This window comes from Paenibacillus sp. FSL R5-0749, from assembly GCF_038595085.1.
Taxonomy (GTDB): Bacteria; Bacillota; Bacilli; order Paenibacillales; family Paenibacillaceae; genus Paenibacillus.
Map to the genome: position 1 here is coordinate 1 of NZ_CP152005.1, position 57,671 is coordinate 57,671.

At 46.3% G+C, this 57,671-nt stretch carries 51 protein-coding genes, 3 rRNA genes and 1 riboswitch (1 of these 55 running past the window's edge); of the genes, 50 read left to right on the top strand and 4 right to left on the bottom strand.

Going from position 1 to position 57,671, the window contains the following annotated elements:
* From dnaA to gyrB, 6 genes are all read left to right on the top strand, one after another.
* Positions 1-1,347, top strand: coding sequence for a chromosomal replication initiator protein DnaA (gene dnaA, locus MKY85_RS00005; protein WP_339238906.1), 1,347 nt, complete (start codon positions 1-3; stop codon positions 1,345-1,347).
* 220 nt (positions 1,348-1,567) lie between these two features.
* The gene (gene dnaN / locus MKY85_RS00010) at positions 1,568-2,710 is read left to right on the top strand and encodes a DNA polymerase III subunit beta (RefSeq protein WP_017691408.1); all 1,143 of its coding nucleotides are present in this window, start codon (positions 1,568-1,570) and stop codon (positions 2,708-2,710) included.
* A gap of 16 nt (positions 2,711-2,726) precedes the next feature.
* The gene (gene yaaA, locus MKY85_RS00015; protein ID WP_036611994.1) at positions 2,727-2,942 is read left to right on the top strand and encodes a S4 domain-containing protein YaaA; all 216 of its coding nucleotides are present in this window, start codon (positions 2,727-2,729) and stop codon (positions 2,940-2,942) included.
* Between the two features lie 57 nt (positions 2,943-2,999).
* Entirely contained in the window at positions 3,000-4,112 is a 1,113-nt protein-coding gene (gene recF, locus MKY85_RS00020; RefSeq protein WP_076216624.1) for a DNA replication/repair protein RecF, read from the top strand.
* Between the two features lie 13 nt (positions 4,113-4,125).
* The gene (locus tag MKY85_RS00025; RefSeq protein ID WP_017691405.1) at positions 4,126-4,374 is read left to right on the top strand and encodes an extracellular matrix/biofilm biosynthesis regulator RemA family protein; all 249 of its coding nucleotides are present in this window, start codon (positions 4,126-4,128) and stop codon (positions 4,372-4,374) included.
* Positions 4,375-4,518: 144 nt separating this feature from the next.
* Positions 4,519-6,429, top strand: coding sequence for a DNA topoisomerase (ATP-hydrolyzing) subunit B (gene gyrB / locus MKY85_RS00030; RefSeq protein WP_339238908.1), 1,911 nt, complete (start codon positions 4,519-4,521; stop codon positions 6,427-6,429).
* Positions 6,430-6,515: 86 nt separating this feature from the next.
* Here gyrB and MKY85_RS00035 read toward each other — a convergent pair whose 3' ends face one another.
* Positions 6,516-7,466 carry a YheC/YheD family protein gene (locus MKY85_RS00035; protein ID WP_342571519.1) on the bottom strand — a complete coding sequence of 317 codons (951 nt, stop codon included), beginning with the start codon at positions 7,464-7,466 and terminating at the stop codon, positions 6,516-6,518.
* Between the two features lie 426 nt (positions 7,467-7,892).
* On the opposite strand from MKY85_RS00035, the gene gyrA reads away from it, so the two are divergent.
* From gyrA to MKY85_RS00065, 6 genes are all read left to right on the top strand, one after another.
* Complete coding sequence (gene gyrA / locus MKY85_RS00040) at positions 7,893-10,457, top strand: DNA gyrase subunit A (protein WP_342571520.1); 2,565 nt, start codon at positions 7,893-7,895, stop codon at positions 10,455-10,457.
* Between the two features lie 221 nt (positions 10,458-10,678).
* Positions 10,679-11,797 (top strand): HD-GYP domain-containing protein, encoded by a 1,119-nt coding sequence (locus MKY85_RS00045; protein WP_339238913.1) that lies wholly within the window; start codon positions 10,679-10,681, stop codon positions 11,795-11,797.
* Between the two features lie 470 nt (positions 11,798-12,267).
* A 16S ribosomal RNA gene (locus MKY85_RS00050) occupies positions 12,268-13,819 on the top strand.
* Between the two features lie 312 nt (positions 13,820-14,131).
* Positions 14,132-17,056, top strand: a 23S ribosomal RNA gene (locus MKY85_RS00055).
* Between the two features lie 76 nt (positions 17,057-17,132).
* Positions 17,133-17,249: ribosomal RNA gene (gene rrf, locus MKY85_RS00060) — 5S ribosomal RNA — on the top strand.
* Together the 16S, 23S and 5S rRNA genes form the textbook arrangement of a ribosomal RNA operon.
* Before the next feature lie 212 nt (positions 17,250-17,461).
* Positions 17,462-17,902, top strand: a complete 441-nt coding sequence (locus MKY85_RS00065) for a hypothetical protein (RefSeq protein WP_253428854.1) — start codon at positions 17,462-17,464, stop codon at positions 17,900-17,902.
* Positions 17,903-18,533: 631 nt separating this feature from the next.
* Here the strand turns inward: MKY85_RS00065 and MKY85_RS00070 are convergent.
* Positions 18,534-19,058: a hypothetical protein gene (locus MKY85_RS00070; RefSeq protein WP_076216777.1), complete on the bottom strand. Its 525-nt coding sequence runs from the start codon at positions 19,056-19,058 to the stop codon at positions 18,534-18,536.
* A gap of 495 nt (positions 19,059-19,553) precedes the next feature.
* Here MKY85_RS00070 and MKY85_RS00075 point away from each other — a divergent pair, with 495 nt between their 5' ends.
* The 12 genes from MKY85_RS00075 (at position 19,554) to rsmI (ending at position 29,487) form a co-directional block, all read left to right on the top strand.
* Entirely contained in the window at positions 19,554-19,739 is a 186-nt protein-coding gene (locus MKY85_RS00075; RefSeq protein ID WP_017691396.1) for a sigma factor G inhibitor Gin, read from the top strand.
* A gap of 254 nt (positions 19,740-19,993) precedes the next feature.
* Entirely contained in the window at positions 19,994-21,820 is a 1,827-nt protein-coding gene (locus MKY85_RS00080) for an aminotransferase class I/II-fold pyridoxal phosphate-dependent enzyme (RefSeq protein WP_342571521.1), read from the top strand.
* 531 nt (positions 21,821-22,351) lie between these two features.
* Complete coding sequence (locus MKY85_RS00085; protein WP_342573236.1) at positions 22,352-22,729, top strand: CidA/LrgA family protein; 378 nt, start codon at positions 22,352-22,354, stop codon at positions 22,727-22,729.
* Entirely contained in the window at positions 22,699-23,391 is a 693-nt protein-coding gene (locus MKY85_RS00090) for an LrgB family protein (protein ID WP_339258157.1), read from the top strand. Before MKY85_RS00085 ends, MKY85_RS00090 begins: the two co-directional genes overlap by 31 nt.
* A gap of 216 nt (positions 23,392-23,607) precedes the next feature.
* Positions 23,608-24,255, top strand: a complete 648-nt coding sequence (gene tmk, locus MKY85_RS00095) for a dTMP kinase (protein ID WP_342571522.1) — start codon at positions 23,608-23,610, stop codon at positions 24,253-24,255.
* Between the two features lie 61 nt (positions 24,256-24,316).
* Positions 24,317-24,646: a cyclic-di-AMP receptor gene (locus tag MKY85_RS00100; protein WP_017691391.1), complete on the top strand. Its 330-nt coding sequence runs from the start codon at positions 24,317-24,319 to the stop codon at positions 24,644-24,646.
* Between the two features lie 341 nt (positions 24,647-24,987).
* Positions 24,988-25,431: a YaaR family protein gene (locus tag MKY85_RS00105; protein ID WP_017691389.1), complete on the top strand. Its 444-nt coding sequence runs from the start codon at positions 24,988-24,990 to the stop codon at positions 25,429-25,431.
* Positions 25,432-25,440: 9 nt separating this feature from the next.
* Positions 25,441-26,412 carry a DNA polymerase III subunit delta' gene (gene holB, locus MKY85_RS00110; RefSeq protein ID WP_342571523.1) on the top strand — a complete coding sequence of 324 codons (972 nt, stop codon included), beginning with the start codon at positions 25,441-25,443 and terminating at the stop codon, positions 26,410-26,412.
* Between the two features lie 117 nt (positions 26,413-26,529).
* Complete coding sequence (locus MKY85_RS00115; RefSeq protein ID WP_053778939.1) at positions 26,530-27,330, top strand: stage 0 sporulation family protein; 801 nt, start codon at positions 26,530-26,532, stop codon at positions 27,328-27,330.
* 28 nt (positions 27,331-27,358) lie between these two features.
* Complete coding sequence (gene yabA, locus MKY85_RS00120) at positions 27,359-27,727, top strand: DNA replication initiation control protein YabA (RefSeq protein WP_017691386.1); 369 nt, start codon at positions 27,359-27,361, stop codon at positions 27,725-27,727.
* 95 nt (positions 27,728-27,822) lie between these two features.
* Entirely contained in the window at positions 27,823-28,602 is a 780-nt protein-coding gene (locus tag MKY85_RS00125) for a tRNA1(Val) (adenine(37)-N6)-methyltransferase (protein WP_342571524.1), read from the top strand.
* Positions 28,603-29,487: a 16S rRNA (cytidine(1402)-2'-O)-methyltransferase gene (gene rsmI / locus MKY85_RS00130; protein ID WP_342571525.1), complete on the top strand. Its 885-nt coding sequence runs from the start codon at positions 28,603-28,605 to the stop codon at positions 29,485-29,487. It abuts the gene before it with no gap.
* A gap of 205 nt (positions 29,488-29,692) precedes the next feature.
* Here rsmI and MKY85_RS00135 read toward each other — a convergent pair whose 3' ends face one another.
* The gene (locus MKY85_RS00135) at positions 29,693-29,947 is read right to left on the bottom strand and encodes an AbrB/MazE/SpoVT family DNA-binding domain-containing protein (RefSeq protein ID WP_024633700.1); all 255 of its coding nucleotides are present in this window, start codon (positions 29,945-29,947) and stop codon (positions 29,693-29,695) included.
* A 317-nt stretch (positions 29,948-30,264) separates the two neighbouring features.
* On the opposite strand from MKY85_RS00135, the gene MKY85_RS00140 reads away from it, so the two are divergent.
* The 14 genes from MKY85_RS00140 to MKY85_RS00205 all read left to right on the top strand — a co-directional run bounded on the left by MKY85_RS00140 (position 30,265) and on the right by MKY85_RS00205 (position 43,219).
* Complete coding sequence (locus MKY85_RS00140) at positions 30,265-31,542, top strand: HD domain-containing protein (RefSeq protein ID WP_339238919.1); 1,278 nt, start codon at positions 30,265-30,267, stop codon at positions 31,540-31,542.
* 333 nt (positions 31,543-31,875) lie between these two features.
* A complete protein-coding gene (locus MKY85_RS00145) occupies positions 31,876-32,646 on the top strand; it encodes a TatD family hydrolase (protein ID WP_339238920.1) in 771 nt (256 codons plus the stop codon).
* A 241-nt stretch (positions 32,647-32,887) separates the two neighbouring features.
* A riboswitch (cyclic di-AMP (ydaO/yuaA leader) is annotated at positions 32,888-33,141 on the top strand.
* A gap of 271 nt (positions 33,142-33,412) precedes the next feature.
* Complete coding sequence (locus tag MKY85_RS00150; RefSeq protein WP_339258163.1) at positions 33,413-34,597, top strand: ubiquitin-like domain-containing protein; 1,185 nt, start codon at positions 33,413-33,415, stop codon at positions 34,595-34,597.
* 155 nt (positions 34,598-34,752) lie between these two features.
* Positions 34,753-35,298, top strand: coding sequence for a ribonuclease M5 (gene rnmV / locus MKY85_RS00155; protein ID WP_150364162.1), 546 nt, complete (start codon positions 34,753-34,755; stop codon positions 35,296-35,298).
* Between the two features lie 4 nt (positions 35,299-35,302).
* Positions 35,303-36,205 (top strand): 16S rRNA (adenine(1518)-N(6)/adenine(1519)-N(6))-dimethyltransferase RsmA, encoded by a 903-nt coding sequence (rsmA, locus tag MKY85_RS00160; protein WP_339238924.1) that lies wholly within the window; start codon positions 35,303-35,305, stop codon positions 36,203-36,205.
* Between the two features lie 59 nt (positions 36,206-36,264).
* Entirely contained in the window at positions 36,265-37,161 is an 897-nt protein-coding gene (gene yabG / locus MKY85_RS00165) for a sporulation peptidase YabG (RefSeq protein ID WP_339238925.1), read from the top strand.
* 153 nt (positions 37,162-37,314) lie between these two features.
* Entirely contained in the window at positions 37,315-37,590 is a 276-nt protein-coding gene (locus MKY85_RS00170; RefSeq protein ID WP_053778931.1) for a Veg family protein, read from the top strand.
* A gap of 248 nt (positions 37,591-37,838) precedes the next feature.
* Positions 37,839-38,015 carry a small, acid-soluble spore protein, alpha/beta type gene (locus MKY85_RS00175; protein ID WP_017691375.1) on the top strand — a complete coding sequence of 59 codons (177 nt, stop codon included), beginning with the start codon at positions 37,839-37,841 and terminating at the stop codon, positions 38,013-38,015.
* A gap of 149 nt (positions 38,016-38,164) precedes the next feature.
* Positions 38,165-39,019, top strand: a complete 855-nt coding sequence (ispE, locus tag MKY85_RS00180; protein WP_026081373.1) for a 4-(cytidine 5'-diphospho)-2-C-methyl-D-erythritol kinase — start codon at positions 38,165-38,167, stop codon at positions 39,017-39,019.
* Positions 39,020-39,116: 97 nt separating this feature from the next.
* Entirely contained in the window at positions 39,117-39,944 is an 828-nt protein-coding gene (purR, locus tag MKY85_RS00185) for a pur operon repressor (RefSeq protein ID WP_017691373.1), read from the top strand.
* Positions 39,945-40,132: 188 nt separating this feature from the next.
* A complete protein-coding gene (gene spoVG, locus MKY85_RS00190) occupies positions 40,133-40,417 on the top strand; it encodes a septation regulator SpoVG (RefSeq protein ID WP_017691372.1) in 285 nt (94 codons plus the stop codon).
* Between the two features lie 83 nt (positions 40,418-40,500).
* A complete protein-coding gene (locus tag MKY85_RS00195) occupies positions 40,501-40,695 on the top strand; it encodes a hypothetical protein (protein WP_339238927.1) in 195 nt (64 codons plus the stop codon).
* A gap of 68 nt (positions 40,696-40,763) precedes the next feature.
* The gene (glmU, locus tag MKY85_RS00200; RefSeq protein WP_342571526.1) at positions 40,764-42,164 is read left to right on the top strand and encodes a bifunctional UDP-N-acetylglucosamine diphosphorylase/glucosamine-1-phosphate N-acetyltransferase GlmU; all 1,401 of its coding nucleotides are present in this window, start codon (positions 40,764-40,766) and stop codon (positions 42,162-42,164) included.
* 101 nt (positions 42,165-42,265) lie between these two features.
* Positions 42,266-43,219, top strand: coding sequence for a ribose-phosphate diphosphokinase (locus tag MKY85_RS00205; protein ID WP_017691370.1), 954 nt, complete (start codon positions 42,266-42,268; stop codon positions 43,217-43,219).
* Positions 43,220-43,416: 197 nt separating this feature from the next.
* Here the strand turns inward: MKY85_RS00205 and MKY85_RS00210 are convergent, their stop codons facing one another.
* Complete coding sequence (locus MKY85_RS00210) at positions 43,417-43,617, bottom strand: hypothetical protein (protein WP_024633712.1); 201 nt, start codon at positions 43,615-43,617, stop codon at positions 43,417-43,419.
* Positions 43,618-43,757: 140 nt separating this feature from the next.
* Between MKY85_RS00210 and pth the strand changes: the two genes are divergently transcribed.
* From pth to MKY85_RS00270, 12 genes are all read left to right on the top strand, one after another.
* Positions 43,758-44,318: an aminoacyl-tRNA hydrolase gene (gene pth / locus MKY85_RS00215; RefSeq protein WP_253428882.1), complete on the top strand. Its 561-nt coding sequence runs from the start codon at positions 43,758-43,760 to the stop codon at positions 44,316-44,318.
* A 97-nt stretch (positions 44,319-44,415) separates the two neighbouring features.
* The gene (locus MKY85_RS00220; RefSeq protein WP_253428884.1) at positions 44,416-44,646 is read left to right on the top strand and encodes an anti-sigma-F factor Fin family protein; all 231 of its coding nucleotides are present in this window, start codon (positions 44,416-44,418) and stop codon (positions 44,644-44,646) included.
* Positions 44,647-44,918: 272 nt separating this feature from the next.
* A complete protein-coding gene (gene mfd, locus MKY85_RS00225) occupies positions 44,919-48,446 on the top strand; it encodes a transcription-repair coupling factor (RefSeq protein ID WP_342571527.1) in 3,528 nt (1,175 codons plus the stop codon).
* On the top strand, positions 48,430-49,590 hold the full coding sequence (locus tag MKY85_RS00230; protein ID WP_339238929.1) for a peptidylprolyl isomerase: 1,161 nt from the start codon (positions 48,430-48,432) through the stop codon (positions 49,588-49,590). Before mfd ends, MKY85_RS00230 begins: the two co-directional genes overlap by 17 nt.
* Positions 49,591-49,919: 329 nt before the next feature.
* Positions 49,920-50,462: a stage V sporulation protein T gene (gene spoVT / locus MKY85_RS00235; RefSeq protein ID WP_036606123.1), complete on the top strand. Its 543-nt coding sequence runs from the start codon at positions 49,920-49,922 to the stop codon at positions 50,460-50,462.
* Positions 50,463-50,626: 164 nt separating this feature from the next.
* Positions 50,627-52,384, top strand: a complete 1,758-nt coding sequence (locus tag MKY85_RS00240) for a polysaccharide biosynthesis protein (RefSeq protein ID WP_342571528.1) — start codon at positions 50,627-50,629, stop codon at positions 52,382-52,384.
* A 148-nt stretch (positions 52,385-52,532) separates the two neighbouring features.
* Positions 52,533-54,026, top strand: a complete 1,494-nt coding sequence (gene mazG, locus MKY85_RS00245; protein WP_342571529.1) for a nucleoside triphosphate pyrophosphohydrolase — start codon at positions 52,533-52,535, stop codon at positions 54,024-54,026.
* Between the two features lie 307 nt (positions 54,027-54,333).
* On the top strand, positions 54,334-54,606 hold the full coding sequence (locus MKY85_RS00250) for an HU family DNA-binding protein (RefSeq protein WP_017691362.1): 273 nt from the start codon (positions 54,334-54,336) through the stop codon (positions 54,604-54,606).
* Positions 54,606-54,884, top strand: coding sequence for an RNA-binding S4 domain-containing protein (locus MKY85_RS00255; protein WP_124118808.1), 279 nt, complete (start codon positions 54,606-54,608; stop codon positions 54,882-54,884). Before MKY85_RS00250 ends, MKY85_RS00255 begins: the two co-directional genes overlap by 1 nt.
* 494 nt (positions 54,885-55,378) lie before the next feature.
* Positions 55,379-56,320, top strand: a complete 942-nt coding sequence (locus MKY85_RS00260; protein WP_342571530.1) for a S8 family peptidase — start codon at positions 55,379-55,381, stop codon at positions 56,318-56,320.
* Between the two features lie 27 nt (positions 56,321-56,347).
* Complete coding sequence (locus tag MKY85_RS00265) at positions 56,348-57,214, top strand: hypothetical protein (protein ID WP_342571531.1); 867 nt, start codon at positions 56,348-56,350, stop codon at positions 57,212-57,214.
* A gap of 69 nt (positions 57,215-57,283) precedes the next feature.
* Positions 57,284-57,671 carry the start of a hypothetical protein gene (locus tag MKY85_RS00270; RefSeq protein ID WP_342571532.1) on the top strand. It continues 770 nt past the right edge of the window, so 388 of the gene's 1,158 nt are visible here — the first part of the coding sequence; it begins with the start codon at positions 57,284-57,286; its stop codon lies beyond the right edge, outside the window.

The window sequence follows — 57,671 nt, forward strand, 5'->3', positions numbered from 1 at the left end:
GTGGACAGCCATACTTCTGATTTATGGCAGCAAATTTTATCAATCATACAAAACAAACTCAGCAAACCCAGTTTTGATACCTGGTTCAAAGCAACCAAGGCTACCAAACTGAATGACCGCTCCATCGTCATTTCCGCACCAACTACGTTTGCCGTCGAATGGCTGGAGAGCCGTTACACCAAATTGGTCGGATCGACGGTATACGAGCTGCTTGGCAAGCAAGTCGATGTGAAATTTGTCATTGAAGAGAACAAGCCTGCTGAACCGGACCCGCAACTGCCGGCACCAACGCCAACCGTTGTACAGGAAGAAGCGGTACTCAGCATGCTGAATCCGAAATATACGTTCGATACATTTGTCATCGGGCCAGGCAACCGTTTTGCCCATGCCGCATCGCTGGCGGTCGCTGAAGCGCCCGCCAAAGCTTACAACCCTCTTTTTCTGTATGGAGGAGTAGGTCTCGGTAAAACACACTTGATGCATGCGATCGGACATTACATTCTAGAGCATGATCCAGGCAGCAAAGTTGTTTATTTGTCGTCTGAGAAATTCACGAACGAATTCATTAACTCGATCCGTGACAACCGCGGGGAGAGCTTCCGTAACAAATACCGGAGCGTCGACATTTTGCTCATTGATGATATTCAGTTCTTGGCGGGAAAAGAATCAACACAAGAGGAATTTTTCCATACGTTTAATGCGCTGCATGAGGAACGGAAGCAGATCATCATCTCCAGCGACAGACCACCAAAGGAAATTCCGACACTGGAAGAACGACTTCGTTCTCGATTTGAATGGGGGTTAATTACGGATATCCAGCCTCCTGATTTGGAGACAAGGATTGCAATCTTGCGTAAAAAGGCACGTGCGGAAAACTTGGATATTCCGAATGAAGCGATGATGTACATCGCCAACCAGATTGACACCAATATCCGTGAACTGGAAGGCGCCCTGATTCGGGTCGTTGCTTATTCTTCACTGACTAATCAAGATGTAACCACTCATCTGGCAGCTGAAGCACTGAAGGATATTATTCCTTCCAGTCGCCCCAAAATGATCACTATTCATGACATCCAACAAAAGGTCGGCGAGTACTATAGCCTTAAGCTTGAAGATTTCAAAGCACGGAAACGGACCAAGGCAGTTGCTTTCCCAAGACAGATTGCCATGTATCTCTCTCGTGAACTGACAGATTTTTCTCTGCCCAAAATCGGGGAAGCATTCGGAGGACGAGATCATACCACTGTCATACATGCTCACGAAAAAATCTCCCAAGCGATTAAAAACGATCAGGATCTCTATAAAGTTATCAACAACTTAACCGAAAAAATCAAGAATCCAACCTGAACAAGTCCCAAGCCTATGCACAACGTATACACATGTGGATAGGCTTGGGTGTACGGGTTTATACCCACTTATCCACATATTCAGTGCCCCTATTACTATTATTACTAAAAAGATCTTAAAGATATCATCTCCAAAATAGCCATTTCGGAGCTTAGCCTTCGGCCTTTGAAAAACACCTTTTAACACCCCAACACCCAAAAAATCAGCTAGGAGTGAAACCATGAAAATCAGCATAATGAAAAACTACTTAAACGATTCCATACAGCAAGTATCCAAAGCGATCTCAAGCCGTACAACGATTCCGATTCTGAGCGGTATCAAATTCGACGTGAATCATCAAGGTGTAACGTTGACAGCAAGCGACACCGATATATCCATTCAATCCTTCATCCCGCTTGAAGATGGAGATAAAAGCGTAGTTCAGGTAGATCAACCGGGCAGTGTAGTTCTACCAGCCAAGTTTTTCGTGGAGATCATTAAGAAGCTGCCATCCCAAGAAGTCCACATGGAAGTCAAAGAGAACTTCAACACCTTTATCTCCGCAGGTGCTACCGAGATTCAACTGGTAGGTCTTGATCCGGAAGAATTCCCGGTACTGCCAAGCATCGAGGAAAACCAAACGGTCTCCATTCCAGGAGATTTGCTGAAAAATATGATCAAACAAACCGTCTTCTCCATTTCCACACATGAAACAACTCCAATCCTGACAGGTGTACTCTGGAGTTTGGGTGACAACGAGTTGAAATTTGTGGCAACAGACCGCCACCGTCTTGCTACTCGTTCAGCAATGCTGGATAATGCAGAAGGTATCCGCTTCAACAACGTGGTCATTTCCGGTAAAACGCTGAACGAGCTCAGCAAAATTGTTCCGGATCAAAATACGCTTGTGGATATCGTTGTTGCAGACAATCAGGTTCTGTTCAAAATCGACCGTGTATTGTTCTACTCCCGTATTCTGGACGGAACATATCCCGATACTTCTAGAATTATTCCAACGTCATACAAAACAGAACTTGTTTTAGATACAAAAAAATTAAGTGAATCCATTGACCGGGCTTATTTGCTGTCGCGTGAAGAGAAAACAAACATTGTGCGTATGCAAACGATGGATTCAGGATCTGTTGAAATTTCTTCAAGCTCTTCCGAGCTAGGTAAAGTAAGAGAAGAAATCGAACCTGCCGAATTTACAGGAGATCCGTTAAAAATCTCGTTCAACTCCAAATACATGCTGGATGTGCTGAAAGTCGTTGAAAGTGAGCAGCTGATGATCGCTTTTACAGGAGTCATGAGTCCTATCATCTTGAAACCGCTGGATGACAGTCACAGCCTTTACGTGATATTGCCATATCGGACGACCAACTAACGAAAGGAAGATCAGAGTGAACCAAGTTACGATTCGAACGGAATATATTAAGCTTGATCAATTTTTGAAACTGGCTGATTGCATCCCAACTGGGGGTATGGCCAAAGCTTTGCTTCAGGAAGGACTTGTACGTGTGAATAAAGAGCCTGAGGAACGCCGGGGACGTAAGTTATACCCTGGGGATATCGTTGAAGTGGACGGAGAAGGCACATTCGAAGTTGCCGCAGAATAAGAAGACCAGTTCGATCCTGCTGCCTCCTGACGGACGGGATAAAAGGGAGGTTACCGCGTGTTTGTGAACAGCATTGATCTGCAGAATTTCCGCAATTATGAACATCTGAGACTGGACTCTTTTGGTCCCGTAAACTTGTTGATCGGGCAGAATGCCCAGGGCAAGACCAATCTTGCAGAGGCAATTTTTGTACTTGCACTCACCAAGAGCCACCGTACATCCCGTGACAAGGAGCTGATTCGTTTCGGTGAGGAACGTGCCAGACTTGCAGCAGAGGTCGACAAAAAGTACGGATCGGTCAAACTTGAGTTATCTTTGTCGCAACAAGGCAAAAAAGCAAAGATTAACGGCCTGGAGCAGCGCAAGCTAAGTGATTTTGTCGGAGCACTCAATGTCGTGATGTTTGCTCCGGAGGATCTGGAGATTGTAAAAGGCACACCGGGGGTCCGCCGCCGGTTTCTTGACATGGAGATCGGACAGGTCGCACCAGGTTACCTGTATCACCTGCAGCAATACCAAAAAGTGCTCGTCCAACGAAACAATTTGCTTAAGCAGCTTTGGGGACAAGGGGCATCAGCCCAGACCATGCTTGAGGTATGGAACGAACAACTGGTTGAGCATGGTGTTAAGATCGTCAAAAAAAGGAAACAATTCATAAAGAAACTGCAAAAGTGGGCAGAAACGATTCATCAGGGGATCACCGGAGGCGGGGAAGTCTTGCGCCTAGCCTACCTTCCGTCCTTCAGCGAAGCCGCTGAGGAAGATGAAGCTGTCTTAATGGACCAATTTATGATAAAATTATCACAAATGAAAGAGCAGGAGATTCGCCGAGGCACAACCCTTAGTGGGCCGCATCGGGATGACCTGTCCTTTTTCATTAACGATCGGGAAGTACAAACATATGGCTCGCAGGGGCAGCAGCGCACAACGGCGTTGTCCCTTAAACTTGCGGAAATCGAACTGATTCACGAAGAAATCGGAGAATATCCGGTCCTGCTGCTGGATGATGTTCTGTCAGAGCTGGACCCTTTTCGCCAGACGCAGCTGATCGAAACGTTCCAGAGCAAGGTGCAAACCTTTATTACAGCTACGGGGATCGAGAGCCTCAACGTTGACAAGCTCAAAGATGCCAGTATTTATCACGTTCATGCCGGACAGGTTGAACGCTAAGGAGTGAGGGCTTATGTACATTCATCTGGGCGGTGAGAAGATCATCCGTTCTTCCGAATTGGTCGCTATTTTTGATATATCAATTGAAAAATCCTCAAAGATCTCCAAGCAATATGTCACGCATGCCGAGCAGGAAAAAACCGTGGAACACATCGGTGAGGAGGAAGCCAAGTCCATTGTGGTGACCAAAAACATTGTGTACTACTCGCCAATTTCCTCAGCCACGCTGAAAAAGAGGGCTCACATTTTTCCTGATCTCTAGTAGTTCATTGGCATAAAGGTGTGTATTTTGCTGCTTGTCTTTATGTGGACAACTGGCGCTGAAATGAAGGACGTTGCCTATTTCAGCAAACATTATTAGTTAACGCATATTTACGATATTGAATCTATAGAAGTAGGTGAAAGCATGTCTATGAATCAACCGTCATATGGTGCAGATGAAATTCAGGTTCTTGAAGGACTGGAAGCCGTACGGAAACGTCCGGGGATGTATATCGGTTCCACCAGTTCCAAAGGTCTGCATCATCTGGTCTGGGAAGTAGTGGACAACAGTATCGATGAAGCGCTCGCAGGTTACTGTGACCATATCGAGGTTACTATCCATGAAGACAACAGTGTCACTGTTGTCGATAACGGACGTGGGATTCCTGTCGGTGAACATGCCAAAATGAAACGTCCTGCGCTTGAGGTCGTTATGACCGTCCTCCATGCAGGAGGTAAATTTGGTGGCGGCGGGTACAAAGTATCCGGTGGTTTGCACGGTGTAGGTGTATCCGTAGTTAATGCACTATCCGAAAAAGTTGTTGTCACAGTTAAGGTTGACGGGCATGTCTATCAACAGGAGTACCGTCGTGGAGCTCCACAATATGACCTGAAAGTAATTGGAACAACGGAAGAAACGGGAACAACGGTTAGGTTCCACCCAGACCCTGAAATTTTCACGGAAACGAGAGTTTATGATTATGACATCTTGCTTGCCCGTATTCGTGAGCTGGCATTCCTGAACAAGGGAATTGGTCTTACACTGACGGATGAGCGTACAGGTGCAACCAACTCGTTCCTGTACGAAGGCGGCATTATCGAATACGTCTCCTTCCTCAACCAGAAGCGAGAAGTACTGCATGAAACTCCAATCTACGTTGAAGGTTCCAGAGATAATATCCAGGTGGAAGTTGCCCTGCAATACAATGACAACTACACCGAGAATATCTATTCCTTCGCCAACAATATCAACACGCATGAGGGCGGAACCCATGAATCAGGTTTCAAGAGTGCCCTTACACGGATTATCAATGACTACGCCCGTAAAGCGGGGGTAATCAAAGACAGTACGGGTAACCTTTCTGGGGACGATGTGCGTGAAGGCTTGACCGCTATTATTTCGGTCAAGATTCCGGAACCGCAATTTGAAGGACAGACAAAGACCAAGCTGGGTAACAGCGAAGTTCGTGGGATTGTCGAATCCTTGTTTGCCGAGAAACTGCAGGAATTCCTAGAAGAGAATCCTTCCGTATCCCGCCGCATTTTGGAAAAAGGACTGCAAGCAGCCCGTGCGCGTGAAGCAGCCCGTAAAGCCCGGGAACTGACACGTCGTAAAGGTGCACTCGAAGTAAGCTCACTTCCGGGTAAATTGGCAGACTGTTCATCCAAGGATGCTTCAATCAGCGAATTGTACATCGTCGAAGGTGACTCTGCCGGCGGATCAGCGAAGCAAGGACGTGATCGTCATTTCCAAGCGATTTTGCCGCTGCGTGGTAAGATTCTGAACGTGGAAAAAGCTCGTCTCGACCGGATCTTGGGTAATGCGGAGATCAGGGCTATTATTACGGCGATGGGTACAGGTATTGGTGATGACTTCGATATTGCCAAAGCCCGATATCACAAAATCATTTTGATGACGGATGCCGATGTCGATGGTGCTCATATCCGAACACTGTTGCTGACATTCCTGTATCGGTACATGCGTAAAATCATTGAGGCAGGTTACGTATATATTGCACAACCGCCATTGTTCAAGATTGAGCGTAACAAAGTGATTCGTTATGCCGGTTCCGAGCAAGAGCGCGATGAAATTATTGCCACGTTCGGAGAAAATGCGAAATTTAACGTTCAGCGTTACAAAGGTCTTGGCGAGATGAATGCCGGACAATTGTGGGAAACGACGATGGATCCGGAGAGCCGGACTATGATGCAAGTATCGATCAATGATGCCATACTTGCTGATGCGATGTTTGATACCCTGATGGGGGATAACGTTGAACCGCGTCGTGACTTTATCCAGGAAAATGCGAAATACGTGAAAAACCTCGACATTTAACGATATTCGAAGAGGCGCCTGTGAGGGCGCCTTTTTATATTATTTGAATCACGGAATAGGAGGCAGAGGACTTCCGTAACCCGTGGTTAGCGACGTACACGTTTTTTGGTAGACGAGGCCTGTGCTTTGGGGGATGGACGAGAAGCCTTACTCTTTTTGGCGGGCAAACGGCCGTACGCAATTGCATAGCGTTTGATCTTCCGGTATGCCCCCTTGTCCGGGAGTAAACCAAAAGCATAAATGCCCGGCAATGTGTTGACTTCAAGAATCCAGGGACGTCCTTCTTCGTCTAGTGCAATATCAATACCAATCTCTTTGAGCCTTGGAAATGATGTCTGCAATTGCACAGCGGTATGGATACCTAGACGGTATAGCTCATTGCGGAGTTTTTTGAATCTATCCTGTTGAAGATGGGGCAGTACGAGTTCTTCAAACGTGGCCAATTGTCCACCACCATGAATGTTCGTGATAATTTTGCCCGGTGCAGCAACACGTCCCAGAATACCTGTTGTTTCCCAGTTATGTTGCAGATTTTTTTGAGTCAACACACGCAAGTCAAAAGGCAAATCTCCATGCTTCATCAGCGAGATTCCCTGTTGAATGATATAATCCCGTTCCTGAATGCGATCATTCAGTGCTCGTTCGAGTTCATCCAGGGAATGAAAGGATCTCTCCTCTGTACCGTATTGGAGATGATATGTTGTTATGAGCTGGGTAGCTCTGGAGGTAACAGCACTTGCTTCGAGTTCATCCGGAGGTGGGTTCCGATCATTGGTTTCTTCAGGAACATCTGCTTCTGTGGCGTAATCGTCGGAATTAACAACTGGTTCGTATAAACGGGTTGTTTTCACCCGCATGACCCCATTACCGTAAGTACCACGGTCCGGTTTGATATAGTTGGACTCGAATAATTCAGTCATTCGTTCCAAAGTTTGACGGCTATATTTTCGGGTGACTGGAATATATTCATTCACCATGCGACTGCGTTGTAACACAGCTGTTTTGGCCCATTTGCTGGAGACGCGTTGGATACCCAAGATCCATCAGTCCTTTCATGTTTTGTTCATTTCCAAAGAGGGAAAGACACGGAGAAATCAAAGGACAAGAGACGATTTCAGTGGTATAATAGAGAAATATGGCGTTTTGTGCGATGAGCTGCACAATTTGCAGTTTGATCGTAGGACGGGAATGGCTTTAGCCTCGATGGGCACAGTACATATGCCGTATTTCTAGCATTGTATGTGCAATTGAGGAGGAAGGCAGGGCGTATCCCCAGAGACGCAAAAGTTCCCGGAAGAAAGGCTATTGCCCAGCGGACGTTTAATTGTGTAACTTTTGTGAAAGTAATATAATAAAGAGTAGCGTTCTTGCGCGGTTTTAGCCTTGTTAGGCTTTTCACATATAATCAATTTTCTTGCATGACGGAATGGAACGTTTGTTGAAGGACAAGAAGGAGGTCCAGCATGGCGGAAGAAATGAACTCTCAGATTACAGATCGGGATATAGGCGTGGAGATGCGTGAATCGTTTATGGATTATGCGATGAGCATCATTGTTAGCCGTGCCTTACCTGACGTACGTGATGGATTGAAGCCGGTTCACCGGCGTATTCTGTACGCAATGTCAGAGCTCGGCATGACCCCCGATAAACCACATAAAAAATCAGCCAGAATCGTCGGCGAAGTTATCGGTAAGTATCACCCACACGGTGACTCTGCTGTATACGAGACGATGGTACGGATGGCACAGGATTTCTCCCTGCGCTATATGCATGTAGATGGACATGGTAACTTTGGATCGGTCGATGGCGACATGGCAGCAGCGATGCGTTATACGGAAGCTCGCTTGTCTAAGATTGCTATGGAAATGCTTAGAGATATCAACAAGGATACGATTGATTTCCAGGCGAACTATGACGGTGAAGAACATGAACCAATCGTTTTGCCTGCTCGTTTTCCTAACTTGCTTGTCAATGGGGTTGGCGGGATTGCGGTAGGTATGGCTACCAATATTCCTCCTCATAATCTGGGTGAGGTCATTGATGGTGTACAGGCCATGATTCAAAATCCGGACATTACATCCATGGAACTCATGGATTACATTCAAGGACCAGACTTCCCTACATCCGGCTACATTTTGGGCCGCTCAGGCATTCGCCAGGCGTATCAGACCGGACGTGGCTCAGTAACGATGCGGGCCAAAACCAACATCGAAGAGAATAACAACAAAGCGCGAATTATCGTTACAGAGCTGCCTTATCAGGTGAACAAGGCGAGACTCGTTGAGAAAATCGCCGAGTTGGTACGTGATAAAAAGATTGATGGCATTACCGACCTTCGTGATGAGTCTGACCGTAATGGTATGCGGATTGTAATTGAGCTTCGCAGAGACGTGAATCCGGGTGTTGTTCTGAACAACCTATACAAACACACATCGATGCAATCCACTTTCGGAATTAACATGCTTGCGATTGTGAATAAAGAACCTAAAATCCTGAACCTGCGTGAAGTGTTGTATCACTACCTGCAGCATCAGATTGAGGTTATTCGCAGACGTACGCAGTTTGAACTGAAGAAGGCTGAAGCTCGTGCACATATTCTAGAAGGCTTGCGCATTGCGCTGGATCATATCGACGAGATTATTACATTGATTCGTTCTTCCAGTAATGCAGATGCAGCCAGAGAAGGTTTGATTGAGCGCTTTTCACTCAGTCATGATCAGGCTCAAGCGATTCTCGATATGCGTTTGCAACGCCTCACAGGTCTGGAACGCGAACGTATTGAGAATGAATACAACGAACTGATGGTCAAAATTAGAGAGTATCGCGAAATTCTGGCCAATGAACATTTGGTGCTTGAAATTATCAGCACAGAGCTGCAAGAGATTCGCGACCGCTTTAGTGATGATCGTCGTACAGAGATCACTGTAGGTGAAGAGAGTATTCTGGATGAGGACCTGATTCCACGCGAAGAGGTTATCATTACGATTACCCATACAGGCTACGTGAAACGTCTGCCGGTATCCACATACCGCAGCCAGAAACGTGGTGGACGTGGGGTTGTGGGTATGGATACGAAAGATACTGACTTTGTTGAGCATCTGTTCGTAACCAACTCTCACAACTACCTCATGTTCTTTACCGACAAAGGTAAGGTGTATCGTCTCAAAGCGTACGAGATTCCAGAGCTTGGACGTACCGCACGGGGAACACCGATTATCAACCTGATCCAGATTGAGCAGGGTGAATCGGTTAATGCCGTGATTCCGGTTCAAGAATTTGAAAGTGACAGATTCTTGTTCTTTGCTACCCGTCAAGGGGTCGTGAAGAAAACGCCACTTGAGGATTACACCAATATCCGCAAAGGCGGCTTGATCGGTATTTCCTTGCGTGATGATGACATTCTAATTGATGTTAAGCTGACCGATGGACAGCAAGAGATCATTATGGGTACAGCTCACGGAATGTCTATTCGATTCTCCGAAAGTAATGTACGTTCCATGGGACGTAGTGCAACCGGGGTTAAAGGGATCACATTGGATGAACAGGATGCCGTTATCGGCATGGATGTAGTCGATAAAGATCTCGATGTTCTGATCGTTACAGCCAAAGGATACGGTAAACGTACACCTGTGAGTGACTATCGAATGCAGACTCGTGGCGGTAAAGGAATTAAGACGATTAATGTCACAGAGAAGAACGGCGCAGTAGTCAGCCTCAAGATGGTTAAAACCGAAGAGGATCTGATGATTATTACGTCTAGCGGTACGTTGATCCGGATGAGCATGGAAGGCATATCCACGATGGGTCGATACACGCAGGGTGTGAAGCTGATTCATATTCGTGACGAAGATTCAGTAGCTACAGTCAGCCGGATTGACAAAAATGAAGAAGAACCAGACGATGAGTCACTTGAAGGCATGGAAGGCGGGGAAGCCCAAGCTCCGGCAGTAAGCCTGGAAGAAGGACCCCTTTCTGACGCGGATGCAGATGCTGAAGTTGAGGACGACGATTCCGGTTCGGAAGCATAAACCTAGAATGTTATAAACCGATCTCTTGGAGATTGGAAAAAGATTGCGAGGGCTCCCACTGGGAGCCCTTTTGTTGTATAAAGGGATCTCTTCTTCTATTCTTTCGAATCTAGGATGTACAGCCTCATTTCTGAGTAATATAATGGGAAATATCATGAAAAACCGGGACTATGGTCTTGTTTGTTATTAACATAGAAGAACGATGAGTGAGGGGAATATACATGGGACTTATCACCCTGTCAGAAGTCAAACCAGGACTCAAACTTGGGAGTGATGTGCAAACGCTTCGTGGCAACGTTTTGCTTCAGAAGGGCAAAGTCATTTTACCCAAGGATATGGAAGTGCTCAAAGCCTTTATGATTCACCAGGTGGATATTGAGCACGAGAGAATGGGATCAAGTAATACAGGAACCAAGGGTGCATCTGCGTCTGCAGGAAGTACAGCAAACGAGAAGAATGGTGAACGGACAGCGAAGACAGGGAATGTCAGCACAGCCCCTGTAACAACGTCTCTACAGGATGAGTATGAAAAGATGGTAGGACTGACCAAAAATGCGTTCTTGTCCTCTCTGGCGGCTGAATTGCCTGTATATGAGCTGCGTACACAGTTAGAGGCTGTGTTTGCACATCTCAAACAATATAATGTGCTTACCTTCAGTCCACGAGTAATGCAAGAACATGATTATGTGTATCACCATGCTGTACTGAGTGCAATCACATCCTACCAACTGGCCCAGTGGATAGATCTTCCCTCCAAGGATTGGATGCAAGTCGCGTTTGCAGGCTTGTTCCATGATATTGGTAATAACAAAGTAGATCCGCAAATTCTCCATAAGCCTTCTACGTTAACCGTTACAGAGCAGAATGAGATCCGGCAGCACACCAAATATGGTTACCAGATTCTTAAACAGGCAAAGGCTATTAATGAGGGCGCCAGACTTGCTGCTTTGCAGCATCATGAAAAAGTTGACGGATCAGGTTATCCGTTGCAGCTTAGTGGGACGCAGATTCATATTTACGCTAAAATCGTAGCTATCGCTGATATTTTCCACGCCATGACACTGGAGAAGATTTACCGTAAGGCACAATCACCGTATCTAGTTCTAGAACAGATCCAGAGTGAGGCATTTGGAAAATTGGATCCTGCAATTGTACGTGTATTTGTTCAACGATCAACCCAGATCCATAATGGCATCCGAGTAAAACTCAGCAATAACCAGATTGGAGAGATCGTATTCTCTGATCGAGATCATCCTACACGGCCTATGGTGTCAGTAGAAGGAACGATCATTAACCTAATGCAGCAAAGGCAGCTTCACATCCAAGAGGTTATCGGTTAACTATAGATATTAGGGCATTTTGAGGAGAGGGTCTTTCTTTTATAGAGAGGCCTTTTCGTTCTGAGATATATATGAATTGTAGATATACAAGAAAAGATTATTAAGAGAATGTATAATTCGATCAAAAAAAGACTTGCAATCAAAATCTGTACATGGTATATTCTAATTCCGGCCAAGAAAACACGGCTTACACAGTGCGGCAAGCAAATCAAATAAGCTTCGAAAGAAACTTAAAAAAAGAGCTTGCAAAGTTGGTTCGGATGTGATAAGATATAAAAGTTGCTGAAGAGAACAACGTTCGGTCACGAAACAAGTTTGATCTTTGAAAACTGAACAACGAGTGAGTAAACATTCTGCTTGCAGAATGAACGCGAAAGTTTGAAACAAGCCTTGGCTTGAATCGACTGGAGCACAATTGAGATTTTTAATCTCGTCAGATTCAAAATGAGCTTATCGCTCTTTTCAATACTTTATTGGAGAGTTTGATCCTGGCTCAGGACGAACGCTGGCGGCATGCCTAATACATGCAAGTCGAGCGGAGTTGATAAGAAGCTTGCTTCTTTGAGACTTAGCGGCGGACGGGTGAGTAACACGTAGGCAACCTGCCCTCAAGTTTGGGACAACTACCGGAAACGGTAGCTAATACCGAATAATTGTTTTCTTCGCCTGAAGGAAACTGGAAAGACGGAGCAATCTGTCACTTGGGGATGGGCCTGCGGCGCATTAGCTAGTTGGTGGGGTAACGGCTCACCAAGGCGACGATGCGTAGCCGACCTGAGAGGGTGATCGGCCACACTGGGACTGAGACACGGCCCAGACTCCTACGGGAGGCAGCAGTAGGGAATCTTCCGCAATGGGCGAAAGCCTGACGGAGCAATGCCGCGTGAGTGATGAAGGTTTTCGGATCGTAAAGCTCTGTTGCCAGGGAAGAACGCTTGGGAGAGTAACTGCTCTCAAGGTGACGGTACCTGAGAAGAAAGCCCCGGCTAACTACGTGCCAGCAGCCGCGGTAATACGTAGGGGGCAAGCGTTGTCCGGAATTATTGGGCGTAAAGCGCGCGCAGGCGGTCATTTAAGTCTGGTGTTTAATCCCGGGGCTCAACCCCGGATCGCACTGGAAACTGGGTGACTTGAGTGCAGAAGAGGAGAGTGGAATTCCACGTGTAGCGGTGAAATGCGTAGATATGTGGAGGAACACCAGTGGCGAAGGCGACTCTCTGGGCTGTAACTGACGCTGAGGCGCGAAAGCGTGGGGAGCAAACAGGATTAGATACCCTGGTAGTCCACGCCGTAAACGATGAGTGCTAGGTGTTAGGGGTTTCGATACCCTTGGTGCCGAAGTTAACACATTAAGCACTCCGCCTGGGGAGTACGGTCGCAAGACTGAAACTCAAAGGAATTGACGGGGACCCGCACAAGCAGTGGAGTATGTGGTTTAATTCGAAGCAACGCGAAGAACCTTACCAGGTCTTGACATCCCTCTGATCGATGCAGAGATGTATCTTTCCTTCGGGACAGAGGAGACAGGTGGTGCATGGTTGTCGTCAGCTCGTGTCGTGAGATGTTGGGTTAAGTCCCGCAACGAGCGCAACCCTTGATCTTAGTTGCCAGCATTTCGGATGGGCACTCTAAGGTGACTGCCGGTGACAAACCGGAGGAAGGTGGGGATGACGTCAAATCATCATGCCCCTTATGACCTGGGCTACACACGTACTACAATGGCCGGTACAACGGGCTGTGAAGCCGCGAGGTGGAACGAATCCTAAAAAGCCGGTCTCAGTTCGGATTGCAGGCTGCAACTCGCCTGCATGAAGTCGGAATTGCTAGTAATCGCGGATCAGCATGCCGCGGTGAATACGTTCCCGGGTCTTGTACACACCGCCCGTCACACCACGAGAGTTTATAACACCCGAAGTCGGTGGGGTAACCGCAAGGAGCCAGCCGCCGAAGGTGGGATAGATGATTGGGGTGAAGTCGTAACAAGGTAGCCGTATCGGAAGGTGCGGCTGGATCACCTCCTTTCTATGGAGAATCGTTTCCCGCGTGGAAACATTCAAATATGCAGCTCAGCTGCAAACTACTCACTCGTTGCTCAGTTTTGAGAGCTCAAACTCTCAAACAGCTTGCTTTTGCATGGAGCTTGTTCTTTGAAAACTAGATATCGAAACGAAACAAACGCGAATTAGAACATTCCTTTTTAGCTGAACTTGTGTATAACAAGTTTCAATAAAAACGGTAGTTAATTGCTGTTGCGATGGTATCGAGTGGGAGCGACTTTTGGCTTTGGACGCAGTCCAAAACAAGGGAAGCGAGCGATCGAAACCGGAGCAATTTGGTTAAGCTACTAAGAGCACACGGAGGATGCCTAGGCGCTAGGAGCCGATGAAGGACGTGGCGAACAACGAAACTGCCTCGGGGAGCTGTAAGCAAGCTTTGATCCGGGGGTGTCCGAATGGGGAAACCCAGCTGGGGTAATTTCCAGTTACTCATAACTGAATACATAGGTTATGTAGAGGCATACCAGGGGAACTGAAACATCTAAGTACCCTGAGGAAGAGAAAACAATAGTGATTCCGTCAGTAGCGGCGAGCGAACGCGGAGAAGCCCAAACCAGAGAGCTTGCTCTTTGGGGTTGTGGGACGTCTCACATGGAGTTACAAAGGAGTCAGTTAAACGAAGAGGTCTGGAAAGGCCCGCCAAAGAAGGTAAAAGCCCTGTAATTGAAAGTTGACTCTCTCCGAGACGGATCCCGAGTAGTGCGGGGCACGTGAAACCCCGTATGAATCCGGCAGGACCATCTGCCAAGGCTAAATACTTCCTAGCGACCGATAGTGAAGCAGTACCGTGAGGGAAAGGTGAAAAGCACCCCGGAAGGGGAGTGAAATAGAACCTGAAACCGTGTGCTTACAAAAAGTCAGAGCCCGTTTTAGGGGTGATGGCGTGCCTTTTGTAGAATGAACCGGCGAGTTACGTTCCCGTGCAAGGTTAAGGTGAAGAGCCGGAGCCGCAGCGAAAGCGAGTCTGAATAGGGCGATGTAGTACGTGGACGTAGACCCGAAACCGGGTGATCTACCCCTGTCCAGGGTGAAGGTGCGGTAACACGCACTGGAGGCCCGAACCCACGCACGTTGAAAAGTGCGGGGATGAGGTGGGGGTAGCGGAGAAATTCCAATCGAACTCGGAGATAGCTGGTTCTCCCCGAAATAGCTTTAGGGCTAGCCTCGGAAAACAGAGTCGTGGAGGTAGAGCACTGATTGGGTGCGGGGCCCGCAAGGGTTACCAAGCTCAGTCAAACTCCGAATGCCATAGACTTACTTCCGGGAGTCAGACAGTGAGTGCTAAGATCCATTGTCAAAAGGGAAACAGCCCAGACCATCAGCTAAGGTCCCCAAGTGTGTGTTAAGTGGGAAAGGATGTGGAGTTGCACAGACAACCAGGATGTTGGCTTAGAAGCAGCCACCATTGAAAGAGTGCGTAATAGCTCACTGGTCGAGTGACTCTGCGCCGAAAATGTAACGGGGCTAAACACACCACCGAAGCTATGGCTTGATGCTTGCATCAGGGGTAGGGGAGCGTTGTATAAGGGTTGAAGGTGTACCGTAAGGAGCGCTGGACATTATACAAGTGAGAATGCCGGTATGAGTAACGAAAAGATCAGTGAGAATCTGATCCGCCGAAAGCCTAAGGGTTCCTGAGGAAGGCTCGTCCGCTCAGGGTAAGTCGGGACCTAAGGCGAGGCCGAAAGGCGTAGTCGAAGGACAACAGGTCGAAATTCCTGTACCACCGTAAGCCGTTATGAGCAATGGGGGGACGCAGTAGGGTAGTGACGCGGACTGATGGATGTCCGTCTAAGCAGTGAGGCTGATGTGTAGGCAAATCCGCACATTGTAAGGCTGAGCTGTGATGGGGAGCGAAAATTGTAGTAGCGAAGGTCATGATCTCACACTGCCAAGAAAAGCCTCTAGCCAGGTGAAGGTGCCCGTACCGCAAACCGACACAGGTAGGCGAGAAGAGTATTCTAAGGCGCGCGGAAGAACTCTCGTTAAGGAACTCGGCAAAATGACCCCGTAACTTCGGGAGAAGGGGTGCCCCGGTAGTGTGAATAGCACGAGGGGGCCGCAGTGAAAAGGCCCAAGCGACTGTTTAGCAAAAACACAGGTCTGTGCGAAGCCGTAAGGCGAAGTATACGGGCTGACGCCTGCCCGGTGCTGGAAGGTTAAGGGGAGTGGTTAGGAGCAATCCGAAGCTGTGAACCGAAGCCCCAGTAAACGGCGGCCGTAACTATAACGGTCCTAAGGTAGCGAAATTCCTTGTCAGGTAAATTCTGACCCGCACGAATGGCGTAACGACTTGGGCGCTGTCTCAACGAGAGATCCGGTGAAATTTTAATACCTGTGAAGATGCAGGTTACCCGCGACAAGACGGAAAGACCCCATGGAGCTTTACTGCAGCTTGATATTGAATTTGGGTACGATCTGTACAGGATAGGTGGGAGCCTTTGAAGTGGGAGCGCAAGCTTCCATGGAGGCAACGTTGGGATACCACCCTGATCGTATCTAGGTTCTAACCTGGTACCGTAATCCGGTGCGGGGACAGTGTCAGGTGGGCAGTTTGACTGGGGCGGTCGCCTCCTAAAGAGTAACGGAGGCGCCCAAAGGTTCCCTCAGAATGGTTGGAAATCATTCGAAGAGTGCAAAGGCATAAGGGAGCTTGACTGCGAGACCTACAAGTCGAGCAGGGACGAAAGTCGGGCTTAGTGATCCGGTGGTACCGCATGGAAGGGCCATCGCTCAACGGATAAAAGCTACCCTGGGGATAACAGGCTTATCTCCCCCAAGAGTCCACATCGACGGGGAGGTTTGGCACCTCGATGTCGGCTCATCGCATCCTGGGGCTGAAGTAGGTCCCAAGGGTTGGGCTGTTCGCCCATTAAAGCGGTACGCGAGCTGGGTTCAGAACGTCGTGAGACAGTTCGGTCCCTATCTGTCGTGGGCGTAGGAAATTTGAGAGGAGCTGTCCTTAGTACGAGAGGACCGGGATGGACGTACCGCTGGTGTACCAGTTGTTCCGCCAGGAGCACCGCTGGGTAGCTATGTACGGACGGGATAAACGCTGAAAGCATCTAAGCGTGAAGCCCCCCTCAAGATGAGATTTCCCAGTATGTAAGACCCCTTGAAGACGACGAGGTAGATAGGCTGGGGGTGGAAGTGCAGCAATGCATGGAGCTGACCAGTACTAATCGGTCGAGGGCTTATCCAATAGCAAGTTGTAGTTCGCATGTTTCGTTTCGAATCTAGTTTTCAGAGAACAACCACTCTGAAATGTAAGCTACGCGTTTGGTGGCGATGGCGGAGGGGTTCCACACGTACCCATCCCGAACACGACCGTTAAGCCCTCTAGCGCCGATGGTACTTGGACCGCAGGGTCCTGGGAGAGTAGGACGCCGCCAAGCGAAGAACCACTGCCGATGTTATTCGGTGGTGGTTTTTATTTGTTTATAAGGATTAGAGATGATGAGCGGAAGCTCTAACATGATCGTCAAATGAAGGTAACATTTTTGTTACGGATAACAGCGGCAAAACCAGTATAATAGGACTATGTTAAATATGCTAAAAGTACCTGACCACAGAGCTGGAATGTGCAGCTGTGAAAAGGAGGGTGTGTGTGTTAAGTTGGCGGAGACTTGGACTACAATCAATTCTGTTGCTTTGTTTGACCGTTGTTCTGGCAGGATGCGGTGAAGCTTCAGGATCTGTATGGACTTCATATGAAGGTGCGGTGAACGAGAAGAGTTTCCCGGTGCCTAAAGTAGCGAATAAATCTGACCAGTCCGAGAACAATTCGGATATGGACTATGTTCGATATACGCTGTCTGGTATTAGTGAGAGCACTAGCTTGCCTGAGGTATATCTAGACGAGATTAAAAGCTGGGGTTGGACAGAGAGGCAAGCCAAGGGTACATCCAATGAATCCAGTACCTTGCGAGTATTTGCAAAGGAAGGACATACTGTGCATTTAGCAGTACATGATGGATCCTTTACACTAATGGTTCCTAGAAATGATGCTACTCAAACGACAGTTAAATCATTGGCTGAAGACGATTGAGCTGCTACGTGTAAGATTGGATATGAAAATTAACGCTGTGATGTTCCTTATATAGTAAAGCTCCCGTGTACATGATAGGGGGCTTTTTGTTATTTTACGAAGTAGGCTGCAATCGTGATCGGAGTACCTAGTGTGTAATGCAAGAGAAGCCATAAAGGTAAAGAGGATTAGGAGTAGATATTGTGGTACAGAAAGGCGAGTATATGCGCTTGAACTATTATAGGGGTGTGCTGAGCTTTTAAAGGTAGAGGACGAGAGATGTAGTTATATAAAGGTATGGGGTAGATTGAATGGTTAATGGAAGGCTAGGCTAGAAGGGAGATAGAGGATCGCTCATAGGAGTAAAGTATACGAGATATTTGGAGTTAAAGGATATGGAACAGCAGATGAAAAAGTGGAGAAGAATGGAGTCTGTCATGGGGATAACTAATTTAGCCATACCCAGACTGTGGATAAGGGACAGGAAGGGAACAAAACATAAAGGTTATCCACTGTGGATAACCTTTGTTTGATCATGTGAGGCTGAGCCAGCTGGACGATACGAGCTCTTTTTTAACAAATATCCGAGGGGCTCAGGCCATTATGTATTACAGGTGAATGAGATACTGCACTATTGGATGAACGAAGGGTATTATTGCAGATAATATGAGACATCTTGTTCATTTAATTTGATGAGTCCATCTTTGCGCTCGCGGGAGAGTACCATGACAACATATAAGCGAGGACCCAGCAACCACAAATGCCAGAAGATCAGCGAGAGGGTGAAGGACAATGGGGACCATATCAAACATACTGTAATGATACATAGTCCAATCCAGCTCATGTTAAGGTGTACCCGGACAAACATACGGAAGCTGAAATGCTGATCAGGGATATAACCTAACCAAGGCATACGCAGATTCCAGCGCCACCGTTTGGCGTAAGAGGTACGTACCAAAAGTAATATTGTTCTGGCAATGACATAATGAATCCAAATGGTGATTGGGCCTGCCAGTACAAAAAAGAAGAGGCCAGTCCAAGAGAATGCAAGTAGATTGAATAAAAGCATGATGACCGGCAAACAAAGATAACTATAGATGACACTGCGGGCGATAGCCTTTTTTTTCAGAAGCCGGTATTGATAAAATGTTGCTTTATTCTCCGGTTCGGCGATCATACGTTTATATATCCTCCTTCAAATTCACGTTTGTGTGGGATAGGTATTTGTTTTCTTATACGTGTAAAAGGGAATGCATTATGTATGTATATATGAACCTTGTCTATCACGCCATGACGATTGTACAAGATATTGAGATTCGACTGAGCTTATCTCAGTATACTCTCGAATGCATGGACTGTCAGGCTTTGATATCGTTATCATGTATTATATATCGGCTGAGATTCCAAGTTTTTTTAAGAAATTTGAATATAAGTTTTGAGCCATACTAAGGGATACGTGATTTTGAGGGAAATGCGATGGATGCAGGATAACAGTGTAGACATAAGTAGATGAATGCTCCTGATCAGAAGATGAATGTATTTTTCGGTACAGACACCCCGGAGGGGGTGGGCGAATATATATATTTTATAGAAAGAAAGCACTATGAAAATGTATAAAATAATAGAAACTGTGCAATACTGATAGTAAACGTAAAACAAGGTGGGATGGTTCATGGAAGAACATGCCGAACACACATGTATTATCTGCGAGCAAAGAAAAAGAGAAGGCATTTTTATTGTATCTGAATTCATATGTGACACTTGTGAAGCAGAAATGGTTCATACCGATGCGCAGGATGCCAAGTACAATTATTTTATTCATCAAATGAAGCAAATTTGGGTACAAAAAAACGCATAATGCATATTGCTAATAGAAGTAGAAGCGAAACATCACGCTGTAAAGATGCTGATGTGTATAGAGGCCCATTGGGCCTTTTTCTGTTTTTAGGAGAGAGAGTCTTGTCTGCCATTTAAGGAAGGCGTATGCTGATATAATGATATCGAAAATTTGCAGCAGCGCGTGTGGAGATGGGGAAGAATGGCGTTCCTTGGATTAAGAAGCATGTGGGAGCGCACCGGGCGCACATTATATATGTACAGGATGGTTATTTCATGGAACATAAAAATAAATCAAGTAGAGCCCCTTTATATGAAGCGTTGCTTGCGTATCGTGATTCGAAGCAGCGTTCTTTTCATGTGCCTGGGCATAAGAATGGACAAGCTTACCGACATTTGCTGAAACCAGCAGAAGAAGGACAATCCCCCGTTAAGGATATTGTTAATGAGGAACACCAGCACAACGGAGATATTCAGAGCGAAGCGGGAAGAAATGTAAATAGAAGGATAGAGCAACTTAGTTTAGTGGAGAACGATGGGGATACCATAGGGAATGGGGAACGACTCAGCGATGAAGCGACTCATTCGGAGACAGGATTAGGACCGGATCGTTCATTCCTGGAGATGATGGAGATGGATGTTACAGAGATTACGGGCACCGACGATTTGCATCATGCGGAAGGTGTGATCCAGGAAGCACAGGAGCTTGCGGCAGATTGTTTTGGTGCAGAGGAGAGTTTCTTCCTTGTGGGGGGAAGTACGGCTGGTAATCTGTCCTTACTTCTTACTGTGTGTGATGAGCCGAACAGTATTGTGCTGGTGCAGCGGAATGTACATAAATCCGTTATTCACGGGTTAATGCTAGCCGGCGCAAGAGCTGTATTTCTGGAGCCGTGGGTCGATCCAGCGTCTGGACTTGCGGTCATGCCGTCGGTTGAGACGGTTCAGGCTGCTGTCCAGTCCTATCCTGAGGCAAAGGGCGTACTTGTCACTTTGCCCAATTACTACGGCATGGGCGCTGATCTGACGCCCATTGCCGAGGTATGCCACGTTGCTGGCATGCCATTGCTCGTAGATGAAGCGCATGGCGCGCATTATGGGCAGCATCCGGAGCTGCCTGTTTCTGCACTGTCATGCGGAGCAGACGGTGTCGTGCAGTCGACGCATAAGATGCTGTCGGCCTTCACCATGGGTGCGATGCTGCACATCCAGGGACCACGATTAAACCGGTCCCTGTTAAGGCAGCGCCTGTCCATGGTGCAAAGCTCAAGCCCATCATACCCGGTGATGGCTTCGCTTGATCTGGCGCGCCGGCTCCTGCATGTGCAGGGCGTGGACACGTTCACGGCGGGGCTCGCCGCTGTGAACGCCTTTAAGCGCGGCCTCGCGGAGCTGCCGCGCTTCCAGTTGCTGCAGCCTGTACAGCCGCTGCAGCCAGAACCGCCAGCCGGAACAGCGAAGCCGGCTGGTATGTCCGTGTCCGCTGCACAGCAGACACGGGAGGGCCTGACCGCGGCGGCGATGCCATCTGCCGCGGGGTATACCGCTCAGGACCCATTCAAGGCCGTCATCTATGACGGCGCAGGGGTGCTGAGCGGTTATGGGCTACAGCAGCAGCTGGAAGCATGCGGCTGTGTGCCCGAGATGAGCGACGAACGGTACGTCGTCTTGCTCTTCAGCCTGGGCTCAACGGTGCAAGATGCTCAGCACCTGTTGCAGGCTTTACACCATATCAGCTCTGCCAATGGGCATGAGCAGGTCCAATCTAATGCAGAGACATCACATCAGCTCGTGAAAGATTCTGCGCATTATATTTCCACGTGGAACAATTTACAAGAAAACACTGGTTATTCCGAACCGATCTCCTTCACAATGCAACCAATTGTGGAGGCGGATACGATCTATGTCCCGATAGAAGAAAGTGCAGGCTGTCGATCAGCCGAGATGGTTACTCCATACCCTCCAGGGATTCCGCTTGTCTATCCAGGTGAACGTCTAAGTCCAACGATGGTGGATCGTATACAACTCCTGCGTAATGAAGGAGCGAAGTTTCACGGGGTATCAGATGCATCGCTACAGGTATTAAAGGTCATGAAGGATTGATAAATACACATATGAAGTTTTGAATTACATTTACCAACGGTAGTCTGTATGACCAATACGGTTAGTGATACCGGACCCTACACATGTGAGGGTCTCTTGGTCATTAATCTAGTTGCTATCTTCCAACTCAGGCATGCAATATGTTGAAGGATGTTAGGGTCCAACATTTTGAAGTCAAGGATTGCTGATCCTGGCGAATTGTCCAGACGATATTCTAAGGAACCGGAGACTTGTTATTAACTCAAATCACCTAATAAACACGCTGTAAACGACTGGTTATACCAATATAGCATCTTTCAGACTCCTTAGATTGCTGCGGTGCGGGCGCTTCAAATCGCTGAATAAGACGCCACAGGGTCGTTAGCGCTCCCACTACGAGTTCTGCTCCAGACACGTTCAGTTACGTTCCGGCTTTCGGCAGGTAAGGAGACACGCTCTAGTTCAGCTTATACAGATAGACATAAGAAAGAAGGGAACACTTTGGGTATTCCGCTAAAAAAATATACAGGAATAGTCCTGCAAGTTTTGTTAATGTACGGTTTTTACTGGATTGGCAACCTCATTCAAACTCTATTACATCTACCGTTAACAGGAAGTATTGTGGGTATGCTGGTTTTGTTCATTGCCATTCAACTGGGATGGGTCAAAATGAGCTGGGGAGAAGAAGGGTCAACGTGGCTTCAATCCCATTTGCAATTATTGTTCATTCCACCTACTGTGGGCATCATTAATCATTTTGATTTTTTTAGAGCTAACACATTATTATTAGTCCTTGGTTTGATCGTTAGCACATTAATCACATGTCTGATATCTGCCAAATTAAGTGAGTGGCTCATGATATGGAGATCGTCTCATACAGGTAAAAAGGAGGCGATCACTTGTCAGCATTCATCCTCGGAATTGGAATGATCGCGCTAACTATCGCTGTATATATTCCAGCCACTCGTCTATATAAAAGGCTGAAATGGCCGATACTTATGCCTGTACTCACAACGACTGCCATCCTGATCCTGATCTTGGTGATTTCCGGTATCAAGCTGGAAACGTATATGCTAGGTGGCAAATGGATACAGGAACTCTTGGGCCCAGCAGTTGTATCTCTCGCGTTTCCCTTGTCCAGACATCTGCATGTGCTGAAGCAAAATATCATTCCAATTGTGGGCGGAACGATCGGAGGCAGTATTACAGGGGTGTCCACAGGTGCTTTAATCGCCATTCTTCTGGGGTATCCTCAAGAGATGGTCATTGCTTTATTGCCAAAATCCGTGACGACTCCTGTTGCTATTCAACTTGCTAATCAGGTTGGAGGGAATGCCTCATTCACATCGCTGTTTGTGATGATTGCAGGATTCTCTGGGATATTACTGGGGCCGATGCTCCTGAAATGGGCCAAAGTCCGCAGTAAACATGCCTACGGAATTGGATTGGGTTCAGCATCTCATGCCCTCGGCATGGCAAGGTCTGTTGAATATGGAGAGAATGCTGTAGCCCTCAGTTCAGTATCCATGATTGTAAGTGCTATTGCCGGATCAATGATGCTTCCATTATGGGTATGGATCATCTACGGTTGACGCTTTACTTTGTTGTTCATGTTGGAGTAACTGCTGACCTATAGTATTATAGAAAGAAACAAGCTTGTATGATCTTGGTGTTATTAATACGTAACGATATAGCTGTAGCTATACACCTCTGGGCGGGGGATATCATATCCTGTAGCAAGAGGGTCAAAGCATTTTCAATTACAGCAGCAATAGATGCAATTATCGACATAGAAAGCAGGGAAGCATATGCAGGGCAGAGGTAAATTCATTACGCTGGAAGGGGGAGAGGGTTCCGGTAAAACAACGATGATTGGTAGAATAGGTTCTTATTTTGAAGAACGGGGTCTACCTTACGTAGTTACGCGAGAGCCTGGCGGAATTGAGATTGCGGAGAAAATACGTTCAATTATCCTGGACCCTCTTCATACGGCAATGGATGCTCGAACCGAAGCGCTATTGTATGCAGCTGCACGCAGCCAGCATCTGGCGGAGAAGGTAGAGCCTGCGCTGAAAGCTGGAAAAGCAGTCATCTGTGACCGATTTGTCGATAGCAGTCTGGTCTATCAAGGATATGCCCGTGGACTCGGGATAGAGAATGTATGGGCTATTAATCGCTTTGCGATCGGTGATCTTATGCCGGATGTGACCTTATATCTGGACATCGAGCCTGAATTGGGGCTTGCACGGATCGACGCTCATGATGGCCGCGAGGTGAACCGTCTGGATCTGGAGAATCTGGAGTTTCACCATAAAGTGCGAGAGGGTTATTTCCTATTAAAAGAGCAGTTCCCGGAACGAATCAGAGTTATTGATGCTTCCATGAAGCAGGAGGATGTCTTGGCAGCGATGATTTTGTCGCTGGAGACAGGGATTTTGAAGGATTTTGACGAGTAATTGTCTAATATATAGACAGGGCATTTAATAAAGGTGCTTATTCTGAAGGAGGTTATGCAGGATGAAACTGATTGTTGCGATTATACAGGATAAAGACAGCAACCGATTATCCAGCGCATTGGTCAAAGCAAACTTTCGGGCAACGAAGTTGGCCAGTACGGGTGGATTTTTGAAGGCAGGCAACACGACGTTTATGATCGGTGTCGATGATGGTCAAGTCGAGTCCGTAATGAACGTCATTCGCAGCAGCTGTAAGGTTCGTGAACAGCTCGTGACTCCGGTCACACCGATGAGTGGAACAACCGACTCTTACCTGCCGCTACCTGTTGAAGTTCAAGTAGGTGGAGCTACTGTATTTGTTCTCCCGGTAGATCGCTTCGAACACTTCTAAACTTTTTGCATGAATCATCCCATGAGGGTCTTTCATGATCAATAGCATGTTGGAAACGATGGATGCAAGCAGATTTAAAAGAAGTTCGTGTGTGCCACTTATGGAACCGCCTTTTTTGATCATAAGAATTGGCACACTCTTTCCGAATGAACATTTTCTAGCTGGGGAATGCTCATTCGGAAAGAGGTTGACTACAAACAACAAGTCCTTAATGGTGATGTATATCTACCATTTATATAGAGTGTGATCAGCATATATAGAAGCCTCATCCTCACGCACAGGCGCAACGCGCACTGTGCTGATGGGCGATTAGCTAACTTTGATAGAAAGCGGGCGTATCCATGAAAATCAATCCTGGATTCAGACCGATTCAGAGCGGGATCAGTTCTACTGATTCAGGCTCCAAACCGGTTCAATCCAAAAATTTCTCTGATATGATGAACCACCAGGGTGAACGGGCCTCACAAGCTGAACTGAATCGCCGGTTTAGTGAAATCCAGCTTCAAGGTGATCGCCTGGCACGTTCCATGACGATTCGTGAACTGAAGGCGTATAAGCAACTTGTTAAAAGGTTCCTGGAAGAGACCGTTCGTCGCGGTGTATCCATGAAAGAGACAAGGGGTTGGGATCGTCGTGGCAGAGGCAAGCGTTATAAGCTTATTGATGAAATTGACTCCGCTCTGTTATCCATGGCAGATGAATTGCTGGATACAGAAGAAGGAAAAATCTCTCTATTGCAACAAGTAGGCGAAATTCGGGGGATGCTTATTAATTTAAGCTTCTGAGGAGGAAGTATGTCCTTTCAACAGATTATGGGTCAACAAGCGGCCAAGCAAATGTTACAAAGCAGTTTGAGACGTCAGGCAATAAGCCACGCGTATTTATTTAGCGGTCCAGCGGGAAGCGGGCAACGGAAGACGGCAATTACCTTTGCCAAGGCAATCTTCTGTACAGAACTTGAAGATGACGCGTGCGGGCAGTGTCTTGAATGTCGTAAGGTGGATCATGGTAACCATCCGGATCTAACCATGCTTGCACCAGATGGAAACAACATTAAAATAGATCAAATCCGGGATCTGCAGCGTATCTTTTCATACCGATCAGAGGCAGGTCATCCCAAAGTATATATTATAGAACAAGCCGAGAAAATGACGGTGCAGGCAGCAAACAGTCTGTTGAAATTTCTGGAGGAACCGCAGGTACCGGCAGTTGGCATCCTGATTACAGATAATGGACAGGCCATGTTGCCTACGATTCGTTCACGCTCCCAATTGGTGCCGTTCAGTGCACTGAATCCGGAAGAGATGCTGCAATCACTAATTGAGGAAGGGCACCCTGCCAATCTGGCTCGCTCTGCCGTCCATTTAGCGTCAGGATTGGAAGCATGTAGAGAAATTCTCCAGCAGAATTGGTTTGCAGAAATTAGAAACGTAATGTTACAATTAGGGAAGGAGTCCCTGGGTAGAGGAAGTACATCATTGATCTCTGCACAGCAGAAGCTTTTTAAAACCGGACTCTCTGAACACCTGGACATGTTACTCAGTTTGTTCCATCTATGGTTTAGGGACATGCTGTATGTTCAGTACGGTAGGCATGAACATATCGTTTTTATAGATCAGTTAGACATGCTATCTCAGTTGGCACATACCCGCAGCACAGAACAGTGGGTTTCCTATATGGATCTGGCCGCAGCATGCAGAAAAAAATTGCGTTTTAACGTCAATGGCCAGCTTTGTCTGGAGCAATTTTTGATCGGTTTGGCATAAGACTGGGAGAGGGATAAGTTAGTTCCAATCATATGCAAACGGTTATAACTTCGGCCGGTTCCCTAAGAAGACGGGGCTTCAGACGAAGTGGGGTTGGCTTACAAGGGGGTTAATTTTTTGTACAGTGTAGTGGGTGTCCGTTTCAAAAAAGCGGGCAAAATTTATTACTTCGATCCCCTGGACCTTCCCATTGAGAAAGAAAACTGCGTTATCGTGGAGACAGCGCGGGGGGTAGAGTACGGTAAGGTTGTCGTTGGTAAGAAGGAAGTGGGCGAGTCCGATGTGGTGTTGCCGCTGAAGAAAGTCATCCGCGTTGCGGGCGAGACCGATGCCCGTGTGGTTGATGAAAATAAGCGTGCAGCGAAGGAAGCATTCGGTACTTGTTTAAATAAAATCAAAGACCATGGCCTCAAAATGAAGCTGGTCGATGTGGAATTTACGTTTGATCGCAATAAAATCATATTTTATTTTACAGCTGAAGGAAGAGTCGATTTCCGGGAGCTGGTCAAGGATCTGGCAAGCATATTCCGGACACGAATCGAGCTGAGACAGATTGGTGTACGTGATGAAGCGAAGATGCTTGGCGGTATCGGACCTTGCGGCCGTGTATTGTGTTGTTCTTCCTGGCTGGGAGACTTTGAGCCGGTATCAATCAAGATGGCTAAAGATCAGAGCCTGTCACTGAATCCGACGAAAATTTCAGGGTTGTGCGGAAGACTCATGTGCTGTCTGAAATTTGAGCATGATAACTATGAAAGTGTGAGAGAAGAACTGCCAGCTGTAGGCAAATTGGTCGTCACCTCGTTGGGTGAAGGAAAAGTTGTCGGAATTAATGCCGGTAGCCGCACAGTCCATGTTCAACTGTTCGACATCAGTAAAGTCAAAGAACTTCCGCTGGATGACGTCGTTATCAAGTAAACCATAAAGGTTGCTTCGGGGTGGAAACTTGGAAAAGAAAAATCTGTTTACGCACATTCATGAAATGGAAACCCAACTGGGTCAGTTGCACGGTGATTTAGGAGAGTTAAAAATGATTGTGAAGGAGCTGCTTGAGGATAATCAGCGGCTTACCATCGAGAATGAGCAATTACGCAAATTGCTCAAACGTGAGGCTCCGGCAGATCTGCCAATCTCCTCAGCACTCGCTCCCGTAGCAAGACCAGCAGGTCCGGCTACAGGTGAAGACGTTGTGGGTGAAGGGTATGATAACCTGGCTCGGTTGTATCACGAAGGCTTCCATATCTGCAATGTCTATTATGGACATCTGCGGACGGAAGGCGATTGTCTGTTCTGCCTGTCTTTTTTGAATAAATGAAGTGACCGTAGGGATCCCCTACGGTTTTTTTTCAAGGTTACAAACCTAAACTTAACAAGCATGAGATATAGAGTACCGGAGGATGAGCGTACCATATGAAAGCAAATGAAGTCGTGTTGCATGAGTCAGAGCGGATTGATGATCTACTCTCTCATGATTTAAGAATCATTCAAAGTGATGAAGTGTTCAGTTTTTCGATGGATGCGGTATTGTTAGCCCGATTTGCTTCCGTACCTAAACGCGGTCGTATACTTGATTTGTGTACAGGTAACGGGGTAGTTCCCATTTTGCTTACAACGCGTACACAGGCTAGTCTGGAGGGAATCGAAATTCAACCTCGTTTGGCGGATATGGCTCGTCGCAGCGTTAAATTAAATGCACTGGACGAATCGATTATGATTCGTGAAGGTGATTTGCGAGAATTGGTGAAAGAAACGGGACATGCTGTATACGATGCAATAACGGTAAACCCCCCTTATATGCCCCTGAATGGCAGTGACCTCAAAATGAACACACATCAGGCAATGGCACGTCATGAGATCGGGTGTACCTTGGAAGAAGTGATCCAGGCTTGCAGTCGACTTGTACGTAATGGCGGCAAAATATCGATGGTTCATCGTCCACAGCGACTTGCAGAGATTATCTCGCTCATGCGTGAGTATAAGCTGGAGCCGAAACGAATTCGGATGGTACATCCCCGTGCTCATCTGGAAGCCAACATGGTATTAATTGAAGGCATGAAAGATGGTAAACCGGAAGTAAGGATGCTTCCTCCACTCATTGTCTACAATGAAGAGGGGAAATACTGCGAAGAGATTATGGATATTTACTATGGCCAGCAACATGCTGAGCGTACTACGAAAGGAGGACTATAGATGACTTTGCATATTCAGAAAAGCTATGCGGAGCAGCTTGAAGGATCAGGCAAGCTGTATCTGGTTGGAACACCCATTGGTAATCTGGAGGATATGACCTTCCGAGCCATCAAGACATTGCAGAGTTGTGACATCATTGCAGCAGAAGACACACGACAGACCCGGAAGCTACTCACTCATTTTGAAATTACACCTTCGATGCTGTTTAGTTATCATGAGCATAACAAGGGGGCAAGTGGACCTGAACTGATACGCTATATAATAGAAGGAAAAAATTTGGCACTCGTCAGTGATGCTGGTCTGCCAGCCATTTCAGACCCGGGATCCGACCTTGTACAGCTTGCACTGGAAGCCGGAATAACGGTCATTCCCATCCCTGGACCCAATGCTGCATTGTCTGCTCTGATCGTGTCCGGATTACCGACGGAGCGTTTTACATTCGGCGGTTTTTTGCCGCGGGAGAAAAAGGACATGCGAAAAGTGCTGGAGGCTTTTGACGAATCCAACGGGACTTTGTTATTTTATGAATCACCTCACCGTATTCGGAAAACATTAGTCCACCTCGAAGAAATTCTGGGTGATCGCTCCATTGTCCTGGCTCGTGAACTAACCAAGCGTCATGAGGAATTCGCAAGGGGTACTGTGAAGGAATGCATAGACTGGCTTGAAGAGCATCCACCTCTTGGCGAGTACTGTTTGCTGGTGGAAGGTATTAAGGAAGAGGAGCGTAAGGCTGAGCGCGAAGCATGGTGGCAGCTGATGTCACTTGCGGATCATGTCAGGCATTATGAGGGTGAAGGATATAACCGCAAAGATGCGATGAAAAAAACGGCAACGGATCGTGGTCTGACGAAGCGGGATGTATATAATGCGTTAATCGAGTAGCCAATCTAACCCAATATCTTCTGTTATGGGGAACATAACCTGAAAAGGACCTTATATTCAACATTCATGTAGTTTTTGGGTAATAGAACCCATAACAGGGCAAAAAAATACCTTCCGCGGTGGGGTTCACACCGGGAAGGCTATTAAGGAATATTAAAAAGGTTAGAAATAACAATTTAGATAAGTCCAGTATACCTGGTTTTTCTTATTTTGTCACAGGTGCAGGGATTTCGGAAATACATTCGTTACAAACAATTTTACCTTTGAAGTAAGTAACGTTCTCTGCATTACCACAGAAGATACAAGCAGGCTCATATTTTTTCAACATGATGCGCTCGCCGTCAACATAGATTTCCAGAGCATCTTTTTCACCAATACCGAGCGTACGGCGCAATTCGATTGGAATAACTACCCGTCCCAGTTCGTCCACTTTTCTTACAATACCTGTTGATTTCATCATTATAATCAGTGCTCCTCTCAGCTAACTATCATTGTCATTATTCGACATTATTTTATGTTTTATGATACTCATCATACCAACGATTCCCAAAACAGTCAACCTTAAAATTAGCTTAAAATTAAGGCTGTTTTTCACAAGGTTACTGGTGGTAAGGGATTGGCAGCCTTTTTTCGCATTTAAACAACAATGCCAAGTTTGTCGATTTGGAAAACGACAAAACTACGTTATTCGACAAAGTTCGTCATAAAGTGTCGAATCTTAGGTGAATCGTGGAGCTCAAAGCGTTAATATAAAAGAAATTAAAGGAGTGAATCGACATGGAACAACGACTAACGGAAGAGAAAGTATTCAAAGATCCGGTACATAATTATATCCACGTGCAAGATCCGGTTATATGGCAGTTAATTAACACCCCGGAATTTCAGCGTTTACGCCGGATTCGCCAACTCGGTACTTCTTACCTTACTTTTCACGGAGCAGAACATAGCCGGTTCTCACATTCACTAGGTGTTTATGAAATTACACGCAAGATCATTTCTCAATTTGAAAGAAGTCATTATTCAGATTGGCCGAAGGAAGAAAAGATTGTAGCTCTGTGTGCAGCTCTGCTTCATGATCTCGGGCATGGTCCATTCTCTCACTCCATCGAGGAAGCTTTTGACATGAATCACGAAGATTGGACTTGTCGCATTATTACAGGTGATACCGAAGTAGGGGCGATCTTAAGACGGTATGCTCCTGATTTTCCTGAGAAAGTGGCATCTGTCATTCAAAAAACGTACGAAAAGCCGATTGTGGTGAACTTGGTGACCAGCCCGCTTGATGCAGACCGAATGGACTATTTGCTTAGGGATGCTTATTTTACAGGTGTAAATTACGGCACGATTGACCTTGATCGCATCCTTCGGATGCTGCGTCCCTATCATGGACGAATTGTAGTCAAGGAGTCAGGCATGCATGCTGTGGAGGATTACCTCATGTCTAGGTATCAGATGTATTGGCAGATTTACTTCCATCCGGTAACTCGTAGTTCTGAAATTCTATTGCGGCAAATATTCAAGCGAGCAAAAACACTCATACAGCATGATTTTCAATTTCGCTTCATGATTGATCCACTCCCTCAATTATTTGCAGGAGAATTATCCGTAGATGAATATTTGCAGTTGGATGAAGCATTAATTCAGACGGCATTTACACAGTGGCGAAAGGAGGACGATACTGTTCTGAGTGAGTTATGCGAACGTTTTATGGATCGCAAGTTATATAAGTATGTAGAGCTTGAACAGGTCGACTTGACAATAATAGAAGAGATTCGGGAGGCTTTTGTACAGGCAGGCCTTGATCCCGAATATGATCTTGAAATTGATTTTCCTTCCGATAATCCGTATGATGTTTTTCGTCCGGATGAATCCACGGATAAGCAGATTCTTCTTCTGGATCGACAGGACAATTTACGTGAGTTGTCAGAAGTATCTGACATTGTCCGTTCCATCAGCGGGCTTCACCGGGGGAAACATCATTTGTATTACCCGCAAAACAAGGTGGATGCGATTATTCATGAATTACCGTCACATATACGCCCCTATTTCTTGTAATCGTGTGGGTATAATCCAATGAAGAATTTAGATATCAAAAGACTTTCAAAAAGAGCTATTTTTCATGATACAGTAATCTGCTTTAATGGGGAGTATATGTAGATCGACATAATTTTGTAAATACAAGTAGGCAAAGTTAGCACAATCAGCAATATGTAGATCAGAATATCCTTATATCTTCTATATATTGTAGTTGTGAAGAAACAAACGTAATGATGTAATATACAGATTGCCCAAAATGTTTTATGTATGAGTCATTGAAAAATTTGAATTTCACCAATTAAAATTTCAAAAGAAGATAGTCGTTATTTCGACATGAAGGGAGATACAGACATGATGCTGTTCGACACACATACACATCTGGATGCACCACAATTCGACGAGGACCGCGAGGACATGATTCAGCGTGCTGTGGATGCAGGAGTTGGTCGCATGATCAACATTGGCTTTAACCGGGAGACAATTCCAACCACAATGAAACTCGCTGAAACGTATGACTTTATATATGCAGCTGTAGGTTGGCATCCCGTAGATGCGATCACAATGCAGGAAGGGGATTTGGAGTGGATTGCATCTTTATGCAAGCATGAAAAAGTGGTGGCAATCGGTGAGATTGGATTGGATTATCACTGGGATACTTCACCGAAGGAAATACAGCATCGCGTATTACGACAACAAATTGCCTTGGCGCGTGAAGTGAACATGCCGATTGTCATCCATAATCGGGATGCACATGAGGATATCATAAGAATTTTGCGTGAAGAGAAGGCGAGTGAAGTTGGTGGTGTGATGCATTCGTTCTCTGGCAGCTGGGAAACAGCAAAAAGTTGTCTCGATATGGGTTTCCATCTCTCCTTCGGAGGACCGATTACATTCAAAAACGCAAAGCAACCCAAAGAGGTGCTAGCGAAGGTTCCGATGGACCGATTTTTCATTGAAACCGATGCTCCGTATTTGACACCTCACCCTTATCGCGGGAAACGAAATGAGACAGCGCATGTACGTCTGGTTGCAGAGGCAGCTGCGGAAATTAAAGGCATTTCGGTGGAGGAAATTGCTGCAATAACCACCAAAAATGCCATGGAACGATTTGGAATTCGTTAAAAAAACGAGCAAATGAGGTGAAAAAGGCAGGTAAGCGGAGTTAATTTGCCCTTTGATCCAAATAAATCAAGAATATTACAATATTTTAACCAAATATTCAGAAAAACGTACTTGATCAACGCTTTACAACATGCATCAAAACAGGATATCATCTTTTCAGTGAATTGTTGTGCGGAAAATTGGACAGATGTTCGGGGGATGAACAAAGGGACACTTTCCGATGAAACAACATTACTTTCATGAATCAGTCTCGCTGAGTCTCCGTTAACGGAGAGCGGGGGAACCAATAGGGCTTAAACATCGGTGTATTTGGCCGATGCGCAACGTTCGCTGACCCAAAAGCAGCGAAGGGAACTGCGAAGCCGTATTTGATTTCTTCTTTGGGTCTCGGGGTGAATTCAAGGGCGTCCGCCATGAGCGGGTGACCCAAGATAGGGCGGCTCTCTTTCGCCCGAACCCGACAGCTAACCTCGCAAGCGGAAAAAGAGAGGCAACCTCGTGCATGAATTTCCGATATTCAAAATCATTCGGAAGCCACGAAAGAGTTCCTCTTACACTCTTTCTTTGGCTTTTTTGTTTTTGAATAAAAGAAATGTTGTCATCATACGGTAGGTATTCAGGAGGATGACATCATGTTGCGAAGATTGATTCATGGTGCAGAACCGATCAGTTGGTCCGATCTGTGTTCTGTAGAAAATTTGGTATAGTCACGTCAAAGACATCATGCGTTACTTTAGACGGCGAGGCTATGAAGGAGGACGGAGAAGTGGGCACATTCCAACCAGAAGAGACCCATGAGTCACGATCATCCAGTAAGTCTTTCGCGTTGCGGTGGAAGCATGAGAACATGCGTCAAATGGCATTGATCGCGATTTTCTCAATTGCGCTTACAATCATGATCTTGTTAGTCGTTTACGGTCAGGCCGGGAAACAAATTTCACTGGTTATTGATGGCAAAGCTCAGGTGGTAGAGACTCGTACAGGAATGCTTCAGGAAATGCTGGAGGAGCAGTCGATCACAGTCAGCCCTCACGACAAGGTATCCATGTCCATGAACGGGGCGATTACAGATGGAGACCGAATCGTTATTGAGCGGGCCGTTCCAGTTAACATTACGGCAGACGGAGACACCAAGACTCTGTATACAACGGATTCATCCGTAGAAGATGCAATTCAAAAATCAGGTATTCAAGTTGAAAGTAATGATAAGGTGTATCCGGCGCTTGGAACTGCGATCAAAGCAGATATGAAGATCCGTGTAGTGCGCGTAACAAAGCGTACAGTGGATGTAGAACAACCAATCGCTTACAAAGTAATTAAAACGGCTGACCCTAGCTTGTACAAAGGGGATAACCGTGTCGTTGTGAACGGCAAAGAAGGCACACTTGTACAGCACATCGAAAAGGTATTTCAGGATGGAGAATTGGTCTCCAAAAAAATGGTCGGCAAATCTGTCGCGAATAATCGTGTAGATAAAGTGATTGCTGTCGGCACCAAAGCAAAACCTGTTGTGAAAAAACCAGAGATTCAGACCGTATCAGCTCAAACTTCAACAACGAAGAAGGCTACAACAACGAACTCGAAGAAAACATCTGCCTCGGGCAGCAAAGTGATTACCGTATCCGGGACTTCTTTTAAATATTCCAAAGTACTTAAGAATGTATCCATGACTGCCTACTCTTCCGAAGAGCCTGGCATTGGAACCAAAACAGCTTCCGGTACTCGTGTAACGGAAGGGCGCACCATCGCGGTTGATCCCAAAGTCATTCCAATTGGCTGGTGGGTATATATCGAAGGTCTGGGATTCCGTCGTGCGGAAGATACAGGCGGTGCCATTAAAGGCAACAAAATTGACGTATATTATGACAGTGTGAAGCATGCCCTGAATTTTGGACGCAAGAAAGGCAAGACGGTCTACGTGATCGGTCCGGTGAAGCCGGAAGCGAACTAAAATCGTTTTACTTTGAAATGGGAATGCTATAAAATAGTTGCATGAATGATTCATGCGGAATATGCGGCGGAGGGGTCTGAATTCAGTCTCCCCCGCCGTTTGGCAGAGAAGAGGATATTCCTCTTCTTTTTGCGTTAGAAAGGAAGAAATGGAACATGATAAAAGAAGTCATTGTGGTGGAAGGCCGTGATGATACGGTAGCCATCCGTCGGGCTGTGGAAGCCGATACCATAGAAACAGGTGGATCAGCCATCAACCAACGCATTCTGAAGCGGATTGCGCTTGCTCAGGAGAGACGGGGAGTCATTGTACTGACAGATCCGGATCATGCCGGCGAACGCATTCGTAAAATCATTGCGAATAAGGTGCCTGGTTGCAAACATGCTTTCATTCCGGAAGCCGATGCCACACGCAAAGGGGATATTGGGGTGGAGAATGCCTCACCGGAGGCGATCCGTCATGCTCTGGCACGCGTACATACTTCATACGAAGGCGCTCCTAGCCTGATCGATTGGGAGGACCTGATCGCGGCAGGACTTATTGTGCATCCGCAGGCTGCGGCACGTCGCATGGAGATGGGCAATCTGCTGGGTATCGGATATTGTAACGGTAAGCAGTTCCACAAACGTCTCGGTGTATTTCAGATTACACGGGAAGAGTTCTCTACAGCATTAGCGCAAATTGAACGTGAAGGATTGTGAGCATATGAAGGATATGGAAGAGACGATAGAAATTGCAACGCCCAAGCGAACCAAAGAAATTATTCAAAGACACGGATTCTCATTTAAGAAAAGTCTAGGTCAGAACTTTTTGATCGATCAAAATATACTGAACAAAATTGTTAATGCAGCCGATTTGGACGAGTCCAAGGGCGCTTTAGAGATCGGACCGGGTATTGGAGCCCTTACGGAACGATTGGCCCGGGTAGCGGGTCCTGTCACAGCCGTAGAGATTGATCAGCGCTTGATTCCCATTCTGGGAGAAGTGATGCAGCCTTATCCGAATGTACGTGTGCATCATGGTGATGTGCTGAAGCTTGATCTGGCTGAACTGTTCCAAAGCGATTTTGCATCGGTGGACAAAGTCAGTGTTGTGGCTAACCTGCCTTATTATGTAACGACTCCAATTATGATGAAACTGTTGGAAGAGAAGCTGCCAGTGGACAGCATTGTTGTCATGATCCAAAAAGAAGTGGCTGAACGCATGGCTGCTGCACCGGGATCGAAAGACTACGGCAGTCTGAGCATCGCAGTTCAGTACTACAGTATTCCTGAGCTTGTGTGTATTGTGCCACCGACGGTCTTCATTCCCCAACCTAATGTGGAATCAGCTGTCATTAAGCTGAAGGTGCGTGAGCAACCACCAGTTGAGATTCCCGATGAAGCACACTACTTCGAAGTGGTACAGGCTTCTTTTGCCCAGCGGAGAAAAACAATCTCGAACAACCTGAAGGCTCGTTTCTTCACAAAGGAGAACCGGGAACAGGCAGACATTCTGCTAGAGCAGGCAGGTATCCAACCATCCCGACGCGGAGAGACGTTAAGTCTGCAGGAGTATGCTACACTCAGCACCGTAATGTGGGAAGCAGGGGTACGCGCAGCATTATAAAATTCGAATGAACCAAACCGGGTCTCTGCCCATACGATGGGGTAGAGGTGATTACGTTGATGAATATCGGAGACTTGGTCGTTCGGAAGTCATACGGCGGCGATGTGACTTTTCGGGTGGAAGGCCTTCAGTTGGATGCTGCGGTCATTAAAGGGACTGAGTTCCGGCTGCTTGCCGATTCCCCAGTGGACGATTTGATACAGGTTCCTTACGAACCGCAAAGCGCCAAGACCAGACAGGCGCATATTAAAGCACATCAGACCCTTTCCCGCCTGCAACAGATTCGTATGGAACAGGCTGAGCGGAATCGTGAAGGTCTGGTACAGGACTGGTCTGCTCAACAGGAGCCGGCTTATTTTGAAATGCCGGGAAAGGTGCTTCATCTGGATGGTGATCCGAACTATTTGAAAAAAAGTATGGATCTCTATGAGCAACTTCGTGTTCCCGCAGAGGGACAATACGTTCATGAATCGGCAATGGCAGATACCTTATACCGTTTATTACCCAAAGTACGTCCAGATATCGTGGTCATTACGGGTCATGACGGGGTGTTAAAGACACGTCAGCCCTATGACTTATATAGTCTTGGTAGTTATAAGAACTCGCAAAATTTTGTGGCGGCCATTCAGGTGGCCAGACAATATGAACGCCATCTGGATGCACTCACTATTGTGGCAGGGGCCTGTCAGTCCCATTTTGAGGCACTGCTGCGCGCTGGAGCGAACTTTGCCAGTTCTCCAGGCAGAATCCTCATTCATGCACTTGACCCGGTCTACGTGGCAGCCAAGGCTTCCTTCACATCGGTACGGGAAACGGTCAACATGAATGATGTGCTGCACAATACGATCAGTGGTAGCCAAGGTGTGGGTGGTGTAGAGACACGGGGGAGCTACCGGGTAGGCCTGCCGGGGCTGAATGATTTATCTACGCTAAAAGTGAACCCGTCGGCAGTCTGATGTAGGCCATTTAAAGTCCCAATTTGGGGCTTTTTTTGTTTGCAAAAAAATTCATTGACAACAACTTTTTGATGCTGATATAATAATTAGTTTTGATTTGACAATGACTGTAAAATCCGGTATAATGGACAAGAAAAGAGGTGGTCGTCGACAATGGCTAAAAACACGCTGTTGGATATCAAACGCAATCTCGATGCACATATTGGTCAGAAGATTATGCTGCGGGCTAATGGTGGCCGCCGTAAGACCATTGAGCGTACGGGTGTATTGGAAGAAACGTACCCTTCTGTTTTTATTGTTAAGCTTGATGAAGAGCAAGAAACCTTCAAGCGAGTATCTTATAGTTATGCGGATATACTTACGGAATCGGTGGAAGTCATGGTTTTTGACCCGGGCAGCCAGACGCATAGCTCCTATATGGAGACGTAAGTATCGTTGTACAGGCGATTCGCCCCTTGGGTGGATCGCTTTTTTATGTCTACAAAATCACCCATTTATCTTCTAAGGTAACCCATACATACGCAGGAATGAGTGAGGGGTGGTCGCGGCATACTATATGGACAGGTGAAGAGCAGTTTCTTAAGCAATGAAGGAAACTTCAATTGGCCTGATGCAAGATGTCCAAAACGTGAACGAACTCATTACATTATGATGGATACTTTGGAGGAGGATGGTTCATGAGTCGCAGAAGAAGAAGTGTCATGTCCGAGGATCTGAAGAATGAGCTCGCGAAAGACCTGGGCTTCTATGATACGGTCCAACAGGAAGGTTGGGGTGGAATCAAAGCCAAGGATGCAGGAAACATGGTGAAAAGAGCCATTCAACTTGCTGAGCAGGCTGCCCGCAAATCTTAATCCGGTTCAAGCAGATTGAAAAGTGGGGAAATCCGTCAGGGACAACCCCGCTTTTTCCCCTTAGATGCGGAATAGAAATGACTTGACAGCCCCATTTTGATATAATATGTTAAGTTGTCTTAGGGAAAAGGTGAGGACGGGTGAACGCCTTGAAAATTTACGAAAAAGCGCCTGCTAAAATTAATTTGATGCTGGACGTTTTACATAAAAGAAGCGATGGATTCCATGAAGTTGAAATGATCATGACCATGGTCGATCTTGCTGATCGGCTGGAAATGTCGGAGCTGCCGCGAGATACCATTTTCATCTCCAGTCAGGCGGGTTATATCCCGCTGGACGAGAAGAATCTGGCTTTCCAGGCAGCCAGACTGATTAAGGAGCGCTATAACGTACGTACGGGCGTCCATATTCATCTGGATAAAAAGATTCCAGTTGCAGCCGGCCTTGCCGGAGGCAGCAGTGATGCAGCAGCAGCTCTGCGTGGATTGAACCGTCTGTGGAGATTGAATATACCGGATCACGAACTGCAGGAGCTTGGAGCTGAACTCGGTTCGGATGTTCCATTCTGTATCACAGGAGGGACTGCACTCGCTACAGGTCGTGGTGAGAAATTGACTCCTATTCCTAATCCGCCGCAATGTTGGGTAATTCTGGCCAAGCCTCCAATCAATGTGTCTACGGCCGATGTATACGGACGGTTCCGCAGTGACAAGATTGTTCGTCATCCGAGTGCGGCTAAAATGGAACAGGCGATTCGCAACCAATCCTTTACGGAAGTCTGTGACCAGATGGGCAATGTGCTTGAAGATGTAACGTTGAAGCTGTATCCGGAAGTTCAGCATCTGAAGGATGCCATGATTCGGTTGGGCGCAGACGGTGTGTTGATGTCCGGTAGTGGTCCAACGGTATTTGGACTGGTCTCCAAAGAATCCAAGGTTGCCCGGATATACAATGGCCTGCGTGGTTTCTGTAAAGAAGTGTACGCTGTACGTATGTTGACATGAAATTCGCTTTTATAATGTACAAACACGTATAAAGGTGGTATATTTTTAAATAATTATTCGGATTTAGATGTTTCCGTGATCGTGAGGATGGATCTCTGTGAAGAAGTTAAAACGAAGCGCAAGGCTGGTTGAAATGACGCAATATTTATTGTCCAGACCGCATACGGTTATTCCGCTCACCACATTTGCCGAACGTTATGGTGCCGCAAAGTCTTCAATTAGTGAAGATTTGGCGATTATCAAGGAAGTGTTCGAAGAAGGTGGCTCAGGAGAACTGCATACACTGGCTGGAGCAGCCGGGGGAGTAAGGTGGATTCCGAAGGTATCCCGAGAACTGGCACTTGCATTTGCGGAACGGCTCTCGACCCAGCTCGCGCAACCTGATCGGATCTTGCCTGGAGAATACCTGTACATGTCCGACTTGCTTGGTCAGCCCGCATTGATGAATGAAGCCGGCAAGATCTTTGCAACGGCCTTTGGCAATATGAATATTGATGTGGTAATGACGGTAGAAACCAAAGGAATTCCACTGGCTTATGCGACCGGAGCCCAGCTCAACCTGCCTGTCGTGCTCGTACGCAGGGACCATCAGGCTACAGAAGGATCGGCCGTAAGTATCAATTATGTATCCGGGTCCCATAAAAGTCTGCATACCATGTCCCTGTCTCGTAGGGCGATGCGTGAGCATTCCAGAGTACTTATTGTGGATGACTTCATGAAGGCCGGGGGTACGGTGCAAGGAATGATCGATCTTTTGGCCGAGTTTAATGCTACAGTTGCCGGGGTAGGGGTACTGGTGGAATCTGGTTCTGTAGATTCAGAAGAACGGCTGTTAACCGATTACGTATCTCTCGCGAAGCTGACAGCGGTTGATGCCAAGAGCAGACAGATTTCCGTCAAGCCTGGCAACTATTTTGACCTGTAGAAAGATGACGAATGTTATGTCGTTAAAGGGTCTTTTCCATCGACCTGGCACTAACGTTGTCGAATTGTGTATTAAATAAAAAAATTCCTGAAATTAGGAAATTTTTATGGTTATAAAAAGAAGGAGTTCGTATATGCCGTGTGGAATTATACACCAAGTTCTGATGGAAAAAGGTGGTGAACACACACATGCAAATTACGGATGTCAGACTCCGCCGTGTTAACTCGGAGGGGAGAATGAAGGCTATCGCATCCATTACCATCGATAACGAATTCGTCGTTCATGACATTCGTGTCATTGATGGTAACAACGGAATGTTTGTTGCTATGCCGAGCAAGCGCACTCCTGATGGAGAGTTCCGTGATATCGCCCACCCGATCTCTTCCGGTACGCGTGAGAAGATTCAGGCAGCAGTTCTGACTGAATACGATCGTGCTGCAACTGAGGAAGAAGTCATTGAAGAAGGTGCCTGAGAACATTATTGGGGTTCGAAGGAAAAGAGAGCCATGTCTTATGGCTCTCTTTTCTTTTTGATCGGAATAAGATATATTCAGTATTGAGTTTATTAGCAGAGAACAAAAAGCGCATCGTGCGCTTGGTGGCAGGGCGGCATCTTAGGAATCATTGGGATTCGGTTAAGCTCGCAGGTACACGGCGTATACATATAGGTCACATTTCGTTGGTGTCCGCGTTGTTACGTGTGATTACAGAGACAGCAGGCGATGAACAAGACCGGCGTGAAGCCGGCTGAACGATACTCATTGGATATAGATAAGCAATGCATTTCAATGGGTTTTTCAGAACAGGAGGTCGTTAACTTTGAAACGAATGGCAATCGTTCTTGCCGCAGGGCAAGGCAAACGAATGAAGTCAAAATTGTACAAAGTACTGCATCCCGTATGCGGTAAACCTATGGTTGGACATGTGCTGGATGCAGCACTCAGCGCAGGCGTTGAACGCAGTGTGGTAGTTGTCGGCCATGGTGCCGAAGCGGTGCAGTCATTTTTAGGTTCCAAGGCGGAGTATGCACTCCAGGCGGAACAACTGGGCACAGGACATGCAGTACAGCAAGTTAAATCCTTGCTTGGTGGCGAAGCAGGATCCACAATTGTGGTCTGTGGGGATACACCGCTCGTGACTCGTGAGACATTGGAAGGTCTGATGAATCACAATGAGAGTCGCGGGGCGGCAGCTACAGTACTTACGGCTCAGTTGGACAATCCCAAAGGCTACGGCCGAGTAATACGTGGAGAAGATGGTTCCGTACAGCGGATCGTAGAACAAAAGGATTGCAACGAACAGGAAGATGCTGTGAATGAGATTAACACAGGCACATACTGCTTCGATAATACAAAATTGTTCGCTGCGCTGGATAAAGTAACGAACCAGAATGCTCAGGGAGAATATTATCTCACAGACGTAATCGGCATTTTGCGTAATGATGGAGATGTGGTTGAGGCTTACATGTCGGATGACATCGCGGAATCCATCGGGGTTAACGATCGATTGGCACTTTCGCAAGCAGAAGCCTTCATGCGTGAACGTCTCGCTGTACGTCATATGTTGAACGGTGTTACAATCATTGATCCGTCATCGACATATATCGGAGCGGATGTTACGATTGGAGCAGATACAGTATTGTATCCGGGGACAATTCTCAAAGGCACAACTTCGATCGGCGAAGCATGTCATATTGGTCCTCAGGCAGATGTGGAAGACAGCGTTATTCAGGACGGAGTTACAATCAAACATTCGGTGTTATCCAATGCCGAAGTGGGTTCTGATGCAACGGTTGGTCCATTTGCTAATTTGCGTCCAGGAACTAAACTGGGTCGCAACGTAAAAATTGGTGACTTTGTTGAAGTGAAAAATGCTACAATTGACGAAGGTTCCAAAGTATCTCATCTCAGCTATATTGGGGATGCCAAAGTAGGGAAAAACGTAAATGTTGGATGCGGGGCAATAACTGTCAATTATGATGGTTATAATAAGGCTGTAACGACGATTGAAGATGATGCTTTCGTAGGTAGCAACGTCAATCTGATTGCACCAATTACGGTAGGAAAAGGCGCTTATGTCGTTGCTGGCTCTACCGTTACCCATTCCGTTCCCGAGAATGATCTGGCCATTGCTCGTCCACGTCAGGAGAATAAACCTGGTTATGCGGAGAAGATTCGCGGACGTGCCAAAGCCAAGAAACAAAATGCCAAACCCCAATAAGGGGTTTTGATAACAAGATTGCCTCCCGAAGATCCGGGAGGTGCCGACATGTCGCAGACGCTTATAGATTCCAATGAACCAGCACGGAGGGTTTTTATTTTATGACTTATTTTGATTCGAAATTAAAAATATTTACTTGCAATTCTAACCCCAAGCTTGCCCATCAAATTGCTGATTATATCGGGATCCCTATGGGGGAATCCCACACGACCAGCTTTAGTGATGGCGAGATTCAAGTGAAACTCTCCGAGAGTGTTCGGGGCTGTCACGTTTACATCGTGCAGTCCACTTGCTTGCCGGTTAATGATAACCTGATGGAAATGCTCGTGATGATTGATGCACTCAAACGGGCATCTGCCAAGACGATTAACGTTGTTATACCTTACTACGGCTATGCAAGACAGGATCGCAAGGCACGTTCGCGTGACCCAATTACAGCGAAACTGGTTGCTAACCTGATTGAAAAAGCGGGTGCAACGCGTGTCATCGCGATGGACTTGCATGCAATGCAGATTCAGGGATTCTTCGACATTCCGGTTGACCATTTGCTCGGCGTGCCGATTCTGGCTCAATATTTCCGGTCGAAACAGATCGAAAATCCGGTTGTTGTGTCGCCTGACCACGGTGGCGTAGTGCGTGCACGTAAACTGGCTGATTTCCTGAATGCACCCCTGGCCATTATCGATAAACGTCGTCCTGAGCCAAATGTGAGCGAAGTGATGAACATTATTGGTAATATCGAGGGCAAAACAGCCATTTTGATCGATGACATTATTGACACGGCGGGAACGATTGTACTGGGAGCGAATGCTCTGATGGAAGGCGGCGTAAAAGAAGTATACGCGTGCTGTACTCACCCGGTATTGTCCGGACCTGCGATGGAACGTTTGGAGAATGCACCATTGAAGGAAGTCATCGTAACGGATACCATTCCAATTACGCATGCTAATCCGACAAGCAAACTCAAAGTGTTGTCTGTAGCGCCTTTGCTCGGAGAAGCCATTATCCGGGTTCATGAGGAATTGTCAATCAGCAAGCTGTTTGAAATTGAATAAGGACGTCTGCATAAAGTAGTAGAGGGGTTACGTTTTCCGGTTCAATGGAAAATGTAACCCCTGTCGGCGTGCCGTTTTATTAAAAGTGAAAAATAGACCCTGATCAATCCATATAAGTTGAACTACTCATTTACACCGCAAGATGTTTCTGCACACGCAATGGTCCAGTGTAAAATGGTTCGTTCATCTTAATATGGTTAATACCCGGGGCGGGAGATAAATCGGAAACGCCGCCGATGAAAAAGTGTATCGGCAATTTCGACAAATTGATTATCAAAACGGGTGATGAGTCCAATCTCAATATGGGTGTCGCGGTCGTATACCTGTACAGGTACGTGATATTCGAGATGATAGATAAAATCGCTATGTTGAGTCAGTTGTCCGTTGTCTTCGCGCAAAACCCGCTCACCTTCCTGGGTTGATAAAATATTAACTGTGAATACTACAGTAAATCGTAACTTTACTTTCCTGATATTATATGAAATATAACATTCGAAGTCTATGCCTCACCTCAGGCTAATCCGAAGGAGGGAACAAGATGAAGTGGATTGTCGGACTTGGAAATCCAGGCTCGAACTATGCCAAAACCCGTCATAATATCGGTTTTATGGCACTCGACCGGTTGGCTGATCGTCATAGTATCTCCATTACACAGAGTAAATGTAAGGCGCTGATTGGAGAAGGCCATATTGGCGGTGTGAAAACCGTGCTGATTAAACCAATGACTTATATGAACCTATCTGGTGAATCAGTTCGGGCGTATATGGATTTTTATAAAGTTAGTCTTGAAGATCTGATTGTTGTATACGACGACATGGATACTGAGATTGGCAAAGTCAGATTGCGTTATCAAGGCAGTGCTGGCGGGCATAATGGGATCAAGTCCATCATTCAGCATACCGGTACACAGCAGTTTAACCGGGTACGCATGGGAATATCCCGTCCTGAACCAGGACATGCCATTGTCGATTATGTACTGTCGACATTCATGAAGAAAGAAAAGGAAGCCCTTGATCAGACCATCGAGCAAACATGTGATGCCTTGGAGCATAGCTTGACTCATACATTTGAACAAACAATGGCGAAGTTTAACGGATAATGTTGTAAAACAACCTGGTAAAATGATCAAAAAGACGGGTTCGATTCAGCCATACTGGACATACTGGACGTATAAACCATGTTCAGGAGGCATAAACATGTCAGTGAATTACGTATGTAGGCATTGCCGTACCTTTATCGGACGAATCGATTCTGCCCGGATAACGGAAGCAGAGCTCGGCTTTCATTTCTTGACCCCCGACGAGCGGAGGGATATAATAGCGTATAATTCCGGTGGTGACATTACCGTTCGGATTACATGTGATTACTGTAAGGAAGCCCTGGAGCACAATCCAGAGCTTAGCCTGCTCGCGAGTCCGCTTCAGTAGACATCGCCCGTACAGGATCGAATGACAGTTGAGGGCGGTTGCGTAATAACGCTCCACCTTTTATAGCCTTGGCAGCCTGCTGAGGCTTCTTTTCAGTTGGCATGAAATACACTGCTATCTCCACACCAGGTCCCGCCACATCAACAGATGTGGCAATGTTGCGAGTAATCCTTTATGATGAAACAGGACAAAAAGGAATTTGTATCCATTTTATTAGTGATATTACGCGTATGCGTGAGATAATCAAGTAAGTTATAAGAGAGGTGCCCCTTTTGTTACAAGCACTTATACAGGCTTTTTCCAAAGATCCGGACTTCGGGTCCATTACAGCCGGAATCAAGTCCGGCATGAAGGAACAATTGGTTTCGGGTCTATCCGGCTCGGCGCGTCAGATTATGCTGGCAGCTCTGCATCAGGAAATGAACCGACCATTGCTCGTAGTAACGCACAATATGTTTTCAGCTCAAAAAATTGCAGAAGATTTACAGGAAGCGCTTTCACCAGCTCAGGTGTTGATCTATCCTGCCAACGAACTTGTCGCTGCTGAAGCTGCTGTTTCCAGCCCGGAAACATTGGGTCAGCGTATTGATGTGTTGGTCCGCTGCGCCCAGGGATTCAGGGGCGTTGTTGTTATTCCATTTTCAGGGGTAAGACGTTATGTTCCGCTTCCGGAAGTGATGGCCAATGCTCGAATTTTAATTAAACAGGGCAACACACTTCAACTGGACTCTTTCCTGCTGGAGATGGTAAAGCTCGGATATGAGCGTGTGGAGCGCGTGGAATCTCGTGGTGAGATGAGTGTACGCGGAGGTATTATCGATTTCTATCCGGTTACTTCATCGATCGCATATCGAGTGGAGTTATTTGATGACGAAATCGATTCCATTCGGACATTTGACCCAGCCGATCAGCGTTCGATTGAACGAATTGAAGAGATTACGGTTTTGCCATGCAAGGAGTTAATTGCAGATCGTGAACGGATGGAAAAGGCTGCCGATGCGGCTGCTCTTTTGCTGGAGCAACAGCTGGAGAAAATGACGGACCGGCAGGCGAAGCTGCGCCTTCGTGAAGAAATTCACCGGGAGATCGAGCTTTTGCGGGAGCACGTGTATTTCTCCGAAATGTATAAATATATTTCTCCGCTCTATCCGGAGAACAAAACGATTTACGACTATATGCCAGAAGATACCCTGCTGGTCCTTGATGAGCCTGCCAGACTATCAGAGACATCAAAACAGCTGGACCGTGATGAATCGGAGTGGAACCTGCATTTGATGCAAAACGGAAAAACACTTCCGGATCTTCCATTATCCGCAGACGGTGATGAACTCTTGTATGAGCGTCCATTCCAGACGCTGTTTATGTCGATCTTTTTGCGCCAAGTTCCACACACCCAACCACAGAACATTCTGAACTTCATCAGTCGTGGCATGCAGGATTTCCATGGACAGATGAACGTACTGAAGGCAGAGATGGAGCGCTGGCATAAGGCCGGAGTTCAAGTGCTCATGCTGGCGAACGGTGAGGAACGACTCGACCGAATGCGCCGGGTATTGATGGACTATGATATTCCAGAGCCAGAGATGATGATCGGTAACTTGCAAACGGGATTTGAAATGCCGTCCATTCATTTGGCTGTCGTGACCGAGGGCGAGATGTTCTCGCAAAAACAGCGTAAAGTACGCAAACCGATTCGGAATGTAGATAACGCGGAACGAATCAAATCCTACAGCGAGCTAAAAGTGGGCGATTATGTCGTTCACCAGAACCACGGGATTGGTAAGTACCTTGGGATCGGCACCCTCGAGGTTGGCGGTATTCATAAGGACTACATGCATATTCTCTATGCCGGTGGAGACAAACTGTCTGTACCTATTGAGCAGATCGATCTGATTCAGAAATATGTGGGTTCCGAAGAAAAAGAACCGAAAATATACAAGCTGGGCGGCAATGAGTGGACACGGGTTAAAAATAAAGTCCGCACATCCGTACAGGATATTGCTGATGATCTGATCAAGCTGTATGCAGAGCGTCAGACCTCCAAAGGATTTGGATTCGACAAGGATTCTGCAGAACAGCAGGAGTTTGAGGACATGTTCCCTTACGATGAGACACGTGATCAGGTGCGTGCGATCGAAGAAATCAAGAAGGACATGGAACAAAACCGTCCAATGGACCGTTTATTGTGTGGGGATGTGGGTTACGGAAAAACCGAGGTGGCTATTCGGGCTGCATTCAAAGCAGCTATTGAAGGCAAACAGGTGGCTGTACTCGTTCCGACAACGATTCTGGCACAGCAGCATTTTGAGACGTTCCGTGAGCGGTTCTCCGGTTATCCGTTCAACATTCATGTGCTTAGCCGGTTCCGCTCCCGTAAAGAGCAGAATGAAACTGCCAAAGGCATCAAAGCAGGCACAGTAGATATTGTCATCGGAACGCATCGATTGTTGTCGCAGGATCTGGTGTTCAAGGACCTGGGACTGCTCATTGTTGATGAAGAACAGCGCTTCGGAGTAACCCATAAGGAGAAACTGAAGAAGCTGAAAACCAATGTGGACGTGCTGACGCTAACGGCAACCCCGATTCCGCGTACGCTTCATATGTCCATGCTGGGTGTGCGTGATCTGTCCGTTATTGAGACTCCGCCAGAGAATCGTTTCCCGGTACAGACCTATGTGGTTGAACACAGCCAGGCGCTTGTTCGTGAAGCCATTGAACGTGAGCTTGCTCGTGGCGGGCAAGTGTATTACCTCTACAACCGTGTTCAGGGAATTCAGGAGATGGCTGCCGAAATTTCTGAACTTGTGCCTGAAGCCAAGGTTGGTGTGGGACATGGTCAGATGTCGGAAACAGAGCTGGAGAAAACGATTCTGGACTTCCTGGATGGCGAATATGACGTGCTTGTGAGCACAAGCATCATCGAGACCGGGGTAGATATTCCGAACGTAAATACACTAATCGTACATGATGCGGATAAAATGGGGCTCTCCCAGCTGTATCAGCTGCGCGGACGTGTGGGTCGTTCCAACCGTATTGCGTATGCCTATTTTACGTACCAACGGGATAAAGTGCTTACAGAAGTTGCTGAGAAGCGTCTGCAATCCATCAAAGAATTTACCGAACTGGGTTCAGGATTCAAAATTGCCATGCGTGACTTGTCGATCCGTGGTGCAGGAAATCTGCTAGGCGCAGAGCAACATGGATTCATCGCTTCCGTCGGGTTCGATCTGTATTCTCAGATGCTTGCAGAGGAGATCAACAAACGCAAAGTTACGATGCTTGGCGAAGAGCCGGTACCTTCCGACCAGTGGAACACAACGCTGGATCTCAGTATCGATGCCTACTTGCCGTCCGATTATATTTATGACAGTATTCAGAAGATTGAGATCTACAAAAAAGTGGCGGTCATTGCATCCTTTGACGATGCGATGGAGTTGGAAGACGAATTGGTTGACCGGTTCGGTGATCTTCCGGAAGCCGTCATTAACTTGCTGGCTGTTGCGCGGATGAAAGTATACGGCAAAATTTACGGTATTGAGTCCATTTCCCAACGTGGTGAGGACATTACCGTGAAGTTTTATGAAGGGCGTGAACATGCCTTTGAACTCTCGAAAATCGCGCACATTGGAAATCAGTTCGAAAGACGTGTACAATTTGAACAAGGACCCCATATGCTGATTCACGCTAAAGGCAAGGGGCTTGGGGATAAGCAACTGATGGAGCTGGTAGAGAAAATTCTGGAATCCATGAAGACGGCTTTTAAATCAAAGGGGGAACTAAAAGATGTTACCAAAGTATAAAAAAGTAGGAAAAGTACTGTCAGTGAGTATGGTTGCAGTACTTTCCTTATCACTGCTTGCTGCATGTGGCAAGAAGGAAGAAGCAAAAACACCTGAATCGACGGATACGAGTGCTGTAGTCGCAACGTATGAAGGTGGTACCATTACAGCCAATGAATTCGACATGGAGCAACGTGTCATGAAATTCCTCTATCCGGAGTATGCACAAATGATGGATATGGACGATTTCAAAGAGTATTTGGTGAAACAGGAAGTTGCTTATGAATATCTGAGTGGCAAAGCAAGTGAGGAAGCCAAAACAGCAGGTTCCAAAGCGGCAACCGAGCAATTCGATAAAATGAAAGCTTCTGTTCAGGCAGATCAATGGACAGAAATGCTCAAAGCTCAGAATTTGACAGACGATAACATTAAAGACTATATGACTCGAATCATGACAGTGATTAAAGACAAAGAAACAGGCGTTACGGACGATGCAATCAAGGCTGAGTTTGAGAAAAACAAAGATCAGTTCACAACAGCTTCCGTTCGCCACGTGTTGATTGGATTTACAGATTCCAAAACACAAAAAGAGCGTAAAAAAGAAGATGCACTGAAAATTGCAAAAGAAGTAAAAGCCAAGTTGGATGGTGGAGCGGACTTTGCTGGAGTGGTGAAGGAGTACTCTGACGATACTAAGTCGGTACCTGATGGTGGACTGTATGAAAATACACCGGTATCCACTTGGGTAGAGGCATTCAAGGAAGCTGCCAAAACATTGCCACTGAACAAAATCAGTGATCCGGTGGAGACAGAGTATGGTTACCACATCATGAAAGTGGAAGCTCGTACTGAAGCGGACTTCACCAAATTGACAGCTGAGCAAAAAGAAAGTCTGAAGAGCCAATTGGCAGCTGCTGAGATCGATACGTTCATGCAAAATGAATTGGACAAAATCGTAAAAGAAGTCAAACTGCCAAAAACAGAAAAAGCTGAAGAAGGCACAACTGAGGGTACGACTGAGGGTACAACGGGTACAGGAACTGAAGGAGAGAAAACAACCGAACCAAAAACGGATGACTCCACAGGCACAGATACCAAGACTGACCAAGGTACGACTGGAACAGATAAAGATGCAAAGACAGATGAAGGTACAAGCAGTAAATAAGCGAATAAACATGGCTGTTAGCACACGTTCAGGGTTAAATTTGCCCGAATGAATGCCTTGTACTACGTAAATATGGACAACCATACAGAGAAGCAAGGGGAGGACTTAGGACCTCCTTCTTGCTTCTTCCTGTCTATATACAAGGCGTATGGGTATATGGTCGCCTTCTTCAAAAGTTACACAACTATATTCTCCAAAGCATGTATAAGGAAATGGGAACAGATGAATACTATGGTCAAGATATCACACTAAACGTTCTGGGACTTTCCTCTACCCATTAAGGAACAGTAGTTGAAAAATCTTCTCGAGAAAGTGGGGCAACATGTGAAATGAAAGCTACTGGTATTGTCCGCCGTATAGATGACCTTGGTCGTGTGGTCATTCCAAAAGAAATTCGCCGTACGTTACGTATTCGTGAAGGTGATCCACTGGAAATTTTCGTGGATCGTGATGGAGAAGTTATTCTTAAAAAATATTCGCCAATTGGCGAACTTGGTGATTTTGCCAAAGAATATGCAGAATCCCTGTATGAGAGTACAGGTCATGTAACCATGATCTCCGACCGGGATACCATTATCACGGTGGCAGGGGGCTCCAAGAAAGAGTATCTGGACAAGCAGGTAGGTCAACTGTTAGAGGGCTGTATGGAAAACAGAAAGACCATTTTGGAAACAAACAACGGTTCCTATGAGCTTAGCAAAGATCATGACGAGACGTTATCATCATTTGTTATTGCGCCGATTATTTCAGGTGGTGACCCCATCGGAACAGTTATCCTGTTCAATAAGGATGAATCGGTGAAGATGTCTCAGATGGAAGTGAAGATGTCCGAGACCGCTGCTGGTTTCCTTGGCAAGCAAATGGAACAATAGATAGCAAATCAACTCCTGATGCCCTGATTTGGGCATGCGGGAGTTTTTGCGTTTTAAGGGAAAGGAGTTGATCCAGACGGGTGTCATGGTGCAGAGTTAGTCTGTATGCCTTCAGGCAGGTATAATAACAAGGTATGCTTAAAAGGATTATGCAGGAGGGACTTATGAAACAGCCGTCTACAGGCTCAAGGCTGCTACAGGGTGCATTTGTTCTTGGGCTTGCCGCCATTATCTCCAAAATCATTGGTGCTTTTCAAAAGATTCCGTTGCAGAATCTGGGGGGAGACGGTGTTTTTGGCATTTACAATACGGTATATCCGTTATATATGCTCATTGTTACGCTTGCTGCTGCCGGGCTACCTCTGGCCGTATCCAAATTCGTAGCAGAGCAGAATGCACTTGGAAGACCGGAAGAGAGCAGAAGGATTATCCGGTTATCTTCTGTGTTGCTTGGGGGAATTGGACTTATTATGGCGCTCTTGATGTATGCAGGTGCGCCGCTGATCGCTGACATGATTGGCAATCGCCATGTGGTTCCATCGATTCGTGCAGCTTCATGGGCGTTGTTGTTCGTTCCGGTGATGACCGGACTGCGTGGATATTTTCAGGGGTTACAGCAGATGGTCCCAACAGCAGTATCACAAGTGGTGGAGCAGACGATACGTGTCACCGTCATGATTGTTCTGCTTCTGTGGTTGATGAGACGGGACGCTTCGCTTGAGACGATTGCCGCTGGAGCCATGATGGGCTCCGTTGCCGGCGGATTGGTCGGGCTGTTAACGATGTTAGGGTACATGGTCCGTCATCGGCGGAAAGGCAGGGAAGTGGGGCCCGGATTATTGGATTTGAGAAGGAGCAGTACCGGCAGAGAGGTTGGATCAGATCGTCATGAGCGTCAAGAGCATCAGGAGCATAGGCCGGTTACGCCACAGAAGAAAACGGTGAGTGCCATTAGCCCCGCTCTGGCAGACCGGTCACCGTCCAATGGGGAGTGGATCAAGACGCTGCTCATGTACGCCATTCCCGTCTGTCTCGGATCGCTGGCCGTACCGCTGATGAATCTGGTGGACACCTTCACTGTGCCACGGCTTCTGCGGGGAGAAGGATTGGATGAACTCCAGTCGATGGTTTCCTTCGGCATCTACAACCGCGGATTGCCGTTGGTTCAACTGGTGACGATGTTGGCTACGTCACTGTCTGTGCTGTTTATTCCGGCGATGGCGGAAGCCCGGTTAAAGGGCGGGCCAGAAGCTGTCCGGCAGCAAGCAGGCCTCGCGCTGCGCTGGTTCTGGTTGATCGGCCTGGCGGCATCCGCGGGTCTCGCGGTGCTGGCGGAGCCGATTAACCGCATGCTGTACGGAGATGCCGCAGGCACCGAAGCACTGCGGTACATGGCGCTGACGGCTGCGGGCAGCACCGTCAGCATTATTGCGGCGGCGCTGCTGCAAGGCCTCGGCGCCGTGCGCGCACCCGCGTTCAGCATGCTGGCCGCCGCAGGCGTCAAGGCGCTGCTGAACGTTATGCTTGTGCCGGCGCTGGGCATCAGCGGCGCGGCCCTGGCAGGCGCAGTCGCCTACATGCTGGCGGCTGGCCTGAATGTGACGCTGCTGGCGCGACTTGTCGCCCTGCGCCCTGCCCCTGGCGCCGTCCTGGCGAAGCCGGCGCTGGTGATCGCCGCCATGAGTCTGGCGGCGGTAGGCATGGCCTGGGCCACCGAAGCGGTACTCGGCGGCATGGGTGTCGCGGCCGACCGCAGGCTGGCCGCGATGGGCGTGAGCCTGCTGGGCATTGCCGCAGGCTCGGCCGTGTTCTTGCTGGCGGCGGCCCGGACGGGGCTGCTGACCGCTGCAGAGCTGGCGGCTGTGCCCAAGTTGGGGCCACGCCTAGCCAAGCTGCTGCGCAGACTGCGTGTGCTGCGCTAACTTCATGCTCGCGGTGCTTCTGCATCCGCACAGCCAATATGCAATTATAGGATATCGAATGATTCTGGTATAATACGTGTAATTAGTCCTGTTCAGACACGCTGAATGAGTGAGGCTGGGCAGGATGGTTCGGATGGAGGTTTACGTAATGAGTGCAGCTTTAACCGTAGTAGGTCTTGGATCCGGAGATGCAGACCAACTGACCGTAGGTATTATCAAAAAAATGAAACATGCAGCTACGCTGTATGTACGTACCCTGGATCATCCCGTATTGAATGATCTGAAGCAAGAGGGACTGGAGATGACCTCATTTGATGCCATCTATGAGGCAAAGTCCTCTTTCCCCGAGGTGTATGATGAGATTGCGAACCAATTGATCGAGGCCGCTCGCAAGGGTGAGGCTGGAACGGAGATTGTGTATGCCGTACCGGGTCATCCGATGGTGGCAGAAGCAAGTGTACGCCTGCTCAAAGAACGCTGCCCGCAAATGGGCATTTCACTACGTGTTATGGGCGGAGAGAGCTTCCTGGACGAAGCCTTTATACGGCTTGGATTCGACCCGATTGAAGGCTTTCAACTCCTGGATGCCAGCAGCCTGAACATGGAACTGGTACAACCACAGCTACATACGTTGATCGGACAAGTCTACGATGTGTTCACGGCTTCAGATGTGAAACTCTGCCTGATGGAAGTTTACCCGGATGATTATCCGGTATTTGTGGGTCATGCGTTGGGTGTACAGGGCCAGGAGGTTATTCACAAGATTCCGCTACACGAACTGGATCGGATCGAAGGGTACGGCAATCTGTCACTGATCTATGTACCGAAGAACACGGATGATGCCCTGCGTCGCCGATCCTTCGCACGTTTGCATGAGATCGTCAATATTCTTCGCAGCCCGGGGGGCTGTCCATGGGATCAGGAGCAGACGCATCAGTCCATTCGCAAAAACCTGATTGAAGAGACGTATGAAGTCATTGAGACAATCGATGAGGATGACCCTGACCATATGAAAGAAGAGCTGGGTGATCTGTTGCTACAGATTTTATTGCATTCCCAGATGGAAGAAGAAGTGGGCACATTTAATGTGTATGATGTCATCGAAGGGTTGAATGATAAGCTGATCTTCCGTCATCCACATGTTTTTGGCGAACATCAGGCAGCAGATGCGAATGAAGCTCTTCAGAACTGGGAACAGATGAAAGCAGAGGAGAAGAAGCGCAAAGGCCAGGATCAACAGAAGGTTTCCGTGCTGGATGGCATACCGCGTGACTTGCCTGCGTTGATGAAGGGATACAAGTTACAGAAGAAAGCAGCCAAAGTTGGCTTTGACTGGGATGATGTTGAAGGTGTGTTTGCCAAGATCGAGGAAGAACTGGCAGAGTTGAAAGAAGCGGTGCAACAAGGCCAGTCTGCAGAAGAACGGAAGCTCGAACTGGGTGACTTGTTATTCGCAGCCGCGAACGTTGCAAGATTCATCGATACGGACCCGGAAGAGGCACTTGCTGCGACGAACCGCAAATTCATTGGGCGTTTCCAGTACATTGAGGACCGTCTTCGTGAACAGGGGAAAACACCAGCAGATAGCAATGTAGAAGAGATGGAGCAATTCTGGCAGGATGCGAAGAAGGCAGGGTTATAACGGGTTCAATTTTCTGGAAAATACCGATTAGCCTTATTCCATCATGCTATGCAGTGTGTTATGATATACGAACATGTGTTCATCTGAATTAATTGGGGTTGGTGTTTAGCGACAGATGGTTTCGGGTACTGGTCTTAGACTGTTCCCTGCGGACCATCGACAAAAAGCTAAAAAAAGTCGCGGACCAAGGCAGGATTTCAGATGCCAAGCCAGAATACATGTGTAGTGACCTAACGCGAATCAGCGGCAATCAATGTATTGTCAGGGATCGCAGATACTTTTTTTTCAATTTGGGAGGCTTTTAAAAATGAACAAAACAGATCTGATTAACAACATTTCAACCAAAAGTGGTTTGACTAAAAAAGACGTTGAGTCCGTATTGAACGGCTTTTTGGGAGAAATTACAGATGCACTTGCCAGCGGAGACAAAGTACAATTGATCGGCTTTGGCACTTTTGAGACCCGCAAACGTTCCGGTCGTACCGGACGTAACCCACAAACAGGGAATGAAATCGTGATTCCTGAGTCCACTGTTCCTGCATTCAAAGCAGGCAACAAACTTAAAGAAGCCGTAAAATAATGCGTCTTGATAAATTCCTGAAGGTCTCCCGGCTAATCAAACGCCGCACTGTAGCCAAGGACGTCTCTGAACAGGGACGTGTTCTGGTGAACGGACGTGAAGCGAAGCCCAGCGCCAATGTCAAAGTAGGCGATGAGCTGACGGTTCAATTCGGTCAGAAACTGGTTACCGTGAAGGTGGAACGAATTGCCGAGAGTACCAAAAAGGATGAGGCGAGCAGCCTCTACACCTTGGTGAAGGAAGAGCCGATCGCCAAGGATAACGGCATGAACTGGTAAAACTAATATTGCTTTAGTATAGTAATCACGCTATTAGGTCAGTTTGATTTAATTTCTTGTAAGTACAATAAGAGCATCAATTAACCTACAAGTGGCTTAATTGATGCTCTTATTATTTATAGCGGTTAAAAGTGACCTACATACATAAAATCAATATAAGATAAGAGATAACCCTCTATGTTTTATGTTAAATTCTAAAATATATATTACAAAATAATAGATACTAATTTTAAACTAATCTAGTAATCGTGTCGAAGTGTTCATTTTTTAAATGTCAGTAAATAATCAACAACTTCATCACTAATCGCTTATCTACTACAATAGATGCTAAAAACCAAAAATACTGATTAGCCACAGGGGATATATTTTTTTTTAAAAATATAGTGGATTATCAGATTTATTATAATATTTATACATATTATGGTTGACATAATTAATAATTAAAATTAGAATCATTTTTATGCGCATAAAAGGGATATTTTAGGGGGGCGATAATGAAACGGATATTCTGTATTTTTTTAGCTGTATTTTTTTTGTGTTTATTAATTATATATATTTTATTTATTAGGACAAGTTCTCCTAACACTCCTGTTGATCTTGATAGACTAAAGGATCATCAAACAACTCCTTGGGGGGTTTTACATATTGGTTCAAATAATATGTGGAAAAATGGTGTATATGGTGAAAAAATTAGGGTCGCGGTTATGGATAGTGGTGTTGCACTTAACCATCCTGACCTTCGTGACAACTTAAAAGAGGGAATAAATATAATTGATAGCACTCAACCTCCACTTGATGATTATGGCCATGGTACTCTGGTCATTGGAGTTATTGGTGCAGTTAATAATGATTATGGAGTAATTGGCGTTGCACCTAAAGCTGAAATATATCCTGTTAAAGTTCTTGATCAGAATGGATATGGAGAAGTTGATGATTTAGTGAAGGGCATAGAGTGGTGCATTAACAATGATATTCAAATCATCAATATGAGTTTCTCAATAAAGGAAGATAACCAACTTTTTAAATCAGCGATAAAAAGAGCAGTAGAAAAAGGAATTATAATTGTTGCCTCTGCAACTAATTCCTTGGGTGGAGATATTGGTTTCCCGGCTGCATATGATGGTGTTATTTCTGTTGTTTCAATTGATGAAGATTTAAATATTGATAAAATGTCTGGTCGCGGAAAAGTAGATTTTAGTGCACCTGGCGTTAATGTGGTTTCCACATCTAATGACGGTGGGTATACTATTATTAGTGGAACCTCAATAGCCACACCACATATTTCTGGAGCTATAGCTTTATTGTTAGAAAATAATAAATATGTGAATGTTCATTCCTTATATCAAGCTGTAGTCTATGATCTTAAGAGCATTTCAAAAGATTTAGGTTCAAAAGGGTATGATGAGGTTTATGGTAATGGTTTTGTGCAGTTTTAATAAAGATAAATGTGGAGGTTATACCGAATGAAGCAACTCTTGAAAAAAAGTATTTCTTTAATTATGAGTTTGGCATTAGTCTTTACCATGATTGGTGGTTCTGTGTTTGCAGAGCCTAACATTGAAAATAATAGTAACGATCCTTATAATGTTCAAACAGTACAAAATGATGAGAGCAAAGTTATACTCAAGGCTGAGTATGAAGGTGATGAAGCCTATTTAACTCTTGATAAAAGTACAGAAGATATTACTTTGCAAACAATTGAACATGCAGATAATAGTGTTGTCAGCTTTTTAAGAGGGTTGATAGACTCAAATAGCAAGCAACAGATTGTAAACAATTATAGTATGGAAATAAACAAGTTAGTTCAGATTGAAAATGAGTTTTTGGTAACAGCAACCCTAGTAAATCAAGCTACTAATGAACAAATCATGATAGATGATAGCAGGGCAGAAGCACAACTTCCTCAAGTATTAGGGAAACTAGCTCAAGTTTTAGGTAAAACACTTGCTGAACAGTTGGCGAGAATTGGAGCAGTTACAGCATCTGGTGTAATTGCTGCTGAAATACAAAGCTCTCTTAAAAATAAAGCTCCAGAATACTATGAGGCGTTTATTGAAAGTACTCCTTTTGGAAGAACGGTAACTATAGGCAACCCAATAAGTGTTGCTACAGCTAAAAACAGAGTCGGTAATGGCAATGACGTTTGGGCAAAGAATCAAATTTTAGCATTTAATCTAGCTAAAGAATGGGGAGTACCTGTAGGTCCTCAGGCACATGGTGATAAAGAGCTATATCTTATACACTATTTTGACCATTATCATCCTAAAGGCACTCTTGTTAGAGCAGCTGAAGGGAACCATGGAAAGTCACATATTTTCTTTTCATTCTAATAATTTAAGTAGAGATAATCCCAATACAAATGTATTGGGATTATCTTGTAGTAATAGGAGGGTTAAGTGTTGAAAATTTTAAAACTTGATGAAATATTAAATCAGAACATGGATATTACGAAAAATATAATAAATGATAGTTTTGTTTTTGTTGAACAGTGCGACTACTCAATTGAGGCAGATTATTATTTTAAAAGTTTATTAGTATTAGACACCAATGAAATTAGAAAATACAGTTTTCCCTACAAAACCAGAATAGTTAATTCCTCTGCATCAGGAAGTAATTTTTATTATGGTACAATCGAAAAAAAAATGTTGGGTTCTGAAATCATTGTAAATAAATTAGACCTAAAATCTTTTGAGGATTCAGAAGTAGGAAGGGTTAAGGTCGATATAGCAAGTGAAGATGATCTATTACACATTGCTTTGAATAGTAGGCTAATTGGACTAAATGAAA

Excerpts from the sequence above, each read along its gene's own strand:
- dnaN (WP_017691408.1), top strand. The coding sequence starts at position 1,568 with ATGAAAATCAGCATAATGAAAAACTACTTAAACGATTCCATACAGCAA.
- MKY85_RS00025 (WP_017691405.1), top strand. The coding sequence starts at position 4,126 with ATGTACATTCATCTGGGCGGTGAGAAGATCATCCGTTCTTCCGAATTG.
- gyrB (WP_339238908.1), top strand. The coding sequence starts at position 4,519 with ATGTCTATGAATCAACCGTCATATGGTGCAGATGAAATTCAGGTTCTT.
- gyrA (WP_342571520.1), top strand. The coding sequence starts at position 7,893 with ATGGCGGAAGAAATGAACTCTCAGATTACAGATCGGGATATAGGCGTG.
- MKY85_RS00045 (WP_339238913.1), top strand. The coding sequence starts at position 10,679 with ATGGGACTTATCACCCTGTCAGAAGTCAAACCAGGACTCAAACTTGGG.
- MKY85_RS00070 (WP_076216777.1), bottom strand. The coding sequence starts at position 19,058 with ATGATCGCCGAACCGGAGAATAAAGCAACATTTTATCAATACCGGCTT.
- MKY85_RS00075 (WP_017691396.1), top strand. The coding sequence starts at position 19,554 with ATGGAAGAACATGCCGAACACACATGTATTATCTGCGAGCAAAGAAAA.
- MKY85_RS00080 (WP_342571521.1), top strand. The coding sequence starts at position 19,994 with ATGGAACATAAAAATAAATCAAGTAGAGCCCCTTTATATGAAGCGTTG.
- MKY85_RS00085 (WP_342573236.1), top strand. The coding sequence starts at position 22,352 with ATGTACGGTTTTTACTGGATTGGCAACCTCATTCAAACTCTATTACAT.
- tmk (WP_342571522.1), top strand. The coding sequence starts at position 23,608 with ATGCAGGGCAGAGGTAAATTCATTACGCTGGAAGGGGGAGAGGGTTCC.
- MKY85_RS00100 (WP_017691391.1), top strand. The coding sequence starts at position 24,317 with ATGAAACTGATTGTTGCGATTATACAGGATAAAGACAGCAACCGATTA.
- MKY85_RS00105 (WP_017691389.1), top strand. The coding sequence starts at position 24,988 with ATGAAAATCAATCCTGGATTCAGACCGATTCAGAGCGGGATCAGTTCT.
- holB (WP_342571523.1), top strand. The coding sequence starts at position 25,441 with ATGTCCTTTCAACAGATTATGGGTCAACAAGCGGCCAAGCAAATGTTA.
- MKY85_RS00125 (WP_342571524.1), top strand. The coding sequence starts at position 27,823 with ATGAAAGCAAATGAAGTCGTGTTGCATGAGTCAGAGCGGATTGATGAT.
- rsmI (WP_342571525.1), top strand. The coding sequence starts at position 28,603 with ATGACTTTGCATATTCAGAAAAGCTATGCGGAGCAGCTTGAAGGATCA.
- MKY85_RS00135 (WP_024633700.1), bottom strand. The coding sequence starts at position 29,947 with ATGATGAAATCAACAGGTATTGTAAGAAAAGTGGACGAACTGGGACGG.
- MKY85_RS00140 (WP_339238919.1), top strand. The coding sequence starts at position 30,265 with ATGGAACAACGACTAACGGAAGAGAAAGTATTCAAAGATCCGGTACAT.
- MKY85_RS00145 (WP_339238920.1), top strand. The coding sequence starts at position 31,876 with ATGATGCTGTTCGACACACATACACATCTGGATGCACCACAATTCGAC.
- rnmV (WP_150364162.1), top strand. The coding sequence starts at position 34,753 with ATGATAAAAGAAGTCATTGTGGTGGAAGGCCGTGATGATACGGTAGCC.
- rsmA (WP_339238924.1), top strand. The coding sequence starts at position 35,303 with ATGAAGGATATGGAAGAGACGATAGAAATTGCAACGCCCAAGCGAACC.
- yabG (WP_339238925.1), top strand. The coding sequence starts at position 36,265 with ATGAATATCGGAGACTTGGTCGTTCGGAAGTCATACGGCGGCGATGTG.
- MKY85_RS00170 (WP_053778931.1), top strand. The coding sequence starts at position 37,315 with ATGGCTAAAAACACGCTGTTGGATATCAAACGCAATCTCGATGCACAT.
- MKY85_RS00175 (WP_017691375.1), top strand. The coding sequence starts at position 37,839 with ATGAGTCGCAGAAGAAGAAGTGTCATGTCCGAGGATCTGAAGAATGAG.
- spoVG (WP_017691372.1), top strand. The coding sequence starts at position 40,133 with ATGCAAATTACGGATGTCAGACTCCGCCGTGTTAACTCGGAGGGGAGA.
- MKY85_RS00205 (WP_017691370.1), top strand. The coding sequence starts at position 42,266 with ATGACTTATTTTGATTCGAAATTAAAAATATTTACTTGCAATTCTAAC.
- pth (WP_253428882.1), top strand. The coding sequence starts at position 43,758 with ATGAAGTGGATTGTCGGACTTGGAAATCCAGGCTCGAACTATGCCAAA.
- MKY85_RS00220 (WP_253428884.1), top strand. The coding sequence starts at position 44,416 with ATGTCAGTGAATTACGTATGTAGGCATTGCCGTACCTTTATCGGACGA.
- MKY85_RS00230 (WP_339238929.1), top strand. The coding sequence starts at position 48,430 with ATGTTACCAAAGTATAAAAAAGTAGGAAAAGTACTGTCAGTGAGTATG.
- spoVT (WP_036606123.1), top strand. The coding sequence starts at position 49,920 with ATGAAAGCTACTGGTATTGTCCGCCGTATAGATGACCTTGGTCGTGTG.
- MKY85_RS00240 (WP_342571528.1), top strand. The coding sequence starts at position 50,627 with ATGAAACAGCCGTCTACAGGCTCAAGGCTGCTACAGGGTGCATTTGTT.
- mazG (WP_342571529.1), top strand. The coding sequence starts at position 52,533 with ATGAGTGCAGCTTTAACCGTAGTAGGTCTTGGATCCGGAGATGCAGAC.
- MKY85_RS00250 (WP_017691362.1), top strand. The coding sequence starts at position 54,334 with ATGAACAAAACAGATCTGATTAACAACATTTCAACCAAAAGTGGTTTG.
- MKY85_RS00255 (WP_124118808.1), top strand. The coding sequence starts at position 54,606 with ATGCGTCTTGATAAATTCCTGAAGGTCTCCCGGCTAATCAAACGCCGC.
- MKY85_RS00260 (WP_342571530.1), top strand. The coding sequence starts at position 55,379 with ATGAAACGGATATTCTGTATTTTTTTAGCTGTATTTTTTTTGTGTTTA.
- MKY85_RS00265 (WP_342571531.1), top strand. The coding sequence starts at position 56,348 with ATGAAGCAACTCTTGAAAAAAAGTATTTCTTTAATTATGAGTTTGGCA.